Source organism: Amycolatopsis rifamycinica, assembly GCF_000695625.1.
GTDB classification, from domain to species: domain Bacteria; phylum Actinomycetota; class Actinomycetes; order Mycobacteriales; family Pseudonocardiaceae; genus Amycolatopsis; species Amycolatopsis rifamycinica.
Genome location: NZ_JMQI01000026.1, coordinates 1 through 57,671, shown reverse-complemented (window position 1 = coordinate 57,671; position 57,671 = coordinate 1). Strand labels below are relative to the sequence as shown.

43 protein-coding genes are annotated in these 57,671 nt (G+C 72.6%); 31 read left to right on the top strand and 12 right to left on the bottom strand.

The genetic code is table 11. The features are described 5' to 3' along the window. The first annotated feature begins 10 nt into the window (after positions 1-10). The gene (locus DV20_RS12325; protein WP_051735971.1) at positions 11-286 is read left to right on the top strand and encodes an Atu4866 domain-containing protein; all 276 of its coding nucleotides are present in this window, start codon (positions 11-13) and stop codon (positions 284-286) included. Between the two features lie 23 nt (positions 287-309). Further along, on the top strand, positions 310-546 hold the full coding sequence (locus DV20_RS44860; protein WP_152603687.1) for a hypothetical protein: 237 nt from the start codon (positions 310-312) through the stop codon (positions 544-546). A 227-nt stretch (positions 547-773) separates the two neighbouring features. Here the strand turns inward: DV20_RS44860 and DV20_RS12320 are convergent, their stop codons facing one another. From DV20_RS12320 to DV20_RS12310, 4 genes are all read right to left on the bottom strand, one after another. After that, positions 774-1,082, bottom strand: a complete 309-nt coding sequence (locus DV20_RS12320) for a hypothetical protein (RefSeq protein ID WP_152603686.1) — start codon at positions 1,080-1,082, stop codon at positions 774-776. Between the two features lie 169 nt (positions 1,083-1,251). Continuing rightward, positions 1,252-1,989, bottom strand: a complete 738-nt coding sequence (locus tag DV20_RS12315) for an SDR family NAD(P)-dependent oxidoreductase (RefSeq protein WP_043779573.1) — start codon at positions 1,987-1,989, stop codon at positions 1,252-1,254. Positions 1,990-2,049: 60 nt separating this feature from the next. Next, positions 2,050-2,187, bottom strand: a complete 138-nt coding sequence (locus tag DV20_RS45485; RefSeq protein WP_160169716.1) for a hypothetical protein — start codon at positions 2,185-2,187, stop codon at positions 2,050-2,052. Beyond that, positions 2,169-3,458, bottom strand: a complete 1,290-nt coding sequence (locus tag DV20_RS12310; RefSeq protein ID WP_084093443.1) for an MFS transporter — start codon at positions 3,456-3,458, stop codon at positions 2,169-2,171. Before DV20_RS12310 ends, DV20_RS45485 begins: the two co-directional genes overlap by 19 nt. 105 nt (positions 3,459-3,563) lie before the next feature. Between DV20_RS12310 and DV20_RS12305 the strand changes: the two genes are divergently transcribed. Together DV20_RS12305 and DV20_RS12300 are read left to right on the top strand one after the other, a co-directional pair. Then, complete coding sequence (locus DV20_RS12305) at positions 3,564-4,172, top strand: helix-turn-helix domain-containing protein (protein WP_043779571.1); 609 nt, start codon at positions 3,564-3,566, stop codon at positions 4,170-4,172. 395 nt (positions 4,173-4,567) lie between these two features. Continuing rightward, positions 4,568-5,302, top strand: a complete 735-nt coding sequence (locus tag DV20_RS12300) for an SDR family oxidoreductase (RefSeq protein WP_043779569.1) — start codon at positions 4,568-4,570, stop codon at positions 5,300-5,302. 57 nt (positions 5,303-5,359) lie between these two features. Here DV20_RS12300 and DV20_RS12295 read toward each other — a convergent pair whose 3' ends face one another. Then, the gene (locus DV20_RS12295) at positions 5,360-6,769 is read right to left on the bottom strand and encodes a BNR repeat-containing protein (protein ID WP_043779567.1); all 1,410 of its coding nucleotides are present in this window, start codon (positions 6,767-6,769) and stop codon (positions 5,360-5,362) included. Positions 6,770-7,510: 741 nt separating this feature from the next. Here DV20_RS12295 and DV20_RS12290 point away from each other — a divergent pair. Together DV20_RS12290 and DV20_RS12285 are read left to right on the top strand one after the other, a co-directional pair. Then, on the top strand, positions 7,511-8,563 hold the full coding sequence (locus DV20_RS12290; RefSeq protein ID WP_084093442.1) for a rhamnogalacturonan acetylesterase: 1,053 nt from the start codon (positions 7,511-7,513) through the stop codon (positions 8,561-8,563). A 128-nt stretch (positions 8,564-8,691) separates the two neighbouring features. Continuing rightward, positions 8,692-10,209: a family 43 glycosylhydrolase gene (locus DV20_RS12285; RefSeq protein WP_235190801.1), complete on the top strand. Its 1,518-nt coding sequence runs from the start codon at positions 8,692-8,694 to the stop codon at positions 10,207-10,209. Positions 10,210-10,294: 85 nt separating this feature from the next. Here DV20_RS12285 and DV20_RS12280 read toward each other — a convergent pair whose 3' ends face one another. Continuing rightward, positions 10,295-11,359: an acyl-CoA dehydrogenase family protein gene (locus tag DV20_RS12280; RefSeq protein ID WP_043779563.1), complete on the bottom strand. Its 1,065-nt coding sequence runs from the start codon at positions 11,357-11,359 to the stop codon at positions 10,295-10,297. 89 nt (positions 11,360-11,448) lie between these two features. Between DV20_RS12280 and DV20_RS12275 the strand changes: the two genes are divergently transcribed. Then, positions 11,449-12,357 carry an AraC family transcriptional regulator gene (locus DV20_RS12275; protein ID WP_043779560.1) on the top strand — a complete coding sequence of 303 codons (909 nt, stop codon included), beginning with the start codon at positions 11,449-11,451 and terminating at the stop codon, positions 12,355-12,357. Positions 12,358-12,639: 282 nt separating this feature from the next. On the opposite strand, the gene DV20_RS12270 is transcribed toward DV20_RS12275, so the two are convergent. Both DV20_RS12270 and DV20_RS12265 read right to left on the bottom strand, forming a co-directional pair. After that, complete coding sequence (locus tag DV20_RS12270; protein WP_326938479.1) at positions 12,640-12,810, bottom strand: hypothetical protein; 171 nt, start codon at positions 12,808-12,810, stop codon at positions 12,640-12,642. A 115-nt stretch (positions 12,811-12,925) separates the two neighbouring features. Next, positions 12,926-13,975: a LacI family DNA-binding transcriptional regulator gene (locus DV20_RS12265; protein WP_043779557.1), complete on the bottom strand. Its 1,050-nt coding sequence runs from the start codon at positions 13,973-13,975 to the stop codon at positions 12,926-12,928. A 315-nt stretch (positions 13,976-14,290) separates the two neighbouring features. On the opposite strand from DV20_RS12265, the gene DV20_RS12260 reads away from it, so the two are divergent. The 7 genes from DV20_RS12260 (at position 14,291) to DV20_RS12230 (ending at position 22,591) form a co-directional block, all read left to right on the top strand. Beyond that, positions 14,291-15,619, top strand: coding sequence for an ABC transporter substrate-binding protein (locus tag DV20_RS12260; protein ID WP_051735935.1), 1,329 nt, complete (start codon positions 14,291-14,293; stop codon positions 15,617-15,619). Between the two features lie 13 nt (positions 15,620-15,632). Then, complete coding sequence (locus DV20_RS12255) at positions 15,633-16,514, top strand: carbohydrate ABC transporter permease (RefSeq protein ID WP_043779555.1); 882 nt, start codon at positions 15,633-15,635, stop codon at positions 16,512-16,514. After that, the gene (locus DV20_RS12250) at positions 16,511-17,362 is read left to right on the top strand and encodes a carbohydrate ABC transporter permease (RefSeq protein WP_043779554.1); all 852 of its coding nucleotides are present in this window, start codon (positions 16,511-16,513) and stop codon (positions 17,360-17,362) included. The genes DV20_RS12255 and DV20_RS12250 overlap by 4 nt, the downstream gene beginning before the upstream one ends. A gap of 8 nt (positions 17,363-17,370) precedes the next feature. Next, positions 17,371-18,855, top strand: coding sequence for an arabinosylfuranosidase ArfA (gene arfA / locus DV20_RS12245; RefSeq protein ID WP_043779553.1), 1,485 nt, complete (start codon positions 17,371-17,373; stop codon positions 18,853-18,855). Between the two features lie 262 nt (positions 18,856-19,117). Then, positions 19,118-20,065 carry an arabinan endo-1,5-alpha-L-arabinosidase gene (locus DV20_RS12240; RefSeq protein WP_043779918.1) on the top strand — a complete coding sequence of 316 codons (948 nt, stop codon included), beginning with the start codon at positions 19,118-19,120 and terminating at the stop codon, positions 20,063-20,065. A gap of 39 nt (positions 20,066-20,104) precedes the next feature. Beyond that, positions 20,105-21,601 (top strand): arabinofuranosidase catalytic domain-containing protein, encoded by a 1,497-nt coding sequence (locus DV20_RS12235; protein WP_043779552.1) that lies wholly within the window; start codon positions 20,105-20,107, stop codon positions 21,599-21,601. A gap of 198 nt (positions 21,602-21,799) precedes the next feature. Continuing rightward, a complete protein-coding gene (locus tag DV20_RS12230) occupies positions 21,800-22,591 on the top strand; it encodes a hypothetical protein (RefSeq protein ID WP_043779550.1) in 792 nt (263 codons plus the stop codon). Positions 22,592-22,633: 42 nt separating this feature from the next. On the opposite strand, the gene DV20_RS12225 is transcribed toward DV20_RS12230, so the two are convergent. The 4 genes from DV20_RS12225 to DV20_RS12210 form a co-directional block, all read right to left on the bottom strand. Continuing rightward, entirely contained in the window at positions 22,634-23,110 is a 477-nt protein-coding gene (locus DV20_RS12225) for a MarR family winged helix-turn-helix transcriptional regulator (protein ID WP_043779548.1), read from the bottom strand. A gap of 96 nt (positions 23,111-23,206) precedes the next feature. Then, complete coding sequence (locus DV20_RS43060; protein WP_051735934.1) at positions 23,207-24,376, bottom strand: alpha/beta hydrolase; 1,170 nt, start codon at positions 24,374-24,376, stop codon at positions 23,207-23,209. 113 nt (positions 24,377-24,489) lie between these two features. Further along, the gene (locus tag DV20_RS12215) at positions 24,490-25,221 is read right to left on the bottom strand and encodes an SDR family NAD(P)-dependent oxidoreductase (RefSeq protein ID WP_043779546.1); all 732 of its coding nucleotides are present in this window, start codon (positions 25,219-25,221) and stop codon (positions 24,490-24,492) included. A gap of 71 nt (positions 25,222-25,292) precedes the next feature. Next, positions 25,293-26,207, bottom strand: coding sequence for a TIGR03619 family F420-dependent LLM class oxidoreductase (locus DV20_RS12210; protein ID WP_051735933.1), 915 nt, complete (start codon positions 26,205-26,207; stop codon positions 25,293-25,295). A 124-nt stretch (positions 26,208-26,331) separates the two neighbouring features. On the opposite strand from DV20_RS12210, the gene DV20_RS12205 reads away from it, so the two are divergent. The 17 genes from DV20_RS12205 to DV20_RS12130 form a co-directional block, all read left to right on the top strand. Next, complete coding sequence (locus DV20_RS12205) at positions 26,332-26,841, top strand: MarR family winged helix-turn-helix transcriptional regulator (protein WP_235190800.1); 510 nt, start codon at positions 26,332-26,334, stop codon at positions 26,839-26,841. A gap of 214 nt (positions 26,842-27,055) precedes the next feature. After that, a complete protein-coding gene (locus tag DV20_RS12200) occupies positions 27,056-27,385 on the top strand; it encodes a hypothetical protein (protein ID WP_043779544.1) in 330 nt (109 codons plus the stop codon). Positions 27,386-27,587: 202 nt separating this feature from the next. Continuing rightward, positions 27,588-27,821 carry a phosphopantetheine-binding protein gene (locus DV20_RS12195; RefSeq protein WP_235190799.1) on the top strand — a complete coding sequence of 78 codons (234 nt, stop codon included), beginning with the start codon at positions 27,588-27,590 and terminating at the stop codon, positions 27,819-27,821. Beyond that, positions 27,818-29,065 carry a beta-ketoacyl-[acyl-carrier-protein] synthase family protein gene (locus DV20_RS12190; protein WP_043779541.1) on the top strand — a complete coding sequence of 416 codons (1,248 nt, stop codon included), beginning with the start codon at positions 27,818-27,820 and terminating at the stop codon, positions 29,063-29,065. Before DV20_RS12195 ends, DV20_RS12190 begins: the two co-directional genes overlap by 4 nt. A gap of 34 nt (positions 29,066-29,099) precedes the next feature. After that, positions 29,100-30,014, top strand: a complete 915-nt coding sequence (locus tag DV20_RS12185; RefSeq protein ID WP_084093441.1) for an alpha/beta fold hydrolase — start codon at positions 29,100-29,102, stop codon at positions 30,012-30,014. Positions 30,015-30,540: 526 nt separating this feature from the next. Continuing rightward, positions 30,541-33,588 carry an AfsR/SARP family transcriptional regulator gene (locus tag DV20_RS12180; RefSeq protein WP_043779539.1) on the top strand — a complete coding sequence of 1,016 codons (3,048 nt, stop codon included), beginning with the start codon at positions 30,541-30,543 and terminating at the stop codon, positions 33,586-33,588. 354 nt (positions 33,589-33,942) lie between these two features. After that, positions 33,943-35,082 carry an ATP-grasp domain-containing protein gene (locus DV20_RS43055; protein ID WP_051735931.1) on the top strand — a complete coding sequence of 380 codons (1,140 nt, stop codon included), beginning with the start codon at positions 33,943-33,945 and terminating at the stop codon, positions 35,080-35,082. A 37-nt stretch (positions 35,083-35,119) separates the two neighbouring features. Continuing rightward, positions 35,120-35,317, top strand: coding sequence for a hypothetical protein (locus tag DV20_RS12170; protein WP_043779538.1), 198 nt, complete (start codon positions 35,120-35,122; stop codon positions 35,315-35,317). Positions 35,318-35,475: 158 nt separating this feature from the next. Continuing rightward, the gene (locus tag DV20_RS12165) at positions 35,476-37,020 is read left to right on the top strand and encodes an acyl-CoA carboxylase subunit beta (protein WP_084093460.1); all 1,545 of its coding nucleotides are present in this window, start codon (positions 35,476-35,478) and stop codon (positions 37,018-37,020) included. After that, entirely contained in the window at positions 37,017-37,202 is a 186-nt protein-coding gene (locus DV20_RS47315; protein WP_152603685.1) for an acyl-CoA carboxylase epsilon subunit, read from the top strand. The genes DV20_RS12165 and DV20_RS47315 overlap by 4 nt, the downstream gene beginning before the upstream one ends. A 78-nt stretch (positions 37,203-37,280) precedes the next feature. Continuing rightward, positions 37,281-38,081, top strand: coding sequence for an AfsR/SARP family transcriptional regulator (locus DV20_RS12160; RefSeq protein ID WP_051735929.1), 801 nt, complete (start codon positions 37,281-37,283; stop codon positions 38,079-38,081). Between the two features lie 20 nt (positions 38,082-38,101). After that, positions 38,102-38,752: a nitroreductase family protein gene (locus tag DV20_RS12155; RefSeq protein WP_043779536.1), complete on the top strand. Its 651-nt coding sequence runs from the start codon at positions 38,102-38,104 to the stop codon at positions 38,750-38,752. A gap of 29 nt (positions 38,753-38,781) precedes the next feature. Further along, positions 38,782-40,374: a thioesterase domain-containing protein gene (locus tag DV20_RS43430; protein ID WP_063607795.1), complete on the top strand. Its 1,593-nt coding sequence runs from the start codon at positions 38,782-38,784 to the stop codon at positions 40,372-40,374. A 32-nt stretch (positions 40,375-40,406) separates the two neighbouring features. Beyond that, positions 40,407-40,673 (top strand): acyl carrier protein, encoded by a 267-nt coding sequence (locus tag DV20_RS12145; protein WP_043779533.1) that lies wholly within the window; start codon positions 40,407-40,409, stop codon positions 40,671-40,673. Between the two features lie 7 nt (positions 40,674-40,680). Further along, a complete protein-coding gene (asnB, locus tag DV20_RS12140) occupies positions 40,681-42,651 on the top strand; it encodes an asparagine synthase (glutamine-hydrolyzing) (RefSeq protein ID WP_043779531.1) in 1,971 nt (656 codons plus the stop codon). A 26-nt stretch (positions 42,652-42,677) separates the two neighbouring features. Continuing rightward, positions 42,678-52,469, top strand: coding sequence for an SDR family NAD(P)-dependent oxidoreductase (locus tag DV20_RS43050; protein WP_051735928.1), 9,792 nt, complete (start codon positions 42,678-42,680; stop codon positions 52,467-52,469). 37 nt (positions 52,470-52,506) lie between these two features. Next, positions 52,507-57,671 (top strand): SDR family oxidoreductase (locus DV20_RS12130; protein WP_152603684.1); only part of this gene is annotated, 5,165 nt, incomplete at its 3' end.

Here is a 57,671-nt window from a genome sequence, read left to right as displayed (position 1 = left end):
CCTCCTGGCGATGACGGCCACCGTGCTCGCCAAAGCCACCCCCGGCACCGACCCGCACCCGTACGTCGGCATGTGGGTCACGGCCGACGGCCGCATCCGCCAGGAGCTGCTCCCCAACGGCCGCTACGAGGAGGAACGCGACGGCCGCAAGCGCGCCTACACCGGCCGCTACACCGTCACCGGAACCCACCTCGACTACGCCGACGACCTGGGCTTCACCGCCACCGGCGACGTCCGGGACGGCATCCTCTACCACGAGCACCTCGTCCTGCACCGCGAGCGATAGCCGCCCAGCACGGCGCTGCTGGCGTGGTTGTGGGAAACGACCACCGCCCCGGTGCCGCGCGCCCTCGGACACCGCCCGCCGCGGGCGCGGCGCTGCCCCGGCTGTGGTGGATCCCGACCGGGCTGCTCGGCATGCTGCCGCTGCACGCCGCCGGGCAGCCCGGTGGGCCGTCCGCGCTGCACCGGGTCACCCGCGAACCCCGCGACGAGTACCCCGACGCACCCCGGCTGTGGGCTCCTTTTGTCCACAGTGGACCATGACGGTGCCTGTGCGGTCTCCCGCACCGCGCCGCCGGGTCATCGCCACGCAAGCGGCGGTGGTGGCGGCTCCGGTCGACCCCGCCGATCGGGACGACCACCGGTGGCCGGCGTCGCCGGTCCTCGCAGGTTGGTCCACCACCGCGGCCGGGACATCGATTCGTGCGGCGGGGGTAGGAGAAGGCGCTGGTCGCCGGCGGCTTCGCGTACCCCAGGCCCCACGCGATGGATCAATCAGCGTCCAGGAGGGGCTCGCGGGCAGCCGGGGTGATCTGCTGCTTGATCGGCTGTACATCCGCGGCGTGGGAGAGGTCGGCGCGCGACGCGATCTGGCGATGGCTTCCCCCGAGTGCCTTGGCTTCCGCTACGAGGCGGTCTCGTTCGTTCAGCGATCCGGCGGCTTGCTCGGCAGCGTGCTCGATCTCCTGCAGCACCCGTGCCAGGTGCGCCGTGTTGTCTTCACTCGGATTCGACACCGGCCGATGGTAACCGGCCGGCCCCTCGTGGGCCCGGATCGGACCGGCGTCGGTGAAGCGCACGGGACCGCCGATGCACCGTACGCGGCAGGCTTGGTCTGCGGCTCCGTCGACGAGGCGTCCCTCGCCGGTCGTGGAGCACCGCGCTGCCCCGAGGTCGTTGCGGCATTCGGGGCAGCGCGGTGGCGCGGATGGCTGACTGTTCAGCGATGCGGTCGGGCACCGTGCGGCGCTATCCGAGGGCGGGCTGGCCGCCCATGGCGCTGAGGACGGCGCCGTTGACGTAGCCGGCGCCCGGCGATGCCATGAAGGCGACGGCTTCGGCGATCTCCTCGGGATGGGCGAGGCGTTTGAGGGCGACGGCCTGACCGGCGGATTCGAAGGCGTCGCCGTGGACGGCGGTGCCTTCGGTGCGGGTGGGACCCGCGGCGACGGCGTTGACCCGGACGCCGTCGGGGCCGTATTCGGCGGCCCAGACCCGGGTGAGGGATTCGAGGGCTGCTTTGGTGGCGCCGTAGATGCCGCTGCCGAGGCCGGGGGTGGTGGCGGCGCCGCTGCTGATGTTGACGATGGCGCCGTGGCCGCGTCCGGCCATGCCCGGGGCGAGGGCCTGGACGAGGAGGAAGGGGGCGCGCAGGTTGACGGCGATGTGGGCGTCGAAGGTGGCCGGGTCGGTGTCGCCGGTGCGGGCGAAGCGGAAGATGCCCGCGTTGTTGATCAGGATGTCGACGTCCCCGGCGCGTTCGGCGAGGGCGATCACCTCCGCGGGGTGCGACAGGTCCGCGGGTTCGAAGCGGGCAGTGGCGCCCAGGGCCTCGATCTGCCGGAGGGTGCCGGCGGCGCGTTCCCCGTCACGACCGTGGACGATGATGTCGGCGCCGCGTGCGGCCAGGGCCAGGGCGGTGGCGCGGCCGATGCCCGCGGTGGCGCCGGTGACCAGGGCGGTCTGCCGGGCGAGGTCGTTGCTCATGGATGTGCTTCTTTCTCTGTGGTGCGGTGCGGGTTGTCCAGCGGGGTCCGGACGCGCGGATCACGCGGTGCCGGGGATACGGCGGCCCCACACGCCGAAGAGGATCAGGCCGGCCAGCGGGAAGGCGGCGGTGGCCAGCAGGGTCGCGCCCAGGCCGTGGTCCAGGCCGCCGGTGGCGGTCAGGACGCTGGTGAGCACGGCCAGGCCCATTCCGCCGCCCAGCTGTTGCAGTCCCTGGTTGAGGCCGGCGGCAGCGCCGATGTGCTCGGCGGGCGCCTGGTGCATGATGACGGCGGTGACCGGTGCGAAGGTGGCGCCCGCGCCCGCGCCGAGCAGGACCGAGGGCAGCAGCACGGTGACGATCGAGGTGTCCTGGCCGGCGTCCGCGGCCACCAGGGCGATCCAGGCGATGCCAGCACCAGGCCGGAAAGGCCGGCGATGCCGATCACCCGTTCGCCCCGACGCGGCAGCAGCCGCGGAGTGAGCTGGTTGACGGCGATCAGCCCGAGCGTGAAGGGCACCAGCGCGAGGCCGGTCCGGACCGGGCTGAAGCCGAGGACGCGCTGGGTCAGCAGCGTGGTGAAGAACAGGAAGCCGACCTGGCCGGCCGGGATGACCAGCATGGACAACAGCGGGCCCGCGCTGCGCATGGAGGAGAAGAGCCCCAGCGGCAGCACCGGGTGCGGATGCCTGCGCTCACACACCACCAGCACCACCACCGACAGCGCGGCGACGGCGAACGCGCCTGGCACCAGCGGGCTGGTCCAGCCCCGGTCGGCGGCGGAGGTGAAAGCGAAGACCGAAGCCACCATCGCCAGGATCGAGGCAGCGGCTCCGCCGACGTCCGGGGCGGTGCGCCTGCGTTCCATCTCGGGCAGCGTGCGCATGGCGCCGAACAGGACCAGGACACCGATCGGGGCGTTGACGAACATCACCCATTCCCACCCCAGTGTCTGCGTGAGCACCCCGCCCGCGAGCAGACCCACCGCGGCGCCGGCGCCGACGGCGAGGACGAACATCGCCATCGCGCGTGAGCGCTGCGGGCCGGGAGCGGTGATGCCCATGAGCAGCACCATCACGCTGGGCGCGGCCACCGCGGCCCCGACACCCTGAAAGGTGCGGGCGGCCACCAGGAACCACGCCGAGGTGGCCAGACCTCCGGCAACCGAGGCGATCACGAAGACCGTCACACCGAGGACGAGGGCGCGACGGGGTCCGATCATGGAACCGACCCGGCCGCTCAGCAGAACCAGCCCGCCGAAGCTCGCCGCGTAGGCCGTGACGACCCAGGACAGGCCGGCACTGGAGAAGCCCAGGTCGCGGCCGATGTCGGGCAGGGCCACTTGCACGATGGAGGTGTCCACGACGAACATCAGCTGCGTCAGCACCAGGATCACCACGGCCGACGCCGCCGAACCGCGTCGGACGCGCACCGGCGGCGGCGCGGTGGGCGAGCTACCCCTGGTCATCGCTCATCTCCTGTCTGCGTCATCCTTCGATCGGGTACCTGATGACACAGTGGGCCCACCCCGGCCGGCAGGCAAAGATCCTTGCCGCGGTGGCAAGGTTGGGGGATGGATCACGAGACCGAGTCGACGATGGCTGCCGTCGGCCCCCGCCTGAAGGGGCTGCGTTCGCAGCGCAACCTGTCGCTCACCTCCCTGGCGCAGGCCACCGGGATCTCCCTCAGTACGCTCTCCCGCCTGGAAACAGGTCAGCGCCGCCCGACCCTGGAACTCCTGCTTCCCCTGGCGCGCGAGCTGCGCGTGGACATCGGCGAGCTCATCGGGGCGCCGCAGACCGGCGACCCCCGCCTGCACCTCGAACCGGTCACCCGCCACGGCATGACCATGCTGCCGCTGACCCGGCGGGCCGGAAGCCTGCAGGCCTACAAGTTGATCATCTCGCCCAGGATGCGCTCACCCGAGCCCGAGCAGGCCAGCCACGAGGGTTACGAGTGGCTCTACGTCCTCGACGGGCGCCTGCGCCTGATCCTGGGCGACAACGACCTGATCATGGGCCCCGGCGAAGCCGCCGAATTCGACACCCGCACCCCCCACTGGTTCGGCAACGCCGACGAGCACCCCGTCGAAATCCTCAGCCTCCTGGGACGCCAGGGCGAGCGCGCGCACCTCCGGGCGCGGACAGTACCGCCCAAGCGCACCACCACGGGTACCGAGTGAAACGGCGAGCCCGGCACGTCCGCACCCGGTGGGACGGCGATGAACGCGTCGGGCCGGCGGTGCCGCCACGCTTCCCGGTGCGTCGGTGCGGGGCGGCGTACCAGTAGTCGGTCCCGAGAAGCGAGTGACCGGCTCCGGGATGACGACGGCGCAGCTCGGCCACGACCGGGGTGACGACCAGGTTCATGGTGTAGCCGACGCGACCGCGACACCGCGCGGGCGCGCGCCACGGCGTGTCCGGCGGAGCGCAGGACCTGGCCCCGGCAGGCGGGCCGGCCTGCGGTGATGCGCCCGCGGCATCGGTGGATGTGCACCTTTCATTGGCGCCGGAGCGGGAGCGGCACCCATAGTGGGCGTCACAGCCGTCCCCCATTCCCGTTGACTGGAGTACACCCATGCCTGCACCTGCCGCGCTGATCACCGGTGGAACCAGCGGAATCGGGAAAGCCACGGCCGAGCTGCTGCACCGGCGGGGCCACCGGGTGATGGTGACCGGCCGCAACCCCGAAACCTTGGCGTCGGCGAGGAGGACGCTGCCCGCGGACGTCGTCGTCCTGCAGGCGGACGCGCGGTCGGTGTCCGACGCGGACCGGGTCGCGCAGGAGGTCCGAACGCGCTTCGGCTCGCTCGGCACGCTTTTCCTGAACGCCGGGATCAGCCGCCCGGCCCCGGTCGACGCGGTCGACGAGGCCACCTTCGACGACCTGATGGACACCAACGCCAAGGGGCAGTTCTTCACCCTGCAGCGAACTCTCCCGTTGCTCACCGAAGGGGCTTCGGTGATCTTCACCGTGGGCATCGGCGTGACCCGCGGGCTGGCCGGCGGCAGCGTCACCGCCGCCAGCCGGGGCGCCCTGCTGGCGATGGTTCCCTCGCTGGCCGTCGAACTGGCTCCGCGGCGGATCCGCGTCAACGCGGTCAGTCCCGGAGCCATCGAGACCCCGATCTGGACGAAGGCCGGGATGCCGCCCGAGGAGGTCGCCGAGCGCATCGCCCCCCGGATTCCCTTCGGGAGACTCGGGACCGCTCAGGAAGTCGCCGAGGTCGTCGCGTTCTTGGCGTCCGGCGCCGCGAGCTACGTCACCGGCGAGAACATCGTCGTCGGCGGGGGAAGCGGGCTCGGGACATGACGGGGGTCCGGACCTGCCGACGTCCTGGATACGACCGTGATCACGGTCGATCGGGTCTCAGCCCAGGCGGAAGTCGGCCACCCGGATCGGCGAGGGCGTCGTCCCGCTCGACACCTGCTGGTACATCACGGAGAGCACGCCGTCGGTGGCCAGGCGCGAGTCGTCGACGTCGACCTCGCCGAAGGCGTTCAGGTCCGGGCGGTAGACGGTCTTCCAGTCGGTCCAGCCGCTCGCCTTGGTCGCCGCGACGATCCGCCCGTACGGCATCACGAGGTAGGCGTTGTCGTCGCGGTCGAACACCAGCTTCGTCCGCTGGGTGGACTCCGGGGCGACCGGCACCTCGCGCTTGGTCCAGCTGCCGTCGGCCGCCCGGCTGAGGAAGAAGGTCCGGCCGTACTGCTTGCGCTGCGCGGCGTAGTTGGTGACGCACTGGGTGAACCGGCCGGGCACGTAGCTGATCACCGCGTGCGGCTGTCCCGCGGAGTCGACGGCCTGGCTCTCCTGGTTCATCAGCGCGTGGTCGACGCCGAGCGGGTCGACGACCGTGCCCGGCGAGGACACCGACACCGGCGTGCCGCCCGTCGTCGCGACGACCGCGCCGGAGTTGTTCCGCCAGGTCCGGCCGCGGTCGTCGCTGTAGACGTAGCCGGTGTCGTGGTTGGCCAGCCCGCCGGCGTTGCACAGCACCCCGGAATCGCCTTCGCGCCAGGTGAAGGTGGCGTGCAGCCGCCCTCCCGGGCCGTAGGTGATGCCGTGCAGGTACATGTTGCGCGTCGTGCTGGTCACGCCGTTGCCGGACTTCCACGAGCCGGTCGCCGACGACCACTTCCCGAGCTTGCGCCAGCTGCCCGCGCTGTACTCCGCGAGTTCGTTGACGCCGTTGCCGGAGACGCCGGTGCGGTAGCTGAGCTGCAGCCGGCGCTCCGGCGTGACCACGAACTGCGGATAGGTGATGGCGCCGAGGTCGACGCCGTCGAGCGTGCGCTGCACCGGCCCGAAGGCCGACGACGTCCAAGCGTGCGAGGCGGGCGCGGACACCAGGCCCGCGACCGATTCGGCGTAGTAGACCTGGTTGCCGTGGGTGTCCATGGCCACGTGCAGCCGGCCGTCCTCCGGCGAGACACCCATCGAAATGACGTTGTGCGAGTCGTTCACGGTCAGCTTGTGCGGCAGCACGACGGTCTGCCACGCCTCGGCGCCGGCGCGCCGCGCGAGCACCGCGCTGCGGTCCGCGGTGTACCACGCCGCGTACTGGTAGCCCGCGTAGCTGAAGATGCCGCTCTGCTGGAACGAGTCGTTGTTCACCAGCCCGTCGTAGGAGACGAAGTACAGCGCCTTCGCGTCGAGCTGGGTGTCGGCGATCTTGACCACGGACACGGCCGCTTCCGCGGGCGTGGCGGGCACCAGGGGCAGCACAGCGGCCGCCAGCACACCGAGAACGCGGGAAGGCGCTTTCTTCGTTGCCATGAAGACCCTTTCGTGGTGTTAACGCAAACAGTGTGACCCCGGGCCTGACCGCCGTCAACCGCTCCGGCGCCGCGGCGGGGTCAGCTCGGCAAGGTGAGGAACGCCTTGGACCACTTGATTTCGTTGTAGACCTGCCGGGCCGAGGAGTAGGCGCAGGTGGTGCCAGGCGCGCGACATCGCGCTCCTAGGAAAGCGCTTTCAAGCGCCGAGCACAAGAGGCCGGTGCACCGATGTTCCGATTTGCCAGCGCCATGGTCGAACATTCGGTCAACCGGCCCAGTGCCGGTGGTGCTACCCCTGTCGGCCACCGGTTCGAAGGATTCGACCGCCGGTCGCCGGCGCGGCCGCGTGCCGCCGAAGGTGGGCGGCAGCCTTCGTTTGTGACCGTTTTTGATCGATTCGGACGTAAGTGGTTGACGCTCGCTGCGGCCCGGACCGAAGGTGACAGGCATCACTGCGACGGAGGAAGCGATGAAGCTTCGGGGATCGCCGGCCCGGCCCCGCCCGGACGTTCGCGCCCGCCGCTGCCCGAAATCATCTCCTCCTCCGGCGGGCACGATCCAATCGCCGACAGTCGCACGGTCTGCTCGCATCACCGGGTTTTTCAAGCCTGTCAAACGTGGTCATCCGTGAACGTGCACAGGCGGCGACGACATTCGTTCGATGAATCTCGTAGCTGGTTGTGAACGTTCGTCAAGCGGGCCCCGCTATCAGTACACGGCAAATCCGACAGGAGAATCCATGTCCCTCAAACGCCACGCCGTCGTTCTGGCCGGGATGGCGGTCGTCGCCCTGGCGCCCGTTCCGTCGGCGGGGGCAGCGCCGTCGGCGTTGCCCCCGCAGTGTTCGGGGACGGCGCCGATCAAGTGCCACTTCGACGTCTCGCCGGGCAACTACGACGTCGCCGTCGGGCTCGGCAGCTCCTCGAAGGCGGCGAACACGTCGATGTCGGTGGAGGCACGCCGGCAGATTCTGAACGCCGTCCCGACGAGCGCGGGCCAGGTCGTCCCCACGACCGTCACGGTCAACGTACGCGATCCGGAGGGACAGCCCACCGGCCAGGGCGGCACCGGCACGCCGGGGCTGGACATCACGTTCGGGGGCAGCGCACCGGCGATCACCTCGTTGACGGTGACCGCGGCCGCGGCACCGCTGGTGGCGTACTTGGCCGGGGACTCGACGGTGTGTGACCAGATGCTCGCGCCGTGGACGGGGTGGGGCCAGGAGTTGCCGGCGAGTGTCCGCAACGGTGCCGTGGTCGCGAACTACTCGGACTCCGGGGAGAGCTCGGGGAGCTTCTTGTCCAACAGTGCGTTGTTCCCGCGGATGAAGCCGTTGGTCAAGAGCGGGGATCCGGTGTTCATCCAGTTCGGGCACAACGACAAGCAGACGACGGCGACGGCGTTCCGGGACAACCTGGCCAAGCTGGTCGACGGGGTGCGGGAGCGTGGTGGGGTGCCGGTGCTGGTGACGCCACCGGTGCGACGGCAGTTCAGCGGGAACAAGCTGACGTCGACCGCGTTGCACGTCAACGGCCAGGGTGTGGACCTGCCCGCGGTGACCCGGGCGCTGGGCGGCAGCGCGAACGTGCCGGTGATCGACCTGACGGCCAAGAGCAAGGCCCTGGTGGAGTCCCTCGGCCCGTCCGCCTCGCAGAAGCTCTACCTCACCGAGGCCACCGACGGCGTCAAGGACAACACGCACTTCTCGGTGTACGGCGCGACGCAGATGGCGAACCTCGTCGTGCAGGGCATCCGCGAAAAGAACCTCTCCCTCGCCGGCTACCTCCGCTGAACCGAACACTGGAGTGAACGAATGAGCCGTGCCGGCCAGACGCACCTCAACGGCCTGGAAGTCAAGGGAGTGCCCCGGAACAACAACCGCAACCACGTCGGATCGCCGTGCAACGGGAAGGATGCGAAATGGTGATACAGGTTTCCAAGCGAATGATCGTCTCGGCCCTGGTTCCGCTGGTGCTGGCGCTGACGCCGGTCGGCGGCTCGGCCAGTGCCACCGCGGCGACTCCGGCGCCGCGGGTGGCCGCGGCGGCCACGATACAGAACGACGTGTTCTGGAAGGACACCGCCGGGAACCCGATCTATTCCCAGGGCGGAGGTGTGCTGAAGGTCGGCAACACGTACTACTGGTACGGGGCGAAGTACAACGGCGCGGTCACGTACTACAACAACCCCTCCGCCGGGAAGAACAGCAACACTTCCCTGAGCGCGATCACGATCTATTCGTCCACCGATCTGGCCAACTGGAAGTTCGAAGGCAACGCGATGACCGCCTCGGACCTCGGGGGAGCGGGCTGGGTCGGCCGGATCGGGGTGGCGCGCAACCCCAACACGGGCAAGTACGTGCTGATCTCCCAGCTCAACAGCGAGCTGGTGTTCGGGACGAGCAGCACGCCGAACGGCCACTTCACCCGGGCGGCCACCCAGTCGAACATCGCCAACGTCACCACCGGGATGTCCGGTGACCAGTCGGTCTTCGTCGACGACGACGGCAAGGCGTACCTGGCCTTCAGCAACAAGAGCGGCCGGTCGCACCTGTACGTGGCGGCGCTGCGGCCGTCGGACTACCTGCAGGTCGAACCCGCCGTGAACATCTACAACAGCTCCGCGGGCGGGCGTGAAGGCAACGTCATGTTCAAGTACGACGGGACGTACTACTTCTGTTCCTCGGACCTGCACGGCTGGAACGCGTCCCACACGTACTGCAACACGTCGAAGAAGGTCTCGAGCGGGTACTCCCCGGAGTTCGTGATGCAGGGCACGGACGCCGACTTCTCGCACGTGACGCAGACCGGCCTGGCCTTCACGGTGACCGGATCGCAGGGGTCGTTCGTGATGTTCGGCGGCGACCGCTGGAGCGACTTCGCGGGCAACGGCATCGGCTACAACCAGTGGCTGCCGGTGACGTTCACCGGCACGACGCCGGTGTTCCACTCGCTGAGCCAGTGGAACGTCGACGCGGCCGCGGGCACGTGGTCGGTCGGCAGCGGCAACAACCACGTGCTGAACCCGAGTGCGGAGGCCGACCGGGTGGCGCAGAACGACCTCGCCGGCTGGACCGTCTCCGGCGGCAACGTGAACAGCAACAAGCAGGGTGGGTACACCGGGCGCTGGGCGTTCGCGCAGAGTTCGTCGTCGGCGTACAACGCCTCGCGGTACCAGAACATTTCGCTGCCGAACGGGACGTACACGCTGTCGGCGTGGGTCAAGAGCAGCGGCGGCCAGAAGAAAGCGACCATCTTCGCGAAGAACTTCGGAGGGAGCGAGCTGAGCTCGTCGATCAACCGGTCGATCGGCAGCTGGACGAAGGTGACGATCTCCGGCATCACGGTGACCAACGGGTCGATCCAGGTGGGCGTGTTTTCCGACGCGAACGCGGGCAACTGGGTGAACGTCGACGACTTCAGCTTGGTGCAGGGCTAGCCGGGTGTGCGGCACGGTGCCGCCGCCGGGCGGTGAACGCACCCGGCGGCGGCACCGGATCCTCGCCTCGCGCCGGGGGATCTGGTCAGTGATCCGCCGGAACGAGCGCCGCGCCGAGGTTCTCCACCGCGAGGTACGGGTTGAGGTGCGGGTGCCTGCTGCCGACGGCGACGTCCCGCCAGAAGCGCTGAAGGACGTTCGACGTGGCGAACCCGCTCGCGCCGTGCAGGTCGAGCATCCGCTCGACGGCGGACCGGCAGTCCCGGCCGGCGTCCGCGAGAGACATGCGCAGCCGCGGACCGTCCGCAGGGGACAACTCGGCCGAGCCCGCCTCGCGGGCGACCTCGAGCATCGTCTTCTCGGCGCGGTCCACGAGGTAGCCGGCCTCTGCCAGCCAATGGCGGGCCCCCGGAGACTCGCCCATGCGCGAGTACGCGGTCGTGAACGGTTTGCGGTCCGAGGCGAACATCGCCTTGACGGCGTCCAGTGCCCCTTGGGCGGCCCCCACCACCGGGCCGAGCACCGTGATGGCGTACAGCATCGCGTCCCCGAGGGGAAAGGGCGCCGCCGCCGCGATGCGCCCGGCCGGCACCAGGACACCCTCGGCGACCAAGGTGTGGCTGCCGGTGCCGCGCATGCCCGCCATGGCCCAGGTCCGCTCGACGACGAGTTCGGCCGTCGGCACCAGCGCGAAGGAGAACTCGCCGTCAACCAGCACCGCCAGCGTGGCCCAAGCCGCGTCCTCACCGCCCGAGACGTTCGGCCAGCGCCCGGTGACGCGCACCCCTTCCGGCACCTGTGCACCCCGCGCGCCGGGAACCCCCGAACCGCAGAACAGCGCGTCCGGATCGGCGAAGAAGCCCGGCGTCGCGGAACCGGCGAAGGTGCGGGCGGCGAGGTTCTTCGAGGTGACGCACGTCCCGGCCACCCACGCGGTGGACGGGCAGGCCCGGCCGAGACCGGTGAGCCGTCGCGCGACGGTCTCGGCGTCCGCCCATTCCCCGCCGTACTCCTGCGGAGTCCGCCAGGCGAAGACGCCGTCCTCGCGCAGGGCGGCCAAGCCTTCGCCGGCCGGCCGCTCGTTCTCTTCCACTTTCCCGGCTTGGGCGCGCAGGACGTCAATGGTTCCGGCGTTCGGGTATTCGATCACTCCGTCGACTCAATCACCGGTCGTGCGCGTCGTGCCATGCGCGTCCGGCACCGGTTCATACGCGGTTGTGCGTCGTTAAGATCGCGGGTATGGACCTGATCAGCGAGGTGATCCGCAGCGTGCGGGTCGGGAGCGCCGGCGCACGCCTGATCAGGCAGCCGCCGTCGGCGGGCCTGCGCTTCGCCGCGTTCGACGGCAGCGGGTTCCACATCATCACGCGCGGCACCTGCTGGCTGATCGGCCACGGCGAGCCCGTGCCCCTGCGGCCGGGCGACATCGTGCTCACCTCGTCCGGCGCCGAGCACGGGCTCAGCCAGACCCCCCGCGCGCTGCGGGACCTCCCGCTCGTCGAGCCGGGCGCGCACCCGCCGGTGCCGGAACCCGCGGCCTTCGAATTCCTGTGCGGGGCCTACCGGCTCGACCACGGCCACGCCCCCCAGTACCTGCGCACGCTGCCCGACCTCATCGCCCTGTCGCCGGACTACGACCACCACCCGCAGCTGCGATCCCTGATCGACCTCCTCTCCGCCGCCGTCTCCGCGGCCGAGCCGGGCTCCGGCGCGACGCGGCGGGCGCTGCTGGACCTGATCCTCGTCCAGGTGCTGCGGCAGTGGCACGACCAGGACACCACCGCGGCCGGGTGGCCGGAACCCGCCCACCCGGGGATCGCGGCCGCACTGCGCGAGATCCACCAGAACCCGCACCGGCCGTGGACGGTGGGTCGGCTGAGCGAGGTCGCGGGGATGCCCCGCACCGCCTTTTCGAGGTCGTTCACCACCGCGGTGGGCCGGCCGCCGATGAGCTACCTGACCGGCTGGCGGCTCGGCCGCGCCGCCCGGCTGCTCCGGGAAACCGACGCCTCGCTGGCCAGCATCGCCCCGCAGGTCGGGTACTCGACCGAGTTCGCCTTCTCGGCGGCCTTCCGCCGCGAGTACGGCGTGTCACCGGGACGGTTCCGCAGTGCCGCGTCCACCCCGGCCGCCGCCGACGTCCGCTGACCGGCCTGCGGCTTCGACCTCGAACCCGCCGGGCGGCCCGGACACGTCCGCCTCGTTCTCCCGGGTTCCGCGGCCGCTGGGGCGCCCTCGACGTCCGTCGGCACGGAAGGGGCGTGAAACGCTTTTCTCACCCGGCGTGGGGGAGGCCACCTCCTCGTAGGAGGCGATGGCGATGGCGGCCGAACCGGGGCTCACCCTCGTGGTCTATACCGCCGAGCCCGGTTCGCACGTACTCGGGCACCGGGTCGACGCGCTCCGGCACTCCGGCGTCGACGAGGGTCTTCAGCCGCGCGGACAGCGTCGGGCGCGGGATGGACAGGTTGCGCGCGAACTCGCGTAGCGGCGCAGGCCGAAGAACGTCTCACGCAGGATGAGCAGGCTCCACCGCTCGCCGACCAGGTCGAGCGCGCGGCCGACCGAGTCGGCCGTGAACCGGTGTCCGAGGCCGGTCACAGCTGGTTCGTCCGGGCCGGGACGCCGAGCTCTTGGCGTCCTGGACCGCCACGGCAGGCCGGGGGGGTGAGTTCGGCCCGGCGGCGCGCGCGGCGACGTCGTCGACGGCCCGCCCTCACGTGCCGCCGAGGTGCGGGCGGGCCGCGAAGGGCTTCCCGACCGTGCTTTCCCTGGGGATGAGCCGGTGTTCGGCGCGCACCTCGATGCCGGGCATCGGCTCGTCGTCGCCGATGCGCCTCAGCAGGCGCTCGACCGCCGTTGCCGCGATGGCGACCTTGTCCGGGGAGATCGTGCTGATCGTGGGGTTCGAGTAGCGGCCCTCTTCGATGTCGTCGTAGCCGATCAGGGCGACGTCCTCCGGCACCCGGCGGCCGAGCTCCAAAGCGGTGTGGAGCGCCCCCAAGGCGACGAGATCGCTGTAGCAGAAGACGGCGTCCGGCGGGTCCTCGCGGCCGAGGAGGGCGCGCATGGCGCCCGAGCCGTCGGCGCGGTTGAACCGGGGGGTCGGGATGATCAGCGACTCGTCGACGGGCAGGCCGGCGTCCGCGTGCGCCTGGCGGTAGCCGCGGGTGCGCAGCTGCGCGGCCTCGCCCGTGGGGTAGGGCTGGTCGCCGATCGCCGCGATGCGCCGGCGGCCGAGGCCGATCAGGTGCGCGGTGGCGGCCCGCGACGCCTCCACGTCGTCGATACCGACGTGGTCGAACACGCCGTTGGACACCCGTTCCCCGAGGACCACCAGCGGCAGGTCCGGGTCGATCTCGACGAGGTCCTCCTGCGCCAGCCCCAGTGGCGAGAAGATCATCCCGTCGAACAGGAACGCGCGGGCGCCGCGGCTGATCAGCTCGCGTTCGTGCGCCGCGTCGCCGTCGGTCTGGTCGATGAGGACGTTGTACCCGTGCTCGCGCGCCCTCGGGATGATCGCCTGGAGCAGCTCGGCGAAGTACGGCGTGTCGAGGTAGGGCACGACGACCGCGATCTGCCCGGACCGGCCGCGGGCGAGGTTGCGGGCCAGCACGTTCGGCCGGTAGTTCAGCTCGAGCAGCGCCCGCTCGACCTTCTCCCGGGTGCGCTCCGACACGCGGGCGTAGCCGTTCACGACGTTGGAGACCGTCCGGGCGGACACCCCCGCCAGCAGGGCGACGTCACGCAGAGTGGCATCGCGCATGACGTGCTCCTTCGCTGGACGAATCCGCTCCCGGAGAAGTGTGCACGGCCGTCTGTGCCAGCGACAACCCGGACCGCCCGCACGGGTCGGGGAAACAGGGGCTTGCAGCGCGGCAAAACGGCGTTCATACTCTTTGCAGCGCAGCAAAATCCCGGTGCCACGGCGGCAGCCACGGTCGGTTCCCTGCAGACCGCCGGCCGTGGCGCGCGACACCGTTCGGTCCCTGCCCTTCGCTCCCGGCTCGGCGCGCCATCGGAAGTTCGCGTTCCGTGACAGTCCTCAGCCCGCCGTGAGCTCGCGGAAAGGCGCGGTCACATGCTCGGCTTCAACGCGTTGCGCAAGGTCGTCTCCGTGCTCGCCGTCGGCGGCCTGCTGGCGGTCGCGGCGTGCAGCGGCGGTTCCGACAGCGGCACCGGCGGCGGCACCGGCGGCCCCGTGCGCGTGTCGGTGTGGGCGTGGTACCCCGAGTTCAAGGGCGTGGTCGACGCGTTCAACGCCGCCCACCCCGACATCCAGGTCGACTGGACGAACGTCGGCACCGGCCCCGACCAGTACGCCAAGCTGAAGACCGCCTTCACGGCGGGCACCGGAGCTCCGGACGTCGCGATGGTGGAGTTCCAGCAGATCCCCACGTTCCTCATCCTCGACGCGCTCGTCGACATGGCGCAGTACGGCGCCGGCGAGGACAAGGGCCGGTACGTGGACTGGGCCTGGCAGCAGTCGACCGACGGCGACAAGGTCTACGCCATCCCCGTCGACGGCGGGCCGATGGCGCTGATGTACCGCAAGGACCTCTTCGACAAGTACGCGATCCCGGTGCCGGCCACCTGGGCCGAGTACGCGGCCGCCGCGGAGAAGATGAAGGCGGCCGACCCCACCGCGTTCATCGCGAGTTTCGGCAGCGACGGCGGCTGGCTCAACGGCCTGATGTGGCAGGCGGGTTGCCGTCCCTACGGCTACTCGCCGGCCAAGGCACGCGACCAGGTGAAGATCGACCTGACCAACCCGGCGTGCGAGAAGGTCATCGAGTTCTACGGCGACCTCGTCGACCGCCGGCTCATGGCGGCTGATCCGTTCTTCACCGCCGACGCGGCCGCGGCCCTCGACTCCGGCAAGTACTGGACGTGGGCGGCCGCGGGATGGACCCCCGGCTACGTCGCGGGCTCGCTGAAGAGCACGGCGGGCAAGTGGGCGGTCGCGCCGATGCCGCAGTGGACCAAGGGCGAGGACGCCCAAGGAGACTGGGGCGGATCGACGTTCACGGTCACCAAACAGGCGAAGAACCCCAAGGCCGCCACCGTGGTGGCGCGGGAGCTGTTCGGCAAGTCGAAGCAGGCCTGGGACATCGGCCTCACCAAGGCGTTCCTCTACCCGCTGGCCAAGGACGTGGCGGCCGACCCGGCGTTCACCGGCAAGGCGTACGACTTCTTCGCCGGCCAGAAGGTCAACGAGATCTTCGTGCCGGTGTCGGAGAAACTGGGCGACTTCGAGTACACCCCGTTCCAGGACTTCGTGTTCGGCGACCTGCTCGACCGGTGCGCGGAAGCCGTCTCGGGGAAGCGGAAGTGGAACACGGTGCTCGCCACGACGCAAGCCAACGTCGTGGACTACGCCGAGAAACAGGGCTTCACGGTCAGCCGGTAGCCGAGGAGACCCCGTGCGACGCAAGCACACGACCGGCCACCCGTTCGCCGGAGCGTTGTTCGTCCTCCCGTTCTTCCTCGTGGTGGTGGCGTTCCTCGTCGTACCGCTCGGGTACGCGTTCTGGCTCAGCCTGTCCAGCAAGAGCCTCGCGCTCGGCGAACGCTTCACCGGGTTCGCCAACTACACCCGGGCCTTCACCGATCCGGTGCTGCTGGACGGCGTCGGTCGCGTGGTCGTGTTCGGCGCGGTGCAGATTCCGGTCATGCTCGGGATCGCGCTCGCCGGGGCGCTCACGCTCGACGCGGTCACCACGAGGTTCGCGATCGCCTTCCGGCTCATCGCGTTCATGCCCTACGCGGTGCCCGCCGTCCTCGGCGCGCTCATGTGGGGCTTCCTCTACAGCCGGACGTTCGGCCCGTTCGCCGGCCTGCCGGCGGTGGTGGGCGGCGAACCGGTCGACTTCTTCTCGACGGACCTGCTGCTCCTGTCGCTCGGCAACATCGTGACGTGGGCGTGGACCGGCTACAACATGATCGTCCTCTACTCGGCGTTGCAGGGTGTGCCGCGGGAGACGTACGAGGCGGCGCTGATCGACGGCGCGTCCCAGGTGCAGATCGCGGTGCGGATCAAGGTGCCCGCGATCCGGCAGGCGATCGGGCTCGCCGCGATCTTCACGGTGATCGGCACCATGCAGTTCTTCGTCGAGCCCTACGTGATGTCCCGGTTCGCGCCGCAGATCTCCGCCGGGTACACCCCGAACCTCTACGCCTACAACCAGGCTTTCGCCTACTCCGACTTCCACTACTCGGCCGCGATCTCCTTCGCACTCGGCTTCGTGGTGTTCGTCGCCGCGTACGCGTTCGTGCTGCTGACGAGGAAGCGGAGGCTGTCATGAGGCCGCTGGTGGCGCCGAAGACGCGGGTACCGCACGTGCTCATGGCGGCGGGCATGCTGTACTTCCTCGTTCCGCTGCTGTGGATCGTGATCGCCGCGACCAAGAGCCAGTCCGCCCTGCTCTCCAGCCCGGCACTGTGGTTCGACGGCTTCAGCCTGTTCGACAACCTCACGCAGTTGTTCCGCGAGGACGGCGGGGTCTACGGCCACTGGCTCGCCAACACCGCGGTGTACTCGGGTGCGAGCGCGGCGGGTGCGACCGTGCTCGCCGCGCTCGCGGGCTACGGCCTCTCCCGGTTTTCCTTCTGGGGGAAGCGGTTCTTCGAAACCGCGCTGCTCGGCATGATCATGGTGCCCGCGACGGCGCTGGTACTGCCGACCTACCTGATCCTCTCCCACGCCGGCGTGGTCAACACGATGTGGGCGGTGATCCTGCCGTCGCTGCTCAGCCCGTTCGGCACCTACCTGGTCCGGGTGTACGTGGCCGAAAGCGTGCCGGCCGAGCTGCTCGACGCGGCCCGCCTCGACCGGGCGGGCGAGTGGCGGATCTTCTGGCGGGTGGTGGTGCCGATGATCCGGCCGGTCCTGGTCACGGTGTTCCTGTTCACGCTCGTGTCCACCTGGAACAACTACTTCCTGCCGCTGGTGATGCTGAGCGACGCCGAGCTCTTCCCGCTGACCGTCGGGCTGACCACGTGGTTCAACACCGCCCAGCAGGAGGCCGGCACGCGCGTGCTGTTCAACCTCGTGGTCACCGGCTCGCTGCTGGCGATCGTGCCGCTCGTCATCGCTTTCGTCCTCCTGCAACGGTTCTGGCGCAGCGGCGCCGCGGCCGGCGCACTGCGATAGGGAGACCCGTGCTCAGTGCCGCCATCGTCCTCAGCCCCGACTTCGTCATCGCGCCGGTCCGGCGCCGCACGTTCGGCTCGTTCGTCGAGCACCTGGGGCGCTGCGTGTACACCGGGATCCACGAGCCGGGGCACCCGACCGCCGACGAGGACGGCTTCCGCGGCGACGTGCTCGCCCTGACACGGGAGCTGGGGGTCACGCTCGTCCGGTACCCGGGCGGCAACTTCGTGTCCGGTTACCGGTGGGAGGACGGCGTCGGCCCCGACCGCCCGGTGCGCCGCGACCTCGCGTGGCGTGCCATCGAGACCAACGAGGTCGGCATCGACGAGTTCGCCCGGTGGGCGGCCAAGGCCGGCGCGGAGATCATGTACGCGGTCAACCTCGGCACCCGCGGGGTCGCGGAAGCCCTCGACGTACACGAGTACCTGAACCACCCGGGCGGCACGCACCTGTCCGACCGGCGGCGCGCGAACGGCACTCCGGAACCGCACGGGGTGCGGCTGTGGTGCCTCGGCAACGAGCTGGACGGCCCGTGGCAGACGGGCCACAAGACCGCGCACGAGTACGGCAGGCTGGCGGCGGAGACGGCCCGGGCGCTGCGGCAGGCCGAGCCGGGGCTCGAACTGGTCGCGTGCGGCAGCTCGAACTCGGGCATGCCGACGTTCGGCGCGTGGGAGTCGACGGTGCTCGAGCTGACCTACGACCAGATCGACCACATCTCGTGCCACGCCTACTACGAGGTGCTGGACGGGGACGTCGGCAGTTTCCTCGCCTCGGCCGTGGACATGGACCACTTCATCGACAGCGTCGTCGCGACGGCCGACGCCGTGGGTGCCCGGCTCAAGAGCGGCAAGCGCATCGGGTTGTCCTTCGACGAGTGGAACGTCTGGTACCAGAAGCGGTTCCACGCCGATCCGCCGACGGCGTGGCGTGCCGCGGCCCCTCTGCTCGAGGACACCTACGACGTCGCCGACGCCGTCGTCGTCGGGAACCTCCTGATTTCGCTGCTGCGGCACAGCGACCGCGTGGCGGTCGCCTGCCAGGCGCAGCTGGTCAACGTCATCGCCCCCATCCGCACGGAACCCGGCGGCCCGGCGTGGCGGCAGACCACGTTCCACCCGTTCGCGTTGACCGCCCGGCTCGCGCGGGGACAGGTGCTGCGCACGGAGGTCGCGTCCCCGGTGTACGGAACGGCCCGCTACGGCGAAGTGCCGGTGATCGACGCGGTCGCCACCCACGACCCGGCGACGGGGGAGACGGTGGTGTTCGCGGTGAACCGGCACCGCACCGAGCCGGTGGACCTGACCGTCGCCGTGCCCGGTGCGGTGTCGGTGGCCGAGTCCTGGACCCTGCACGACGCGGACACTTCGGCGGCCAACACCGCGGCGCACCCGGACCGGGTCGTGCCCCGGCACCACCCCGCCGAACTGGCGGACGGCACCTTGCACACCGTCCTGGCGCCGGTGTCGTGGACCGCGGTGCGGCTCGCTTGACCCGCGTGACGGGCGCGGCAGAGACTGTTAGCGTTAACAGTTTCGGTAACTTTCTTCTCGCTGTGGCGATGGTCCGTTTGGAGTTTTCCCAGTGTGCGCCTGTGTTCAGCCAGGATCGCGGGAATCATGCCCTGAACATTTCGTGTTAGCGATAACAATTACTTCTTGTCGGCACTGTCCGCCGCCGTTATCGTGATGTGTGCTTCCGGTGGCATTGACCGCCGCCGGCATTCTGCGAATCGAGGACATCGTGGTCCCATCGATGAAACGGTTTTCGGTACTCCTGATCGCACTGGCCCTCGCGGTGGTGATGGCGCCGGAGGCGGCTGCTTATCCGCTGCCGGGGCAGGTGACCGGTGACGTCGGCGTGCACGACCCGAGCATGGTCAAGCGACCTGACGGCAGCTACCTGGTGGCGCACACCGGGAACGACATCGCGTTGAAGACGTCGACGGACCGGACCGCCTTCCGCAACGCGGGTTCGGTCTTCCCGGGCGGTGCTTCGTGGACGAGCACGTACACGGGTGGCAGCCGGAACCTGTGGGCGCCGGACATCTCCTACCGCAACGGCCAGTACTGGCTGTACTACGCGGCTTCGACGTTCGGGTCGAACCGGTCGGCGATCTTCCTGGCCACCAGCACGAGCGGCAACTCCGGGACGTGGACGAACCGCGGTCTGGTGGTCGAGTCGCGCACCTCGGACAACTTCAACGCCATCGACCCCGATCTGGTGGTGGACGACCAGGGCCGCTGGTGGCTTTCGTTCGGTTCGTTCTGGTCGGGCATCAAGCTGATCGCGCTCAACCCGTCGACCGGTCTGCGCTCGGACACCACGATGCGGTCGATCGCCGGGCGCGGCGGCGGCGCGATCGAGGCGCCGAACATCGTCAAGCGCGGGAGCTACTACTACCTGTTCGTCTCGTTCGACCTGTGCTGCCGGGGCGCGTCGAGCACCTACCGGGTGATGGTGGGCCGGTCCAGCAGCGTCACCGGCCCGTACGCCGACCGCAACGGTGTCGCGATGACCTCCGGCGGCGGCACCGAAATCCTCGCCGGCCAGGGCAGCGTCCACGGCCCGGGGCACCAGGACGTCCTGGCGGACAACGACGGCGACGTCCTGACCTACCACTACTACGCGAACAACGGCGCGTCGCTGCTGGGCATCAACCTGCTGGCCTTCGACTCGGCCGGCTGGCCCTACCTGCACTGACCGCCTCCGGGCCCGGCCGGCCCGCGAAAGGAGACAGCAATGAGGTTCCAGGTTCTCCGTCACCACTGGCGGAAGGTGCTCGCGGCCGGCGCCGCCGCGTTGCTCACCGGCGCGGCGCTGGCCGGTACCGGGGGCACCGCCGCGGCCGCCGGCACCGGGCCGTGCGACATCTACGCCTCCGGCGGCACCCCCTGCGTCGCCGCGCACAGCACCACCCGCGCGCTGTTCGGCTCCTACGGCGGTTCGCTCTACCAGGTACGCCGCTGGTCCGACGGCGCCACCGCCAACATCGGCGTGCTCACCGCCGGCGGGTACGCGAACGCCGCGACGCAGGACTCGTTCTGCGCGGGCACGTACTGCACGATCGTGCGGATCTACGACCAGACCTCGCGTCACAACGATCTGACCATAGCCCCGGGCGGCGGCGCCAACCCGACCGCGGACCAGGGTGCGAACGCCGCGGCCCTGCCGGTGACAGCGGGCGGCCACAAGGTCTACGGGGTCTACATCTCGGCCGGCAACGGCTACCGCAACAACAACACCAACGGCGTCGCCACCGGCAGCGCACCCGAGGGCATGTACATGGTGACCGAGGGCACGCACTTCAACGACCGCTGCTGCTTCGACTACGGCAACGCCGAGACCAGCAACAACGACACCGGCAACGGTGACATGGACGCCATCTACTTCGGCACGCTGTGCTGGTTCTCACCGTGCAGCGGTTCCGCGCCGAAGGTGATGGCCGACCTGGAGAACGGCCTGTTCGCCGGGGGGAACGGCTCGAACACGGCGAACACCGGCCGCAGCAGCGCGTTCGTCACGGCGGTGACCAAGAACAACGGCACCTCGACGTACGCGATCAAGGACGGCAACGCCCAGTCCGGCGGTCTGGCGACCCGCTGGAACGGCTCCCTGCCGACGCAGGGCGGCTACCGGCCGATGACCAAGCAGGGCGCCATCATCCTTGGCATCGGCGGCGACAACAGCAACGGTTCGGTCGGCTCGTTCTTCGAGGGCGTGATGACGTCGGGCTACCCCTCCGACGCCACGGAGAACTCGGTGCAGGCGAACATCGTCTCGGTGGGCTACGCCAAGAGCGTCACGTTCCCGGTCAACGGCGCGAGCTACCGCTTGACGAACCTGGCGGCGGGCAAGGTGCTCGACGCGGCGAACTGCGGCACCGCCGACGGCACCGCGGTCCAGCTGTGGGAGAACCTGAACAACGCCTGCCAGCAGTGGCGCTTCACCAGTGTCGGCGCCAACAAGTGGACCATCACCAACGTCAATTCGGGCAAGGTGCTCGACGCGGTCAACTGCGGCTTGGCGCTCGGCACGGCCACGAACCTGTGGCAGTCGCTGGGCAACACGTGCCAGCAGTGGGCGGTGATCCCGGCGGGCAACGGCCGCTACGAACTGGTGGTGGAGAACAGCGGCATGGTCCTCGACGACCAGAACTGCGGCACGGCCAACGGCACGAAGACGCAGATGTGGATGTGGCTCAACAACACCTGCCAGCTCTGGTCGTTCTCGTCGTAGCCCGCTGCTGCGGCGCGGTGACGTACCGCGCCGCAGCTGTGGCGGTCAAGGCGCGTACGTTCTCCGTCGCTGTCACCGCCGCCCTGCGGACCCGCGCGTGCTCGCGGGCGCCGTTGCTCGGGAGCGGGCAGGATGTGGTGTGGGAGTCGTGCATGTCGGCCGCGCGCTCCCTTTCCCGGCCCGAGGATTGGACGCGCAATGGGACGCTCGTCGGTGTTCACCTTCCAGTACATCGCCATCGACACGGAGGCTGGTGTCACGCCGGAGGAGTTCGAGACTTTCGTGCGTGCTGAAGGCGTTCACCTGCCCCTGTACCCGGGGTGGCGGTGGACACTGCTGCGCGGGTTGCGCGGCGAGCGGACCGGGCAGTACCTGATGTTGTACGAGATCGACAGCGCCGAGCAGCGCGACCGCTACGTCACGGCCCGGGGTGAGCAGACCGAGCCGGCCCGGCGGTTCTGGGCACGGCACCCGGAGGCGGAGGCGGTGCTGGCGCGGTGGCGGCGGCTGGGCACGTTCGCCGAGCTGCCGACGTTGTTCACCGACTACCGGCTGCTGGCCGACAATCCGCGGAGCACGGTCACGCCCGGCCCCCGCTACCGCGACCGCCCGGGGGAGGAGCCCGTCGCCCGGGTCATCGGGATCCACAACCTGGCGTTGCGCGCCGGGGTGACCGAGGAGGTGTTCGACCGCTTCATCGCCGAGAACCACCACCGCATCGACGACTACCCGGACTGGCGGTTCCACGTGCTCAAGGGCGAGCGGGGCAACCGCCTCGACCAGTACGTGATGATGATGGAGATCGCGAGCCTGGACGCGCTGGACGTCTTCTACCCCGAGCCCGACATCGCCACCGGCGAGGCCGCCGAGTTCGCGGCCGCCCACCGCGACACCAAGCAGATGTACGAGGAGTGGAAGCAGCTGGCCTCGTTCTCCGGCTCACCGCAGATCTACACGGACTACCTCGCCGTCGCGGAGAACCCGGCGTAGTCCGCACGACCGGGACGGGCCGGTCACGGAATGGACGACCGGTCAGTACGTGTCGCCGCGGGAGCTGTTGCGGGCGCGCTGGTACTCGGTGATTTCGATGAGCCGGCGCTTGAACTGCTCGTAGTCGTCGGTGCCGAGGCGTTCGGCGTGCCGGTGCTGGATGGCCGCCATGATCGCGTCCGCCGTTCGCATCTGGGCCAGCCCGCGCTCGGTGGGGCAGACGAGCTTCGCCCGGCGGTCGCGCGGATCGGGGCGCCGCTCGACGTAGCCGAGTGACTCCAGTTCGTCGACGAGGATGCCGATGTTCTGCTTGTGCTGGCCGGAAAGCCTGGACAGGTCGGTCGCTCGCACCCCGTCCGGGTCGAGGTAGGCCAGCACCGCGCCGTGGCGGGGCTTCAGGTCGTCGAAGCCCCGCTCGGCCAGGGTCGAGAACAGCTCGCGCTGCACGGCGAACAGCAGGCGGCCGGCGAGGACGCCCAGGTCGGGGTTCGTCGCGTTGCGTTCCGCCCGGGTGACCATCGCCGCTCCTCGTCGCTGCTTGCCGCCGACAGCTTAACGATCAGCTTCGCCGTTCGAGTGCACGTCCCAGGTCGTCGCGCAGGATCTCTTGGTGGTTCACGCGTGTCCGGTGACGGTTTCGTGGATCCAGCCGGTGACTTCCCGCCAGACCGGGTGGCCGGGCTGGACGACGTCGAAGTGGGTACCGCCCTCGACCTCGACGTACCGCGCGGTGCCGCCCTCGGCGACGACCTTCTCGACGTAGCGGCGGCTCCACTCGGCGGGCACGGCTTCGTCGGCGGTGCCGTGCACGGCGAGGACCGGGACGCCGGCGCCGGCCAGCGCCAAGGGAGAGGTCCAGGCGTAGTGCTCGGGCACGTCGGCCAGGTGGCCGCCGACGAGCAGCGGCACGATCCCTTCGCCGACCGCCTCCGCGACTCCCGCCCACGCTTCGGGCCGGGCCGGCTGGGGCGCGTCCTTCGGCGGTTCCGCGTCCGGGTCGGCGAGCACCTTGCCGAAGCCCGCCGCGTCGGCCGCCCGCAGGTCGAGCGCGCCGGCCAGTTCGACCACGCCGATCGGCGTGACCTTCGGGTGGGCGCCGGGCGCCTCGGGCGAGAGCGCGCCGCGGTGGGCGGCCCACGTTGCCAGGTGTCCGCCCGCGGAGTGGCCGAGCAGCACGACGCGGCCGGTGTCGAGCGCCGGGTCCATGCCGTCGAGGGCGTCGATCGCCGCGGCGACGTCGAGGAAGGTGCCCGGCCAACCACCGCCCGGCTCGCCGATCCGGCGGTACTCGACGTTCCACACCGCATAGCCCCGGGCGACGAGGTCGTCGGCGACGTCGGTGATCTGGCGGCGGTCCCACATGGCCGTCCAGTAGCCGCCGTGCAGGACGGTCACGACGGGGAACGGGCCGTCGCCGCCGGGGAGGTACAGCTCGCCGACCTGCGACGGCCCGGGCCCGTAGGCGACGGTGCGGACCCGCCGGGCGCCGTCTTCGGCGTCGTCGTAGCGCACGCCGCGCTCCGCGCCGATCAGTGAACCGATCGTCGCGAAGAAGGCCGCGATCGCGGGCAGGTTGCCGCCCTTGGCCTTCGACTCGTCCCACGCGGCGTCGTCGGTCCACTCGACGAAATCCAGCCAGGTCCGCTCGTCGAGGCGGACCAGGCGGGCGGCGAGGAAGCCGCGCCGGTCCTCTCGGAACGCCGCCACCATTCCCGGCCGCGCGGCCAGCATCGCCTCCGTGTGCTCCGGTTCCACGGTGAAGGTGGTCAGCTCGATGACCGACATCGTCCGCTCCTCAGTCCACGATCCACGGTTAGTCACAATCCATGATAGTCATGGATTGTGACTAATTCCAGCCGGGGTGCCGGTGGGCGAGACGGGCCCGTGTGGACGGTGGGTCAGACCTGAGTGCGGCCGCCGTCGACGAACAGTTCGGTGCCGGTGATGTAGCTGCTGTCGCCGGAGGCGAGGAACAGGGTGGCCGCGGCGACCTCCTCGGGTTGTCCGACGCGGCGCAGCGGGGTAGCGGCCGCGCCGGCGGCTTGGAAGTCTTCGGCGTCGGCTTGCCCGGGTCTGGTGCGGATGTAGCCGGGGCTGATGGCGTTCACGCGGATCCCGCGGTCTCCCAGTTCGGCGGCCAGCCCGCGGGCGAAGGACCGGATCGCCGCCTTGGCCGCCGAGTACAGGCTCAGGCCGGGCACGGCCAGGGTGCCGGCGACGGAGGACATCAGGATGACGGAGGCGTGCGGGTTCAGCAGCGGCAGGAGCCGTTGCACGGTGAAGTAGACCCCACGCGCGCTGCCCGCCATGACCTCGTCGAAGGTCTCCGGCGTGACGTCGCCGAACGGGGTGAAATCGCCGCCGCCCGCGTTGGCGAAGAGCACGTCCAGGCCTTGGCCGTGCTCCGCGACCGCGGTGTGCAGGCGGTCGAGGTGTTCGGCGCTGGTGACGTCGCCGGGCACGGCGGTGGCGGCGGGACCGAGGTCGTCGACCGCGGCGGCGAGCGGCTCGGGGCGCCGGCCGGTGAGGAACACCCGCGCGCCCTCGGCGACGAACCGGTGTGCGGTGGCCAGGCCGATCCCGGCCGATCCGCCGGTGATGACGGCTACCTTGCCTGCCAGCTGTGCCATGGTTTCGTGCCTCCGGCTCTGCGTGGTTGAGAGGTGGGTGTTGGTCGTCGCCGGCCCGCCGTCCGCTCGGCTCATTCGGCGGGCACCAGGGAGCGGAGTTCGTCGAGCATTTCGATCTGCACGGGAATCTCCTCGGTCGGCGGCATGGCGAACAGCACGCCGTCGAATCCGCGGTCCCGCACCCGCTCGATGTCGTCGGCGAGCTGGCGGGGGGAGCCGGCGAGGAACGGACGGTCGTCGCCGATCGGCTTGGGCTGCATGGCGTGGTTGGTCTGTGCCGTCACGGTGAGGGTGGCCGGGTTCCGGCCGAGGCGTTCGGCGGTGGCCCGGAAGCGTTCGGCCTGCGCGGTCACCGTGTCCAGGTCCCAGGCCAGCGGCGTGATGCCGTCGGCGATGGCGGCGGCCCGGTCGATGCCGCCGTCGGTGTTCGCGCCGATGACGACCGGGATACCCCCGCGCACGGGCTTCGGATTGATCTCGGAGGCCTCGATCGAGTAGAAGCGGCCCGCGTACTCCACCGGGTCCGGTCCCCAGCACGCGCGGATCGCCGCGATGACGTCGTCGAACCCCGCGCCGCGCCGCTTCATGGGCACGCCGGCGGTCGCGAACTCCTGGGGCATCCAGCCTTGCCCGAACCCGGCGATGGCGCGGCCGCCGCTGAGCTGGTCGAGGGTGGCGTACCTGCGGGCCAGCACCACCGGCGCGTGGAACAGCGGGTTGACGATGTTGGTGCCGAGCGCGATGCGGTCGGTGAACGCGGCGATGTAGGTCAACGTTTCCAGTGGCTCGAAAACGGTGTGGTAGATCTCGGGGATGCGGTCCAGGTCGCCGTCCGGGCCGGGCAGCAGCGGCGCCATCGGGCGCAACAGCCGTTCGTAGGTCCACAACGAGTCGTAGCCGAGCCGCTCGGCGGCTTGGGCGACGGTCTTGATGGTCGACGGCGACGCGTGGACGCCGGACACGGGCACCATGATGCCGAGCTTCACGGACGTTCCTCCTGGGGTGGGGTGAGTGCTTGCGCGGTCGACCCTAGCCTCATTTCAAGTGTGAAATCAAGCTTGAAATGTCAGTCGGATGGACGCGGCTCGGCCGATGGGTAGGATCGCCGGCGTGAAGGGCCAGGACGAACCCGAGTGGCTGTCGCCGGACGAGCGCGACGCCTGGATCGCCCTGTCCTGGCTGATGATCAGGCTGCCGGGCGCGATCGACGCCCAGCTGCAGCGTGACAGCGGCCTTTCCTTCTTCGAGTACCTCGTGCTCGCCGCCCTGTCGGAGTCTCCCGGCCGGCGCCTGCGGATGAGTGAACTGGCCCAGCACGTGAACAGTTCGGTGTCCCGGCTGTCCAATGTGGCCAAACGCCTGGAGCAGCGCGGCTGGATGGGACGAGCGCCCAGCGAGGAGAACGGCCGCTACATCGAGGCGACCCTCACCGATGAGGGCATGGCGGTGGTCGAGAAGGCCGCCCCCGGCCACGTGGCGGCGGTCCGGCGGTACGTGTTCGACGCGCTCCGGCCCGGCCAGGTGACCGAGTTGTCCGATATCGGCCGCCAGATCGCGAACCAGGTCGAAGGCGACGACCTCGGGGCGCCGTTCACCGGACGGACCCTGCGGCGGCTCTGATCCGGCGCACCACCGCGGGAGCGGCACCGCGCGGTGGCCGCCGGGGGTGTGCCACGACCGGGTGAACAACACCGCGCTCGGCGGCCCGCGAGCGTCACCCGATGGGTTCTGAAGTGGTGCGCCGGACCACTACGCCAGTATTTTCTGCTCGCGCGCGACGGAACACCGTCGCGGTCGCCCCGGTCAAGCTTTCCGAATTCAAGGAGTCTCCCGCATGCTGAAGAAGCTTTTCGTCGTGACCAGTGCGCTCGGTGCCGGTGCGTTCCTGGCCGGTGGCGTCGCCACCGCCGACACCTGGAACGGTTACGGCTACGAAGGCGGCTCCGATTCCACCAGCCAGTTCAGCCTGGTCAACCTCGAAAACACCGACGCGCTGCACAACGTCAGCGGCACGGTCGGGTTCTGCGACAACGACTTCAACATCCTGCTCGTTCAGGTGCCGCTCCACGACGTCGCCAACGGCGTCGGCGTGGGCGACGGCGAGTCGCCGGACAACTGCGCGGGCACCGGCGTGTCCGACGGCGGCACCGGCGCCGGCCACTGAGCGACGCGCTTCGAACCCACCCGGCGGAGCGGGCTTCGGGCGGCGGTTTTCGGCTCGCCAGAAATTCACTCCATCGAGCTAAGTGGCTCCCATTTGCCGCGGGGGCGGATATAACTGTCGGTCGCGGGGGTATCTGCCGATGTGCCGTGTCGCGACCGCAGCAAGGTGGTTCGCGCGAATGTGAATGGGAGTCCAGAGCAGCGTGACCGCTGAACAAGAAATCGCCACTCTCCTGACCCGAACCTTCGGCGTGGAACCGGTCGACGTCCGGCCCGAGGCCTCGCTGCGCGAGCTCGGCATGGATTCTCTCGCCCTGGAAGAATTGCGCGTGCTGCTCGAAGAACGCCTGCGCATCGACCTCGAAGACATCCAGCTGACCACCCGCGAAACCGTGGGGCAGCTGACCACGGTGGTCGACGAGAAGACCGCGGCGTGACGGCGCGCTCCCGCAGCGGGCCCACCGCGGCGGTGACCGGCCTGGGGCTGGTCACCGCCGCGGGCATCGGAGCCGACGCCGCGTGGCACGGGGTGACCCGGTCCGGTGCCGCGCGGGGCGTCCGGCACCGCGACGAACTGCACGGGCTGTCGTGCGACTTCATGTACACCATCGACGACCTCGACGCGGAAAATCGGCTGGGCGTGCCGGCCATGCGGATGATGGACCGGTTTTCCCAGCTCGCGGTGATCGCGGCCCGGGAGGCGGTGGCGGACGCGGGGCTCGACACCGCCGGGTGGGACACCGACCGGGTCGCGGTGGTCATCGGCTCGGCCCACGGCGGGCTTCCGTTCTACGACGAGCAAAGCACCGTCCTCGCGGAAAAGGGGGCGCGCCGGGTGTCGCCGAAGCTGGCGCCGATGACCACGGTGAACAGCGCCGCCAGCAGCGTCTGCATGGACCTCGGCGCCCGGGGGCCGAGCCTGAGCGTCTCCACGGCCTGTTCCTCGGGCACGGTCGCGATCGGTACCGCTCTGCAGCTGTTGCGCGCCGGGGCGTGCGACATCGCCATCGCCGGCGGCGCCGAATCGGTGTGTTCCCGGCTGCTGATCTCCAGTGCCTGCCAGATGCGGGCGGTGTCCACGCGCCGCGACGATCCGTCGACGGCGTGCCGCCCGTTCGACGCCGACCGCGACGGCTTCGTCGTCGGCGAGGGCGCCGGCCTCGTCGTCCTGGAGCGAGCCGAGCACGCGGCGGCGCGGGGCGCGCGGGTCCGGGCCGGCATCGCGGGCTACGGCGCCTCCAGCGACGCCTACGCGGCGGTGGCGCCGGATCCCGAAGGCGCCGGGATCGAGCGGGCACTGCGGACGGCACTGGCGGACGCGGACGTGGCGCCGTCCGACGTCGGCCACGTCAACGCCCACGGAACCTCCACCGTGATGAACGACCTCATCGAAGCCAGGATGCTGCACCGGGTGCTCGGCGAAGTCCCCCTGGTCACCTCCACCAAGGCCATGACCGGGCACGCGCTCGGCGCGGCCGGCGGGATCGAGGCCGCGTTGACCGTCCTGGCGCTGGAGAAGCAGCTGGTGCCGCCGACCGGCAACCTCCGCACCCGCGACATCCGGATCCCGATCGACGTCGTCGCCAAGGAAGCGCGGCCCGCGGCGTTCGAGTGCGCCGTGAAGACGTCGATGGGCTTCGGTGGCCACAACGCCGCGCTCGTCCTCACGAAGAGCAGCTGAGCCCTCGGCGGTTCCAGGAAGCAGAAAGCGGAGCATGTACGAGGAAGTTGTCCGTGCGCTGGCGATCGACGGGACGCGGTTCAGCTACCGGCGGCTGCGGCAGCCCGCTCCGCGGACCGAGCCGGTGGTCGTGCTCGGCGGCGGGTTCCAGGGCAGTCACGGCTGGCCCCACATGGAGGACCGGATCACGCCGCTGACGGACCTGGTGACCGCGGACCTGCCCGGGATGGGGACTTCGGACCCGCTGCCGTCGGGGTCGGACACCACGTTCATGGGCCGGGCGATCGACCGGATCATCGACGACCTCGGCGTACCGCGGATCAACCTGTTCGGCTATTCCTACGGCGCCGAACTCGCTTTCGGGTGCGCCCAGCGCAACCCGGACCGGATCGCGCGGCTGGTCCTCGGCGGCGTGGTCTCGCACACCAGTCCCGCGCAGCAGGCGTCGTTGCGCGAAGCGGCCGACCACCTCGCCGTCGGCGACGCCGAAGGGTTCGCCACGGTGGCCGCGCGGATGCAGCTGTGCCTCGACCCCGGCCGCCACATCCCCCGGCGGTCCCTGGTGTACCGGTACGTCAAGCGGTCGATGCTGCACGTCGCCGTGCACGTGCCCAACGTGATGGAGTACCTGCGCCGGTCCCTGATCAGCGGCCCGGCCTTCGACGGCGGCTTGTCCGGGGTACCGGCGCTGGTGTTCACCGGGGAGCACGACTCGATCACCTCCCCGGACCGGCAGCGGGAGTTCGCGGCCACGATCGCGGGCAGCCGGTTCGTCAGCATCAGGGACGCGGACCATTGGGTGGTCCTGGAGCGCGCGGCCGACGTCGCGGACCTGGCCGTCCGCTTCTTCACCGACCAGCCGGTGGAGCCGGCGTCCTATGTGGCCGACCACGGGACGGGCAGTGAACGTGACGTCGGCCCGGGCCGCCGCGTCGGCCCGGGAAACTAGGGGCGGCTTCCGGGCTGGTGCGCTGGTGGAAGACGCATGCCTGAAACGCCGAGCCGGCTCCGGCTCGGTTACCACGGCCCGGCCGACGTGCCGCGGTGCCGGTCCAGAAGCTGGCGGTACCCGGTGCGCACCACGGGCAAATGCCGCCGCTGCCGGTTCCTTCACCAGGCTGCGGAAACCCGGTGCGCCGCCGAGAGTTGTTGAGTAGCAGGCGAAATCGGGCCCCCGCTACGGCCGAACGGGGGAAAGCCGTGCGCTGGACGGAGGTTTACCGATGCTCTCCCGTTCCGTCAATGATTTTCTCCGTACCGCCCCGGGATGTTGCCCGTTCAGCTCGCCGCGGCTGCCTGCTTGCACCCGTCCTGCGGGTTGCCTCCGGCCGGTGGGCGAAAATCCGCTCGTTTTCTGCCTAACATGAGTGGGGCTGGGCAGCGGTACGGGCCGGCGGGACCGGGTTTTCCTCCACGGAAGGGCGGACTTTGCACTGGGCGGGGGCAGCCGGCGTGCCGAAGGGGGGCGAGGTCCGATGAACGGTTCACCGCCGGACGCGGACCTCCGCATCAACGTCCTGGGGGCGCTGGAGTGCTGGTCCGGCAGCCGCCGGATCCACCTCGGCGGTGCCGTCCAGGAACGGGTCATGGTGGCCCTGCTGCTGGAATCCGGCCAGGTGCTGAGCGTCTCGCAGCTGGTCGACTCGGTCTGGGACGAGGAGCCCCCCGCCACGGCGACGCACCAGGTGCGCAAGGCGGTGGCCCGGCTGCGCCGGCTGATCCCCGCCGGCGACGAGATCATCCTGACCGAGGGCCCCGGCTACCGCGCCGTCCTGCCCGCCGAGCAGGTGGACGTCAACGTCTTCCTGAGCCTGCTCGAGAAGGCCAGGAAGGCGTCATCGGACCGGCGCTGGGACGAGGCGGCGACGCACCTGCAGGGCGCGCTGGAGCTGCGGCGCGGTTCGGTCCTCGCCGGCGGTGGCGGCCCGGCGATCCGGGCGGCGGACGCCGCCTTGCAGGAGCGCTACCTCGACGCCGTCGAGCAGCTGATCGACATGCGCCTCTCGCGCGGCGAGGCCCGGGAGCTGGTCGGCGAGCTGCGCGAGCACATCGCCGCCCACCCGCTGCGGGAAAAGCTGCGCGGGCAGCTCATGGTCGCCCTGTTCCGGTCCGGCAGGCAGGCGGACGCGCTGGTGGAGTACCGGAAGGTCAGCGCACTGCTGTCCGACGAGCTGGGGATCGACCCGGGGACGGCGCTCGCGCAGCTGTACGAGCGCGTCCTGCGCAACGATCCCGGGCTCGGGACCCCGGAGCCGCCGGCCCCGCTCACGCCGGACCCGCCGCCCCCGCCGGAGCCGCCGGCCGCCCGGCCCGCCCGCACCCTGCCGTACGACCTCGCGGACTTCACCGGCCGCAAGGCCGAGCTGGAGGACCTGCTGAGCCGCATCGAGGCGCCGGCCGGTGCCGGCCCGAAGATCGTGACGATCGACGGGATGGGCGGCGTGGGGAAGACGTCGCTGGCCGTGCGCGCGGCGCACCTGGTCGCCGACCGGTACCCGGACGGCCAGCTCTACGTCAACCTCCGCGGCTACACCTCCGGCGGGCAGCCGCTGTCGCCCGAGCGGGCCATCGAGGTCCTGCTCGGCATGCTCGGCGTGCCCGCCGACGAGCTGCCGGACGACCCCGACGCGCGCGGCATGCTGTGGCGGACCACGACGGCGTCCAGCCGGCTGCTCCTGCTGCTGGACAACGCCTACGACGTCGACCAGGTGTGGCCGCTGCTGCCGCTGAGCCCCGGGTCGCTGGTCCTGATCACCAGCCGGACCCGGCTGATCGACCTCGACGGTGCCGACTGGATGTCGCTCGGGACGATGAGCACCGAAGACGGGGTCGCGATGGCCGCCCGGTTGCTCGGCAGCCGCCGCGCCGAGGCGGAGCCGCAGGCGGTGACCGAGCTGGTCGAGCTGTGCGGCCACCTCCCGCTGGCGATGCGCATCGCCATGAGCAGGCTCGCCAACCGCCCGCGGTGGCCGATCGGCTACCTCGCCGACCGGATGAGCGACGAGTCCCGCCGCCTGGACGAGCTCAAGGCCGGCGGCCGCGGGGTCGACCTCACCCTGCGGATCTCCTACGAGGGGCTGGCTCCGCGCCACCGGGCCGCGTTCCGCGTCCTGGGCCTGCACCCCGGACGTGACATCGATGTCCACTCCGCCGCCGCCCTGCTCGGCCTGCCCCCGGACATCGCCGAGACGGTGCTGGAGGTCCTGCTCGACGCGCACATGGTGCAGCAGCACGAAATCGGCTACTACACCTTCCACGACCTGGTGCGCAGCTTCGTCGCCCACGTCAACGCCGGAGAGGAGGCGGGGGACGACGCCGAGGGCACCCGTGGTGCGTTCGAGCGGTTGCTCGACTACTTCGTGCACGTCACCGACCGCGTCTGCGACCTGCTGTTCCCCGGCCGGGCGGAACTGCCGCCGGTGAACGCGGAACCCGCGCCCGCGCTCCCGCACCTGCCGACCCGGGAGACCGCCCGTGCCTGGCTCGAACGCGAGCAGGCCACCTTGCGGGAAGCGGTGGCGCTCGCGCACGCCCAGGGGTTCGACCGCCACGTGGTCCGGCTGGCCCGCAACCTGGTCTTCCACCTCGACGCGGCCGGGTTGTACGCCGAGTTCGTCAAGGTGGCGCAGCTGGCCGTGGTGTCGGCGCGCCGGCTCGGTGACGCCCCGCTGCTGCGCCTGAGCCTGTCGAACTCGGCGGTCGCGCACTGGAAGCACGGCCAGTTCGGCGAGGCGATCGAGGCGGCGGACGAGGGGCTCAGGCTGGCCACCGAGGTGGGCGACCGGCGGGGGATGGCGAAGGACACCGGCATGCTCGGCCTGCTGATGTCCACCACCGGCCGCCTCACCGAGGCGCTGCCGCTGCTGGAGGAGTCCATCCGCATCAAGCGCGAGCTCGGCGCCCGGCGGGCCGAGGCGGAGTCCCTGGTCAACCTCAGCTCGCTCCACGAGCAGCAGGGCAGCTACACCGAAGCGGTGGACACGGCGAGACGGGCCTTGGAGCTGAACCGGGAGGTCGGGGCCCGGGAGAACGAAGTCGTGGCGCTCGTCGACCTGTCCCTCGCCCTCTTCGGACTGGGCGCGCTCGAGGAGGCCGACGCCCAGCTGGCCCTGGCCCGGGAACTGGGCGAGAACTTCGGTGCTCCCGGCGACGTCGCACTGGCCTACGCCGTGTCGGCGCTGGTGGGGCACCGGCTCGGGCGGGCCGAGCAGGCCCGGCAGTTCGTCACGCTGGGGCTGGAGCACCACCGCGCCCACTGGACACCGATCCGGCGGGTGGTGATCACCAACCTCATCGGCCGCCTGCGCCGCGCCGAGGGCGCCCATCCCGAGGCCCTCGTGCTGCACGAGCAGGCCCACGCCCTCGCCACGGAGATCGGTTACCGGATCGAAGAAGCGCGGGCGCTGACCGGGATGGCGGAGGCCCGGACCGCGCTCGGCTCCCCCGAGGAGGGCCGGGAGTGCCGCCGCCGGGCCGAGGAGATCTTCGGGATCGCGGGTGTGCCGCCGCAGGCCCGCTACTGAGCGGCGGCCATCCACTCGGGGCGCCGATCCCGGGCGCTGCCGGGGAGCCCGGACCTTCGGAGCGCCCGTGCCGGGGACGGGCCGGGTGGACTCCCCTGACACCGGTGTGCCGCCGCGAGCCCCGATCACCCGCCTGGCGCGGACCCGGTCCGGGCGGGCCGCGGGGCGCGGCCGTGGGAACGGATCGGGAACCGGGCCGGTGACAATACCGTCGACAACTGGCACCAGATCTTCGTGGCCGCGGTGCTCCTTCGGTGGATCGCGGTCCACCGCACTGTGGGGGGTCGAGATGACGCGGCGGGGTACGGGTGACGCGGCCGGGGCCCGGCACGGCGCCGCGGACGTGGTGGCCTGATGGCGCCGGACCGGCCCGGCCCGCCGGGCACGCGGCTGCTGCTGTGCTTTCCCGCGCTTTCGCTCGCGCGGAAAGCGGTGCGCAGCGGGCTCGATCCGTGGCTGCTCGCCGACCGGGCGCACCAGCGGGTGTTCACCCCGCTCGCCGGGGGCCGGCTGGTCCTGGTGGACCCCGGCGACGAGGCCGCCGTGGCGGCGGCGGTGGCCAGGGTGGTCCGGGAGCGGGCGATCACCCACGTGCTCGACGCCACGGGGTTTCCGGTCGCCGGGGTCCCCGGCCCCGAGTCCGCGCGGGCGCCGCACGTGCTGGCGGACATCGGCGAGCTGGGCCGGGTGCTCGCCCGCAGCCGCCACCCCATGGTGCGCACCCGGGTGGTGGCCGCCGCCGGGGACGTTCCCGCGGCGGCGGCGGAGATCGGCTGGCCGGTGGTGGTCCGCTCGGAGTGCGAGCAGACGGTGGTGTGGTCGGCACCGGCCCTGGAGCGGTGGCTGGCCGCGCCGGGCAGGCGTGCGCCCTTCGCGGTGGCGGAGTTCGTGGCCGGGCCCGAGGTGGTGACCACGACCCTGACCCACGACGGGATGCACCGGGTCGTGGGGCTCACCGCCCGGCGGCCGGGCGCGCACGGGGTCCGCTACCTGCACCCGGCGCCGCTGCCCGAGTCCGCCGCGATGGCCGTGCGGGCCGCCGTCACGGCGATGCTGGACCTGGTGGGCTACGAGTTCGGCCCCGCGGAGACCACCGTCGTGCTGGCCGACGACGGGCCGCGGATCGTCGGCTCGCGGCCGTGCTTCGGGACCCGCGGCATCCCGCGCCTGATCAAGACCGCCACCGGCTTCGACGTGCAGACCGAGCTGTTCCGCGCACTGGCGGGGGTCCCGGTGCATCCCCCGGTGCCCCGGTGGTTCGCCGCCGTCGAGTTCTTCCGGCCGTTCGCCGGGCGGCCCGGTGACGGCCTGCCGGGCTTGCGTGTGCTGGCCGAAGGCGCGACACCGGAGGCCGTCGAAGCGCGTCTCGACGCCGCGCGCGACAGCGTGCCGCCGACGCGGAACGATGACTGTTATGTCCGTTTTGCCGGAAATACCGTGCGGGTGGAAGTGAGCGGTATCGAGGACGGAATGGATTGGGAACAGCGCTTGTGACCATGGTCTCGTCGATGGCGAGAAAGGAAATGGTGACATGCGAAGCGGTTCGGCGATCAGCGGGAAGCGCGGTGCCGAGGTGGTGTGCACGGGTCTGCTCGTGCTCGCCGTCGCCGTGGGGGGTCTCGGCGTGACGGGGACGCGGTCCGCGGGGTCGTCGCTGACGCCCGGCGCGCGCGCCGCGCTCGCGGTCCCCTTCCCCGGCGGCCGGGACTCCGGCGAGGGGCCGAACTGAGCCTCGGCACCGGGGCACCGCGAGGAAATTCCATCCGCACGCCGTTTTTCGGGGAGAACGACAGTGAGCGACGAGCGAAGCGCGACGCCGGTCCGGCGGGAGGCCCGGCGGTGACGACGATCGAAGAACCCACGGTGCCGCCGCCGGTGCGGCCGGACATGCGCGCACTGGTCCGCGAGCTGGCGACGGCCCGGCGGCGCGCGGAGGACGGGCCCGGCCCGGACGCCACCCGCGCCCAGCGGGCCAAGGGCAAGCTGACCGTGCGCGACCGGCTCGACCTGCTGTTCGATCCCGGCTCCTTCCGCGAGATCGAGCGATTCCGCCGCCACCGTTCGTCCGGGTTCGGGTTGGAGCACCGGCGGCCCGCGACCGACGGGGTGGTCACCGGCTGGGGCACGGTGTCCGGCCGCACGGTGTTCGCCTACGCGCACGACTTCCGGATCTTCGGCGGCTCGCTGGGGGAGGCCCACGCGGAGAAGATCCAGAAGCTGATGGACATGGCCGCGGCGGCGGGCGCCCCGCTGGTCGCGCTGTCCGACGGCGCGGGCGCGCGCATCCAGGAAGGGGTGACCGCGCTCGCCGGGTACGGCGGCATCTTCGAGCGCAACGTCCGCTTCTCCGGGGTGATCCCGCAGATCAGCGTGATGCTCGGCCCGTGCGCCGGTGGCGCGACCTATTCGCCGGCGCTGACCGACTTCGTGTTCATGGTGCGCGGCGTGGCGCAGATGTACATCACCGGACCGGACGTCGTGCGCTCGGTCACCGGCGAGGACATCACCCACGAGCAGCTCGGCGGAGCCGAGGTGCACGCCACGGTGTCCGGCGCGAGCGGGTTCGTCTACGACACCGAGCAGGAGTGCCTCGAAGACGTCCGGTACCTGATCTCCCTGCTGCCGTCCAACAACCGCGAGCCGGCCCCGCCGGTGGTGCCGTCGGACCGTCCCGACCGCCGCTGCGAGCGGCTGGTGGACATCGTGCCCGCCGACGGGGCCCGCGCCTACGACATGCGCGCGGTCGTCGAGGAGATCGTCGACGACGGCGAGTTCTTCGAGGTGCACGCGTCCTGGGCGGAGAACGTGATCTGCGCGCTCGCCCGGCTGGACGGGCACGTGACCGGGATCGTCGCCAACCAGCCCGCGGTGCTGGCCGGCGTCCTCGACATCCACGCCGCCGAGAAGGCCGCGCGGTTCGTGCAGATGTGCGACGCCTTCAGCATTCCGCTGGTCACGCTCGTCGACGTGCCGGGTTTCCTGCCCGGCCGCGACCAGGAGCACGGCGGCATCATCCGCCACGGCGCGAAGCTGCTCTACGCCTACTGCAACGCCTCGGTGCCCCGCGTGCAGGTCGTCCTGCGCAAGGCCTACGGCGGCGCCTACATCGTCATGGACTCCCGGTCGATCGGGGCCGACCTGTCCTTCGCCTGGCCCACCAACGAAATCGCGGTGATGGGTGCCGAAGGCGCGGCGAACGTGGTGTTCCGCCGGGAGATCAGCACGGCGCTGGACCCCGAAGCCGTGCGCGCCAAGCTGATCGAGGAGTACCGGACGAGCCTGATGCACGGCTACCACGCCGCGGAACGAGGCCTCGTCGACGACGTGATCGACCCCGCCGACACGCGGCGGGTGCTGATCGACGCGCTGGGCACCCTGCGGGGCAAACACGCGCAGCTGCCCTTGCGCAAGCACGGGAACCCGCCGACATGAGGCCGGCCGTCGTGATCAGGCGGGGCACGCCGGACGACGCGGAACTGGCCGCTTTGCTCGCGGCGGTCGCCGTGCTGCGCCGCAAATCCGCACCGCCACCGGGATGCAATCGCCGGGCCGGGGCCTCGTGGACGCCCGCCGGCCGGGCCTACCGGCCGCCCGGCATGTGGACGTCGGGGTGAGATCCGTTCCCCGGCGGGAGTGTGCCCGCCGGACCGCCGCCGCGCCGGAAGCCCGGTGCACCGAACCGAGGAGAGCCCATGCTGGAAATCAGCCTGCTCGGACCCCTGCGGGTGGAAGGCCCCCACGGGGAGTTCGGGACGACCTCCACCAAGATCAGGCAGGTCCTCGCCCTGCTGGCGCTGGAGAGCCCCAGCGCCGTCGACGTCGACCGCATCACCGAGGAGCTGTGGCCGCAGCGGCCGCCGAAGTCGGCACTGGGCACCGTGCAGACCTACGTCTACCACGTGCGCAAGCACCTGACCGCGCACGTCGGCTCCGGGAGCAAGCTCCTCGCCACCGTGCGCCACGGCTACCTGCTCGACATCGACCCGGAGTGCCTCGACGTCCGCCGGTTCGAGCGGGCCGTGCGGGAGGGCCGGGCGGCGCTGGACGCCGGCCGGGCCGCCGACGCCTCCGCCCGGATGGACCGGGCACTGGCCATGTGGCGCGGGGCCGCGCTCGCCGACGTGCGGCAGGGACCGGCGCTGGACGCCGAAGCCGCGCGGCTGGAGGGCCTGCGCGAGGCCGCGCTCGAACTGCGGGTCCAGGCCGACCTCGAGCAGGAGCACCTGCCCGAGGTGATCCCGGAGCTGCAGGCGCTGATCCGCCGCTACCCGCTGCGCGAGCGCTTCCACCACCAGCTGGTCACCGCGCTCAACCGGGCGGGCCGGCGCGCCGACGCGCTCGTCGCCTACCAGCACACCTGCCGCGTGCTCAACGAGGAGCTCGGCCTCGACCCCTCCGACGAGCTGCGCCGGCTGCACCACCTCGTGCTGACCGGCGCGCCGTCCGGAGCGCCCCGCCGCACGTCCGCCCTCGAGCACCCGGTCCCGCTGTGACGGCGACGACGGGAGGAACCATGGACATCGACACCACCGGCGTCGACCACGTGCTGAGCACCACCCGCGCGGTCCGCCGCAAGCTCGACCTCGACCGCCCGGTGTCGCCGGAGGTCCTGGAGACCTGCCTGCGGTTGAGCACCTACGCGCCTTCGCCCGGCAACCAGCAGAGCTGGCGCTGGATCGTCGTGCGGGACCCGTGGTCGCGCAAGCAGCTCGGGGCGCTGTTCCGGGAGGTCGGACGCGCCTACCTGGCCGGCGTGCGCGCCGAGCTGGGCGCCGCGGTCGCGCACCCGCCGGTCCGCCGGATGGTCGGTTCCGTGCAGCACCTGATCGACGTCATCGACCGCGTCCCGGTGCTGGTCGTCCCGTGCGTCCAGGGCACCCCGCCGTCGGGCAACGCCGAAGCGGCTTCGTTCTACGGCGGGATCTACCCCGCCGTGTGGAGCTTCCAGCTCGCGCTGCGCTCCCGGGGCCTCGGCACCGTCCTGACGACGTTGCACCTGCAGCGGGAGCGGGAGGCGGCGGAGATCCTCGGCCTGCCCGCGGACGTGACGCAGGTCGGCCTGCTGCCGGTCGCCCACACGACCACCACGGACTTCCGCCCGCCGGCCCGCCGTCCCCTCGGCACCGTCGCCTTCCTCGACACGTGGGGCCGTCCCCTGACCTGACCAGCCAGTTCTCTGAGAGCGGAGCAGCCATGCCCGTCGCCAACGGCGGCAGCGTCGTGCTCTTCCCCGGCCAGGGCACCCAGGCCAAGGGAATGGGCGCGGACCTGTTCGAGCGGTTTCCCGACCACGTCGCCCTCGCCGGCGAGGTCCTCGGCTACGACATCGCCCGGCTGTGCCTGGAAGACCCGGACGGCCGTCTCGACGACACCCGCTACACCCAGCCCGCGCTCTACGTCGTCAACGCCCTGTCCTACCTGGACCGGCTCCGGCGCGGGGAGCCCGAAGCCGACGTGCTGCTCGGGCACAGCCTCGGCGAGTACAACGCGCTGCTGGCCGCGGGCGCCTTCGACTTCGAAACCGGGCTGAAGCTCGTCGCCCAGCGCGCGGTCCTCATGGCCGGGGAGAACGGCGGGGCGATGCTGGCCGTGCTGGGCGTCCCGGCCGACGAGCTGGCCGGGCTGCTCGCGGCCGACGGACTGACCACAGTGGACATCGCGAACCGGAACACGCCCACGCAGAACGTGGTGTCCGGCCCGGAGCCCGACATCGACCGCGCCAAGCAGGCGCTGACCGCCCGGGGCGTGCGGGTGGCCGCGCTGCGCGTGTCGGCCGCCTTCCACTCGCGGTACATGCGTGCGGCGGGCGAGGAGTTCGCGGCCTTCCTGCGCGGGTTCACCTTCGCCCCGCTGCGCCGGACCGTGATCGCCAACGTGACCGCGCGCCCGTACCGCGACGGCGAAGTGGCGCGGACGCTCGGCGACCAGATCGCGGGCACCGTGCGGTGGGCCGACAGCGTCCGCGCGGTGCTGCGCCGGCTGCCCGCCGCGGACTTCCGGGAAATCGGCGGGGAAGGAGTGCTGACGAGAATGGTGCGGCAGATCGACGCGACGCCGGTGTCCCCGGCCGTGGCCCCGCGCCGGGTGTTCACCGTGGCGTTCGCCGGCGGCGACGAAAACGCCTACCGGCCCCTCGCCGCGCACCTCGGCGGGCTGGACGTGGTGCCGCTCGAACGGCCGGGCCGCGGCCGCCGGGTGGCCGAGCCGCTGTCGGCGGACGTCGACGCGGTCGTGACCGACCTGCTGGACCAGCTGCGGGACCGGCTCGACGAGCCGTACGCGATCTACGGCCACAGCCTCGGCGCCCGCCTGGCGTTCCTGCTCTGCCGGCGCATCCGGGCCGAACACCTCCCGGGGCCGCAGCGGCTGGTCGTCTCCGGGGAGTGCGGCCCGTCGGTGCCCAGCCGGGAACGCGACACCTGGCGCCTGACCGGGGACGCGTTCTGGGCCCACCTCGACCGGCTCGGCGGGGTGCCCGCGCAGCTGCGGCAGTTCGAAGACCTGATGGCGCACTACGAACGCGTGCTGCGGGCCGACTTCACCGTGCTCGGCCGGTACGCCCACCGCGACGAACCGCCGCTGGACGTGCCGATCACCGTCGTCACCGGGGACCGCGAACCGTTCACCGACGCGGAGATCGCGGCCTGGCAGCGCGAAACCACCGAGCCGCTGCTGAGGCACCGGCTGCCCGGCGACCACTTCTTCATCCGCGAGCACTGGGCCGCCCTGGCGGACCTGATCGGCGGGACCGAGCCGCGGACCGCCGCGGCTGCGTCCCGCCCGTGAACCACACCCGCCCGACCGAGGGAGGAACTCCGATGCCCGACCCGACGTTGACCGCCGAGCTGAAGAGCTACCTGGAGAGCGAAGCGCTCTTCCGCTTCGGCGACGAGATCACCGAGGACACCGACCTGTTCAAGGCCGGGGTGCTCGACTCGTTCGGCTACCTGGCCCTGATGAACCACGTGCACGAGCGCTACGGCGTCGAGCTGGGGGAGAACCTGCTCGACAGCGTGCTGGTGTCGCTGCGCGGCATCGCCGAGTTCGTCGAGTCGGCCGCGGTCCCGAGCGCGGACGGCCGGTGACGCCGGGATGTGCGGAATCGCCGGTGTGTACGGCGGCGACCGGTCGCCGGAGGGCCACCGGGAGCTGATCGAAGGGATGCTCCGCCAGATCGAGCACCGCGGCCCGGACGAGGCGGGCTGCTACCTGGACGACCGGCTCGCCATGGGCACGGTCCGGCTGAGCGTCATCGACCTCGCGAGCGGGTCGCAGCCGGTCGGCAGCGCCGACGGGCGGTGGTGGCTGTGCTACAACGGCGAGCTCTACAACTACCGGGAGCTGCGCCGCGAACTGCGGGCGCGCGGGATCCGGTTCCGCACGGACTCCGACACCGAGGTCGTGCTGCAGGCGTGGCTGACCTGGGGCCGAGACTGCCTGTCCCGGTTCAATGGCGCCTTCGCCTTCGCGATCTACGACTCCGCGGCCGGTGAGCTCACCCTGGTGCGCGACCGGTTCGGCAAGCGCCCGCTGTTCGTGGCCCGGCACGGCGACGGCTGGCTGTTCGCCTCGGAGATGAAGGCCTTCCTCGCCTACCCGGGGTTCCGGTTCTCCTTCGACCCCGCCCAGCTGGCGTCAATCTTCGCCACTTGGACGCCGCTGCCCGACCACAGCGGTTACCGCGGTGTCGAGCAGGTGCCGATGGGCGAATACCTGTGCCTGCGCGGCGACCGCGTGGACCGCGGCCGCTGGGCCGAGCTCGACCTGACGCCCGGCCCGGCCCCGGAGTCCGAGGCGGCCGCGATCGAGCGGGTCCGTGCGGAACTGGCCGCGGCGGTGGACGTGCGGCTGCGCAGCGACGTCGAGGTCGGCGTCTACGCCTCCGGTGGCCTGGACTCCTCGATCATCGCCCACCTGGCCGCGCAGCGGCAGCCCGCCGGCCTGCGGACGTTCTCCGTGGAGTTCGAGGACGCCCGCTTCGACGAGTCGGCCGAGCAGGCGGCGCTCACCGAGCGGCTCGGGACCCGCCACCACGCCCTGCGGGTGCGTGACGAGGACATCGTGGGCGCGTTCCCGGCCGCGGTCCGGCACGCCGAGGTCCCCGCGTTCCGCACCGCGTTCGTCCCGATGTACCTGCTCGCCGAGCGGGTGCGCGAGGCCGGGATCAAGGTGGTGCTCAGCGGCGAGGGCGCGGACGAGGCCTTCCTCGGCTACGGCCTCTTCAAGGACGCGCTGCTGCTGGAAGCCTGGGACGAGCTCGACGAGCAGGCGCGGCTCGACCGGATCGCGCGCAGCCACCCGTACCTGCCGCACTTCAGCGACGAAGGCGCGGCGCGGCGGTTGCTGGGCCTGTACCGGCGGTTCACCGAAGAGCACCTGCCAGGGCTGTTCACCCACCAGATGCGGTTCCAGAACGGCCGGTTCGCGGTGCGGCTGCTGCGTGAGGCGGCCGACCCGTTCGGCCCCGCACAGCGGCTGGTGGCCGGGGAGCCGGGGTACGTCGGGCTCGGCACCGTGCAGCGGGCGCAGTGGCTGGAGTTCCGCACCCTGCTGGCCGGCTACCTGCTGTCCACCCAGGGCGACCGGATGGCGCTCGGGCACGGCGTCGAGAACCGCTGCCCGTTCCTCGATCCCGCCGTGGTGCGGCTGGCCGCTTCGGTCAACCACCGCTTCGGCGACCCGTTCGACGAGAAGTACCTGCTCAAGCGCGCCTACGCGGACGTGCTGCCGGAGCGGGTCCTCGCCAAGGGCAAGTTCCCCTACCGGGCCACCGACAGCGCCGCGTTCGTGCGCGCGTGCCCGGACTACCGCGACCTCCTGACCGACAGGTCCACTTTGGACGAGATTGGGGTGCTCGATCCCGAGTTCACCCGAGCGCTCGTGGACCGGGTCTTCGACGGCCCCGCCGAACGCGTCGGCACCAAGGAGAACCAGGCGTTCACCTTGCTGGCTTCGCTGTTCTGGCTGCACCACTGGTTCGTCCGCGGGCAGGCCCGCGACAGCGCGCCGCTGCGTTCCGGGCTGCGCGTCACCGACCGCCGTACCAGCATGCTGCCGGCCTAGCCGGGCACGGAAGACGAGGACTGCTCATGAGCCACCCCTCCGGTGACCCGGCCGGTTCCGACGTCGCCATCGTGGGCGCGGCGCTGCGGCTGCCGGGCGCCCGCACCATCGACGAGTTCTGGGCGAACCTGGCCGGCGGCCACTCGCTGATCCGCGAAGTCCCCGCGCGGCGCTGGCGCGCCGCCGACCACGCCGGCGACCCGCGCCGCGACGGCGACAAGACCAGCAGCGTCTGGGGCGGGTTCGTCGACGACGTGGAGTGCTTCGACGCGGACTTCTTCCACGTCTCCCCGCGCGAGGCGCGGCTGATGGACCCCCAGCAGCGCATGGCGCTGGAACTGAGCTGGCACGCCATCGAGGACGCCGGCTACCGCGGCGACCGGCTCGCCGGCTCGCGCACCGGCGTGTTCATGGGCGTGTGCCACTGGGACTACGCCGAGCTCGTCGAGCAGGAGCACGACCGGATCGACGCCTACTACCCGACCGGCTCGGCGTACGCGATCATCGCCAACCGCGTGTCGCACCACTTCGACTTCCGCGGGCCGAGCGTCGTCAACGACACCGCCTGCGCGAGCTCGCTGGTCGCGGTGCACCAGGCCGTCCAGGCCCTGCTGGCCGGCGACTGCGAGCTGGCACTGGCCGGCGGGGTGAACCTCGTCTGGTCACCGCGGCACTTCATCGCGTTCAGCAAGGCGGGGATGCTGTCCCCGACCGGGCGCGCCCGGGCGTTCGACGCGGGGGCCGACGGCTACGTGCGCGGCGAAGGCGGCGGTGTCCTGCTGCTCAAGCGCGCGGCGGACGCGCGGCGCGACGGCGACCCGGTGCACGCGATCGTCAAAGGCGTCGGGACCAACCACGGCGGCCGCACCAACTCGCTCACCGTGACCAACCCGGACGCCCAGGCGCAGCTGATCGTGGACACCTACCGGCGGGCCGGGATCGACCCCGCCTCGGTGAGCTACGTGGAGGCGCACGGCACCGGCACCCCCGTCGGCGACCCGATCGAGGTGCGCGGGCTGAAGAAGGCGTTCGCCGCGCTCGGCGACACCCGCACCGGCCAGGAGTGCGGGATCGGTTCGGTCAAGCCGAACATCGGGCACCTCGAAGGCGCCGCGGGGATCGCGGGCATCCTCAAGGTGATCGCGGCGATGCGGCACCGCAGGCTGCCGGCCACCGTCGGGTTCGAGCGGCTGAACCCCCTGATCAAGCTGACCGGCACACCGTTCCACGTCGTCGACCGGCCGGCGGGCTGGACACCCGACGGCGACCGCCCGCTGCGGGCCGCGGTCAGTTCGTTCGGGTTCGGCGGGACGAATGCGCACGCGGTCCTGGAGGCGCCGGGCGGGGTGCCCGCGGAGGTTGCTTCGGGTGGCGTGTCGGCGGGGACTGCCTCGGGCGGTGTGTCGGCGGAGGCTGCCTCAGGCGGCGTGTCCGCGGAGGCTGCCCCGGCCACCGAGGAATGGCTGCCGGTGTCCGCCATGGACGATGAGCGGCTGCGCGAAACCTGCGCCGGGCTGGCCGCGTGGGCTCGGGCGCGCCTGGCCGAGGGCGAGGCGCCCGCGCTCGCCGACGTCGCGCACACGCTGCGTCACGGCCGGGTCCCGATGCCGGCCCGGGTGGTGTTCCGCGCCGCGGACCTGGCCGGGTGGGCCGGGCAGCTCGAGTGCGTCGCCCGCGGCGAAGCCGAGCCGGAAGGATGCCTGCGCGGGCAGGCCGGCCCCGACGGCGCCCTCGCCGCCGGCCTGGAGGAAGCCGACGTGGCCGAACTGGCGGCGCGCTGGGCGGAGCAGGGCCGGGCCGGGAAGTTCGCCCGCGCCTGGGTGCACGGCCTGCCCGTGGACTGGTCGGCCTGGCCCGCCACCGGGCGGCGCGTGCACCTGCCCGGGTACGCCTTCGCCCGGACGCCGTTCTGGTTCCGGCCGCTCGATCCTGCGGCGCCCGGCCACCCGTCGCTCGGCGAAGGCCGCGAGTCCGGCGGCGGCTGGACGTTCCCGCTGGTCTTCACCGCCGGCCAGGACTTCGTGGGTGACCACGTCGTCAACGGGACTCCGGTCGTGCCGGGCGTCGCCGTCCTCGGGCTCGTCCTCGCCGCCGCGGCGCGCATCGGCGGGCCCGGTGTCCCGAGCGTGCGCCACTTCGGCTGGATCCGGCCGTTGGCCGTGCCCGGCGAACGGCTCGCTGTGCGACTGCGGCTGGTGCCCGCCGGTGACGGCTACGACGTCGCCGTCCTCGGCGAGTCCGGCGAGCGGTACGCGGCCGGGCGGCTCGTGGCCGGGTCGAGCTCCGGCGAGCAGGCGGACCCGGCCGGGCTGCGCGCGCGGTTCGCCGAGCCCTTCGACGTCGGCGACGGCTACGCGGCCCTGCGGGCCAGCGGGATCGAGCACGGGCCGGCGTTGCGCGGGCTCGAAGCGGTCTCCCGCGGCGCGGACGGGGTCCTCGCCCGCATCCGGGTGCCGGCACCCGGCGGATGGCTGCTGCCCCCGGCGGTGCTCGACAGCGCACTGCAGGCCGTCCTCGCCCTGGGCACGGACGGCCCCGGCGGCTGGCGCCGGCCCGCCGCGGCCTCGGTGCCGTTCGCATTGGACGAGCTGACCCTCTACGCCCCGGTCGGCACCACCGCATGGGCCGTGATCCGCCCCGCGAACAGCGACGGGTCCAAAGTGGACATCGACGTGCACGGCGACGACGGCGCACTCTGCGCCCGGCTGCGCGGTTACACCGCCCGCCCGCTCGCGCCGAAGCCGGCCGAGGGTGACTTGGAAGCGCGGCAGGGGCGGGGGTCCGCACCGGCGCTCGCGGCGGGGCCGGCCGACGGTGACTTGGTGGAAGCGCGGCAGGTGTGGGCGCCCGCGCTCGCGGCGAAGTCGGCCGAGGGCGACTCGGTGGAGGTGCGGCAGGGGTGGGGGCCCGCGTCGGCGGCCGGAGCCGTGGTCGCGCCCATGGCGAAGCCGCTCGAGGGTGATCTCCCGGAGGCGCGGCAGCCCGCACCCGCACCGGCGCTCGCGACGAGGCTGGCCGAGGGCGACTCGGTGGAGGCGCGGCAGGGGTGGGTGCCCGCGTCGGCGGCCGGAGCCGTTGCTGCGCCTATGGCGAAGCCGGCCGAGGGCGATCTCCTCGAAGTGCGCCAGGTGTGGCGGCCCGCGCCCCCGCCCGCGCCCGTGGGCAGCACCGCAGGCCCGCTGGTGGTGCTGAACGCCGTCCTGGCCGAGGCGCCCGCCGCGGCCGTTGCGGGCCGGCTGGATGCGGAGGTCCTGCCGCTGCCCGTCGTGTCTCCCGCCGCGCCCGCGGAGGCGGCGGCCGTGTTCGACGCCTGCTACCGGCACCTGCGCACCCTGCTCGGCCGGCCGGGGACGGCGGCCCGGACCGTGCTCGTCGTCGCCCCGGGCGCCCCGGACGACCCCGTGTACGCCCCGCTCGCCGCGGTGCTGAAGTCGCTGCGCAAGGAGAATCCGGCCGTCCGGGGCAAGCTCGTGCTCGTCGAGGGGTTGGGCGCGGACGACGCCGGCCGGTTCGAGGCGATCGTGCGTGCCGAGGCCGGCGCGGCCGAGGTGGAAGTCGCCTACGACCGGGACGGGCGGCGCCTGCGGCGGGAGAGCGTGGAACTGCCGGTGGCCGACGGCGGCGAGTCGCTGCTGCGCCCCGGCGGCGTCTACTGGATCACCGGCGGTGCGGGCGGCGTGGGCCGGCTGGTCGCCGCGCACCTGTGCGACCGCTACGGCGCCACCGTGGTGCTCGGCGGCCGCGGGGCTCCCGGCGCCGAGGTCGAGGCGCTGCGGGACCGCTACGGCGACCGGATCCACCACCAGCCGGTCGACGTGACCGACGCGGGCGGTGTGCGCGCCGCCGCCGCGGCGATCCGCGAGCGGTTCGGCCGCCTCGACGGGGTGTTCCACGCCGCCGGGGTGCTCGCCGACGGCCACCTCGTGGCCACGCCGCCGGAGGCGACCGCCGCGGTGCTCGCGCCCAAGCTGGCCGGCACCGCGCACCTCGACGCCGCCTGCCGGGAGCAGGCGGCGGGCTTCCTGCTGCTGTTCGGTTCGGTCGCGGGCGCGTTCGGCAGCGCGGCGCAAACGGCGTACGCGGCGGCGAACGCCTTCCTCGACGCCCACGCGGCGCGGGCGTCGGGCCTGACGGTCCGCGTCGTCGACTGGCCGCTGTGGGCCGAGGGCGGCATGCGGGTCGACGCGGCGACCGAGGCCTACCTGCGGAAGACGACGGGCACCGTGGCGCTGCCGACACCCGTGGCGCTCGCCGCGCTGGAGCGCGCGCTGCGCGTCGACGCGCCCGTCCAGCGGGCCGTTCTGTTCGGGGAGGCGGCGAAGCTGCGCCGGTACGCGGGCCTGGTCACCGGCGAACCCGCCGTCCGTCCGGCTCCGGCGGCGACGGGGGAGTCCACAGTGGATGACCGCACGCTCGCCGCGCGGGCCGAGGACCACCTGCGGCGGCTGTTCGCCGAGCTGACCGGGCAGGACCCGGAGCGCATCCGGCCCGACGAGAAGCTGGAGCGCTACGGCATCGACTCGCTCGTCGTCGTGGACCTGACGAGCCGGCTGGAGGACGACTTCGGCTCGCTGCCCAAGACGCTGTTCTTCGAGCACGTCGACCTGCGCGGCGTGGCGGGCTACCTGCTGGCCGAGCACCGCGACCGGCTGCGGCAGATGTTCGGCGCGGCACCCGAGCCGGAGCCCGAGCCGCAGACCCAGCCGGAATCCCAGCCGGAACCCCAGCCCGCACCCGCACCGGCGCCCGTCCCGGTCGCGAAGAGCGAGCCGCGGGCCGAACGGGACAGCCACGACATCGCGGTGATCGGCATGGCCGGGCGCTATCCGGGTGCCGACACGCTGGCGGAGTTCTGGGAGCTGCTCAGCGAAGGGCGGCACAGCTTCGAGCCGGTGCCGCGTGACCGGTGGCGTCACGAGGACCTCTACTTCGACGAGCGCGACGTGCCCGGCAAGACCGTCGTCAAGACCGGGACGTTCCTGCGCGACATCGACGCGTTCGACCCGCGCTACTTCGCGATTTCCCAGCGGCAGGCGGAACTGATGTCCCCTGAGGTCCGGCTGCTGCTGCAGGCCGGCGTGACGGCGCTGGAGGACGCGGGCTACTCCCGGGAGACGATCCAGCGCCGCTACGAGGGTGACGTCGCCGTGCTCGTCGGCTCGATGAACAACAGCTACTCCCTCTACGGGTTCCAGAACGCGCTGGTGCGCGGCACGGCCACCAGCGGCAGCGAGATCGGCGTGTTCGCCAACATGCTGTCCTACTTCTACGGCTTCACCGGGCCGTCGATGTTCCTGGACACGATGTGCGCCTCGTCCTCGACGTGCGTGCACCAGGCGGTGCGGATGCTCCGGGCCGGCGAGTGCCGGATGGCCGTCGTCGGCGGGATCAACCTCATGCTGCACCCCTACGACCTCATCGCGACGTCCCAGGCGCACTTCACCAGCAAGACCGCCGACGTGCTGCGCAGCTACGGGATCGGCACCGACGGCACCGTGCTCGGCGAGGGCGTGGGGATGGTGGTGCTCAAGCCCCTGTCCGAAGCGATCGCCGACGGCGATCACGTCCACGGCGTCATCCGCGGCACCGGCATGACCAACGCTGGCGTGCGCAACGGCTTCACCGTGCCGAGCCCCGCCCAGCAGGCCCGGGCCATCGAAAAGGCGCTCGACGACGCCGGCGTGGACGCGCGCACGATCAGCTACCTCGAAGGCCACGGCTCGGCGACGTCGCTGGGCGACCCGATCGAGATCAAGGGCGCGACGACGGCGTTCCGCCGCCACACCGCCGACCGCGGCTTCTGCGCGCTGGGCTCGGTCAAATCGAACGTGGCCCACCTGCTGTCCGGCTCGGGCATCGCCGGGCTGACGAAGGTACTGCTGCAGCTCAAGCACCGCACGCTCGCGGCGTCCCTGCACGCGGAACCGGCCAGCCCGGCGATCGACTTCGCCGACACGCCGTTCGTCGTGCAGCACGAGCGCGCCGAATGGCGCCGTCCGGTGATCGACGGGCGGCCGGTGCCCCGGCGGGCCGGCGTGACCTCGATCGGGGCCGGTGGCGCGAACGTGCATCTCGTCGTCGAGGAGCACGAGAACCCGGCGCCGCGGCCGGACGCGGGCGTGCCGCGGCTGCTGGTCTGCTCGGCGACGACGCCGCGGGCGCTCGGCCGGGTGCTGCGCGACCTGCACGCCTACGTGCGCACCGAACGGCCGGGCCTGGACGCGCTGGCCTACACCCTGCAGACCGGCAAGAACGAACTGCCGTGCCGGCTGGCGTTCACCGCCGAGGACCTCGCGGCCGCCGAAGCCCGGCTGGCCGAACTGTCCGAAGTGGATTGGGACGGCCCCGTGCGGATGCCCGGCGGCGTCCGGTTCACCTCCAGCACGATGAGCGTGTCCCGGCCCCCGGACGGGGAAGAGGTGACGCGGGCGCTCGCCGCGGCCGACCTCGCGGCCCTGGCCGGGTACTGGACCGCGGGCGCGGCCGTGGATTGGGACCTGCTCTGGCCGCCGGGCACCCGCCCGGCCAAGCTGTCGCTGCCCGCCTACCCGTTCGAGAAGGTCCGGTGCTGGTACCCCGGCTTCGACGACGCGCCGGACGTGCTGCGCCCGCTCGCCTTCACCCGGCGCGAGCACCCGTGGGTCGGCGTCAACCGGTCGGACCTGAGCGGGATCCGCTACCGGCTGCCGCTGCGCGGCGACGACCTGCTCGACTACGTCTACTCGGTCCGCCGCGAACGCCGGTACGCCACGGTCGCCTTGCTGGACGGCGTGCTCGCCTTCGCCGACGTCGCCGGTCTCGACGGGGACGGGTGGGCCGTCCGCGACGCCCGCTGGGGCGCCCTGCCCGCTCCCGCGGCGGAGGAGCGGCAGCTGGAGTGGCGGCTGGGCCGGCGGGACGGCGTCCACCAGGCCGAACTGCGTGCCGAGGACGGCACCCTCCTGTTCAGCGCGGACGTGGTGCCCGCCGAAGCGGCGGAAGGCGGGACCGAGCCGGCGGTGACCGCGCTGCTCTCGCTCGACCAGGACGCTTTCTACGCGAAGCTGGGCGAGCTCGGCGTGGATCCGCGGCCGTACGCCCGCGTCGTCGAAGGCGTCGCCGAACTCGGCGGCCGGCTCCTCGTGCGGGTCGCCGAGCCCGCGCGGCGCCAGGACCCGGCCCCGCGGCGCGTGCGCATCCCGGCCTGGGTGTGCGCCGGGCTCGTGCAGGGCGTGCAGTACCTGACCGGCGACGCCGACGCCGCGATCGGGCAGCTCGCCTCGGCGACCGGCGGAGACTTCGGCCGCACCCGTGCCCTGCTGGTCGAGGGCACCGGGGACGCCTGTTTCGACATCCGCCTGCTCGACGACACCGGCCGGGTGCTGGGCCGGTTCGCCGGAGCCCGGTTCGGCGCGGTTCCCCCGCCGGACGAGCCGGCCGGCACCCCGGACGACGACCTCCGCGCCCGGCTGACCGGCGTCGTCCGGGAGACGGTCGCCGAGCTGCTCAAGCTGGACCCGGCCGAGGTGGACGAGGACACCCACTTCCCCGCCTACGGTTTCGAGTCGATCACGCTCGCTTCGCTGGCCACCGAACTCGGCGCGCGGCTGGGGACCGACCTGCGCCCGTCGGTGTTCTTCGAGTTCCCCAACATCCGCGGCCTCGTCGGCAAGCTGGCCGGGGAGGTGCGGGAACGGGAACCGGCGGAACGGGCGGCCCTGTCCGCCGCCACGCCCGCCACGCCCGCCGCGTCTGCCACGGCTGCCACGGCTGCCGCGCTTGCCACGGCTGCCGCGCCTGCCGCGGCCACCACGGCCACCACGGCGGCCGCGCCCGCCACGCCTGCCGCGCCGGCCACCCCCGCCACGGCCACCACGGCCGCCGCGCCTGCCGCGTCTGCCGCGCCAGCCACTCCCGCCACAGCCACCGCGCCCGCCACGGCCACACTCGCGCCCGCCGAACCCGGCACCGGCGCGGTGGCGATCGTCGGCATCGCCGGGCGGTTCCCCGGCGCGGACGACCCGGACGCCTTCTGGGCCCGGCTGCGGGCGGGCGAGGACCTGGTGACGTCCTACCCGGGCGACCGGTTCGACGACCGTTACGCCGACGTCGTGGCGCGCGCGGACTTCCCGAAGTTCGCCGGGCTGCTGCGGGACGTCGACCGGTTCGACGCCGACTTCTTCGCCGTGTCGCGGCTGGAAGCCGAGCTGATGGACCCGCAGCACCGGCTGGCGCTGGAAACCGTGTGGACGGCGCTGGAGGACGGCGGGTACCCGCCGGTCCGGCTGCCCGCGGACACCGGCGTCTTCTTCGGCGTGTCCGGCACCGACTACCACCACCTGCTCAACGCCAGCGGGGTCGCGCCCGAGGCCTACACCGCGACCGGCAACTCGCACGCCGTGCTCGCCAACCGGCTTTCGTTCCTGCTCGACGTGCACGGGCCGAGCGAGCCGGTCGACACCGCGTGCTCCAGCTCGCTCGTCGCGCTCCACCGCGCGGTGGAGAGCATCCGGTCCGGGCGGTGCGGCATGGCGATCGCCGGCGGGGTGAACCTGCTGCTGAGCGTGGACACCTTCGCCGCGGCGGAACAGGCCGGGATGCTCAGCCCGGACGGGCGGTGCAAGACGTTCTCGGCGGCCGCCGACGGGTACGTCCGTGCCGAGGGCGCGGCGGCCGTGCTGCTCAAGCCGCTGGCGGCCGCGCTGCGCGACGGCGACGTCATCCGGGGCGTGATCCTGGGCAGCGCGGAGAACCACGGCGGCCGGGCCGCGTCGCTGACCGCGCCCAACGCGGCCGCGCAGGCCGAAGTCGTGCGGACGGCGATGGCCGGGATCGACCCGGACACCGTCGGCTACGTCGAAGCGCACGGCACCGGCACGGCGCTGGGCGATCCGGTGGAGGTCGACGCGCTCGCCACGGCCTACCGGGACCTCGGCGCCTCGGCGGGCCGCGTCCGGGCGCTGGGCTCGGTCAAAGCGAACATGGGCCACGCCGAAGCGGCGGCCGGCCTGGCGGGCCTGCTGAAGGTGCTGCAGCAGATGCGCCACCGCGAGCTGCTGCCGGTGCTGCACTGCGACCGGCTGAACCCGCACCTGCGGCTCGAGGGCAGCGGCTTCGAGGTGGTGCGCGAGCTGCGCCCCTGGGCACCGGTGACGGACGCGGCCGGGCGCGAACTGCCGCTGCGCGCCGGAATCAGCAGCTTCGGCTTCGGCGGCGTCAACGCCCACGTCGTCGTGGAAGCGCCGCCGGACCGGCCGGCACCGGCACCGGCCGCGGGTCCGCAGGCGATCGTGCTGTCCGCCCGCGACGCCGACCGGCTGCGCGCGCGGGCCGGGGACCTGCGTGACTTCCTCGTGCGCGCCCTGGCCGACGGCCACGCGCCCGCCCTCGCGGATCTGGCGTTCACGCTGCAGGTGGGCCGCGAGGAGATGGAGCACCGGCTCGGGTTCGCCGCCGGCAGCGTCGAAGACGTCGTCGCGGCGCTCGGCGCGTTCCTCGACGGCACCGCCCGCCCGGGGCTGCACACCGGCGTCCTGCGGCGCGCCCGCGGGGCCGCGGTGGCCCGGGACCGCACCCCGGACCCGGCCGCGACGGCCGCGGCGGGCACGGGCGACCTCGACCGCCTCGTCGCCCTGTGGTGCGAAGGCCGCGTCGTCGGCTGGGCGGACCTGCACCCCGCCGGGGCCCGCCGCACCGTGGCGCTGCCGTCGTACCCGTTCGCGCGCCGGCGCCACTGGGTGCCGGAACCCGAACCGCCGACGTTCGACGTGGCCGCGCGCGCGGCCCTGCTCGACGAAGTCCTGGCCGACCGGGTGAGCCCCGATGCCCTCGGCGTCTGAAGCCGGTCCCTCGTCCCGCTGGAAGGGAGTTCCCGCAGTGACCCGCAGCACCCTGCGCGTGCCCGCGTGGCGCGCCGAACCGGCAGGCCCGGCCGCTCCGCCGGCCGGCGCCCGCCGGCTGGTCCTGGTGTGCGACCTGCCCGGCGCCGCCGTCCGCGACCGGCTCCCCGGCGCCTCGCTCGCCGAGGTGCCCGGCGGCGGCGACGACCCGGCCACCGCCTACGAACGGGCCGCGATCCGGCTCTTCGGCGAACTCAAGCGGCTGCTCTCGGCGCCGGCGGGCCGTCCGTGCCTGGTGCAGGTCGCCTGCCGGGCGGGCACGGTGTTCCCCGGCCTGCTCGGCCTGCTGCGCACCGCCGCCCAGGAGGACCCGGCGCTGCACGGGCAGCTGGTCGAGTTCGCCCACGAGCCGTCGGGCGACGAGCTGGCCGAGGCACTGGCCGCCGAATCGGGTGCCGGACGCGATCACGTGCGCTACACCCCGGCGGGCCGGCAGGCCCCGCACTGGGCCCCGGCACCGGCCACCGCCGCCCCGGCGGCGTGGCGGCCCGGCGGCGTCTACCTGATCAGCGGGGGAGCGGGCGGGATCGGCCGCCTGCTCGCCGAAGACGTGACGCGCCGCGCCCCGGGCGCGGTCGTGGTCCGGTGCGGCCGGGCCCCCGAAACCGGCGCCCCCGGGGAGTACCACAGCGTCGACGTCACGGACGCGGCCGCGGTGCGCCGGCTGGTCGAGGACGTCGTCCGCGCCCACGGGCGGCTCGACGGCGTCGTGCACGCGGCGGGCGTGCTGCGGGACGGTTACCTGATCCACGCGTCCTATCAGGACTTCCGGCGCGTGCTCGCGCCGAAGGTGAGCGGCGTGGTCCACCTCGACGAGGCGACCCGCGACCTGCCGCTCGACTTCTTCGCCGCGTTCTCCGCCGCCGCCGGGGCGCTCGGCAACGCGGGCCAAGCCGGTTACGCCGCGGCCAACGGGTTCCTCGACGCCTACCTCGGCGTCCGGGCCGGGCTGGCCGCCCGGGGCGAACGGCACGGCGTCGGTGTTTCGCTGGGCTGGCCGCTGTGGCGCGACGGCGGCATGCACCCGCCCGAGGAGGAGCTGCCCGCGCTCGCCGAGCGGTTCGGCCCGCCGCTGGAGACCGCGGCCGCGCTGGAGGCCCTGCACGGAGCGATCGCGCTCGGTGCCGCCCACGTCGTGATTTCCGGGGAAGGGGACGAAATGCACGCGAAGCCGGCCGATCTGCCCGCCCGGGTGCTGGCCCGCTTGAAGGACCTGCTGGCCGAGACGATGCGGCTCGACCCCGCCCGGCTCGACGCGGCGGCGCCTCTGGACGGCTACGGGATCGACTCGCTCACCGTCACCCGGCTGAACCGGCGGTTCGCGCAGTGGTTCGGGGCGCTGCCCAAGACGCTGCTGTACCAGTACCCGACCCTCGGTGACCTGGCCGCCCACCTCGCCGAGCACTATCCCGACGGCTGCGCCCGCTGGCTCGCCGACGTGCCCACGGCCCCTGGGGCGGCTGCTTCCGCGACCGCTTCGGGCGCCACCTCCGAGCCACCGACTGCTTCCGGGGCGCCTTCGATCGCCGGGGCCGCGCCGGTGCCCGAAGCCGCGGTGTCTCCGGCCACCGCTTCCGTTCCGGCGCCCCGCCCGCGCACGCCCCGCCCGCGCACGCCACAGCCCGTCCCGGCCGGCGAGCCGATCGCCGTCATCGGCCTGAGTGGGCGGTACCCCGACGCCCCCACCCTGGACGAGTTCTGGGCGAACCTGCGGGCCGGCCGCGACAGCGTCCGGGAGGTCCCCGCCGCACGGTGGTCACTGGACGGCTTCTACGAGCCCGACAAGCAGCGTGCCGTCGAAGAGGGCGCCAGCTACAGCAAGTGGGGCGCGTTCCTCGACGGCTTCGCCCGGTTCGACGCCGCGTTCTTCGGGATTTCGCCGCGGGAGGCCGCCGACATCGACCCGCAGGAACGGCTGTTCCTGGAAACGGTGTGGTGCGCTCTCGAGGACGCCGGGTACACCCGTGCCCGGCTGGCCGAGCGGCACCAGGGCCGGGTCGGGGTCTTCGCCGGCGTGACCAAGACCGGCTTCGACCGCCACCGCCCGCCGGCCTCCGGGGGGCTCCGGCCCGCGCCGCGGACGTCCTTCGCGTCACTGGCCAACCGCGTGTCCTACCTGCTGGACCTGCGGGGACCGAGCCTGCCGGTGGACACGATGTGCTCGGCTTCGCTGACCGCGATCCACGAGGCGTGCGAGCACCTGCGCTCCGGCGCGTGCGAACTGGCCATCGCCGGCGGCGTGAACCTGTACCTGCACCCGTCGACCTACGTCGAGCTGTGCCGGGCCCGGATGCTCGCCGCCGACGGACGCTGCCGCAGCTTCGGCGCGGGCGGCGACGGGTTCGTCCCCGGCGAAGGCGTCGGCGCGGTGCTGCTCAAGCCCCTGGCCGCGGCCGAGGCCGACGGCGACCCCATCCACGCGGTCATCCTCGGGTCCGCGGTCAACCACGGCGGCCGCACCAACGGCTACACCGTGCCCAACCCGCGGGCCCAGGCCGCGGTGGTGCGCGAGGCCCTCGACCGGGCCGGGCTGAGCGCCGCCGACGTCGGCTACGTCGAGGCACACGGCACCGGCACCCGGCTCGGCGACCCGATCGAGATCGACGGCCTCACCCAGGCGTTCGCCCCGGACGGGCCCGCCGCGGGCTCCTGCGCGCTCGGCTCGGTCAAGACCAACATCGGCCACCTGGAGGCGGCGGCGGGCATCGCCGGGCTGACCAAGGTGGTGCTGCAGCTGCGCCACGGCGAGCTGGCGCCCAGCCTGCACGCCGGGGAACCCAACCCGGACATCGACTTCGCCGCGACGCCGTTCGTCCTCAGCCGCGGCGGCGGTGCGTGGCCGCGGCCGGAGGGCGGACGGCGGATCGCCGGGATCTCCTCCTTCGGCGCCGGGGGCGCGAACGCGCACGTGATCGTGGCCGAGCACCGGCCCGTCCCGGCGCCGGCCACCCCGCTGCGCCACCCCGTGCTGCTGCCGCTGTCCGCGCGGACCGAGCAGGACCTGCACGCCCGTGCCGCCGCGCTGGCGTCCTGGCTGGACCGCCAGGACGCCCCGGACCTCGCCGCCGTCGCGGCGACGCTGCAGACCGGCCGCGAGGCCATGACCGAACGGCTGTGCTTCGTCGCGCACGACGTGCGCGAGTGGCGTGAGCAGCTGCGGGCCTTCCTCGCCGACCCCGCCGCCGACGGCCCGTGGTGGCGCGGGCGCGTCCGGGCCAGCAAGGAAACCCTGGCCGCGCTGGCCGGCAAGGCCGAGCTGCGCGCGCTCGTCGAGCGGTGGGCCGCCGACGGCCGGTGGGATGAGGCGGCGGCCTTCTGGGCCAAGGGCGCGCCGCTCGACTGGTCCCAAGTGGACAGTGCGGTGCCGGCGGCGCGCCGGGTGCACCTGCCCGGGTACCCCTTCGCCGGGCCGGAGTTCTGGTTCGGGCCGTCGACGCACGAGACGTCCTCCGCACCGGCGCGGCCGGCGGCTCCTGCCGGGGAGGCGGACGCGGAACAGGTCCTGCTGGCCGAGCTGGCGGACATCCTCCAGCTGCCGCCCGGCGAGATCGAGCGGCACCGGCCGTTCGCCGACTACGGGCTCGACTCGATCCTCGGCGTGAGCCTGGTGCACCGGCTGAACGAGGCGCTGGGCACCGCGATCGACACCACCGACCTGTTCGACCACGGCACCCTCGCCCGCCTCGGCGCGTTCCTGACCGGGGTGCGGCCGGCGGCGGCCCCCGCCGGCCGCCGCACGCCGGACGACGACGCGATCGCGATCGTCGGGATGGCCGCCCGCTACGGCGACGCGGAGAACCCCGACGAGCTGTGGGACCACCTCGTGGCCGGCACCGACCTCGTCGAGCCGGTCACCCGCTGGCCGCTGGCCCCGGAGGTCGGCTGCCGCGCGGGCAGCTTCCTGCGCGGCATCGACCGGTTCGACCCCGCGTTCTTCGGCATCTCCGGCGTCGAGGCGACCGCGATGGACCCGCAGCAGCGGATCTTCCTCGAACAGTGCTGGAACGCGCTCGAGGACGCCGGCCGCACCGGGGAACGCCGCCCCGGCGACCGGACCGGCGTCTACGTCGGCTGCTACGCCGGCGACTACGCCGAGCACCTGGACGGCACGGCCCCCGCGCAGGCGCTGTGGGGCACCATGGGCTCGGTCGTCGCGTCCCGGATCGCCTACCTGCTCGACCTGACCGGCCCGGCGCTCACCGTGGACACCTCCTGCTCCAGCTCGCTCGTCGCGATCGACCTGGCCTGCCGCGACCTGCGGGCGGGCACCACCGACCTCGCCATCGCCGGTGGCGTGTTCGTGCAGACCACCCCGCGCCTCTACGCTTCCGCCGCCCGGGCCGGGATGCTCTCGCCCACGGGCCGGTGCCGCAGCTTCGACGCCGGCGCCGACGGGTTCGTGCCGGGCGAGGGCGCCGGCGCGCTCGTGCTCAAGCGGCTCGCCGACGCCGAGCGCGACGGCGACCACGTCCACGCCGTGCTGCGCGCCTCGGGCGTCAACCAGGACGGCACCACCAACGGGCTCACCGCGCCGAGCGCGGCGTCCCAGGAACGGCTGCTGCGCGAGGTGCACGCCGGGATCGAGCCCGGCGGCGTCCAGCTCGTGGAGGCCCACGGCACCGGCACCCCGCTGGGCGACCCGATCGAGTTCCGCGCCCTGTCGCGGGTGTTCGACGGCGCCCCGCCGGGCAGCGTCGCGCTCGGCTCGATCAAGACCAACGTCGGGCACACCCAGTTCGCCGCCGGGGTGGCGGGGGTGATCAAGGCGGTGCTCGCCCTGCGCCACCGCACGATCCCGGCGACGCTGCACTTCACGGCCGCGAACCCGCGGATCCCGCTGGACGGCAGCCCGTTCAGGGTGCCGTCGGAGACCACCGGCTGGGCCGAGCCCGCGCGGGGCCCGCGCCGCGCCGCGGTCAGCTCGTTCGGGGCCAGTGGCACCAACGCCCACGTGGTGCTGGAGGAGTACCAGCGCACCCCGGCCGCCGACGCGCCGGGGGAGCAGGCGTTCCTGCTGTCGGCCCGGAGCTCCGACGCCCTGCGGTCGGTGGCCGGGCGGCTCGCCGCGCACCTGGAACGGCAGCCGGAGCTGTCCGCCGCGGAAGTCGCCTACAGCCTCGCGGCCGGCCGCGCGCACCTGCC

Coding starts and splice junctions, on each gene's coding strand:
- DV20_RS12325 (WP_051735971.1), top strand. CDS start 11: ATGACGGCCACCGTGCTCGCCAAAGCCACCCCCGGCACCGACCCGCAC.
- DV20_RS12315 (WP_043779573.1), bottom strand. CDS start 1,989: ATGAGCAACGACCTCGCCCGGCAGACCGCCCTGGTCACCGGCGCCACC.
- DV20_RS12310 (WP_084093443.1), bottom strand. CDS start 3,458: ATGACCAGGGGTAGCTCGCCCACCGCGCCGCCGCCGGTGCGCGTCCGA.
- DV20_RS12305 (WP_043779571.1), top strand. CDS start 3,564: ATGGATCACGAGACCGAGTCGACGATGGCTGCCGTCGGCCCCCGCCTG.
- DV20_RS12300 (WP_043779569.1), top strand. CDS start 4,568: ATGCCTGCACCTGCCGCGCTGATCACCGGTGGAACCAGCGGAATCGGG.
- DV20_RS12295 (WP_043779567.1), bottom strand. CDS start 6,769: ATGGCAACGAAGAAAGCGCCTTCCCGCGTTCTCGGTGTGCTGGCGGCC.
- DV20_RS12290 (WP_084093442.1), top strand. CDS start 7,511: ATGTCCCTCAAACGCCACGCCGTCGTTCTGGCCGGGATGGCGGTCGTC.
- DV20_RS12285 (WP_235190801.1), top strand. CDS start 8,692: ATGGTGATACAGGTTTCCAAGCGAATGATCGTCTCGGCCCTGGTTCCG.
- DV20_RS12275 (WP_043779560.1), top strand. CDS start 11,449: ATGGACCTGATCAGCGAGGTGATCCGCAGCGTGCGGGTCGGGAGCGCC.
- DV20_RS12265 (WP_043779557.1), bottom strand. CDS start 13,975: ATGCGCGATGCCACTCTGCGTGACGTCGCCCTGCTGGCGGGGGTGTCC.
- DV20_RS12260 (WP_051735935.1), top strand. CDS start 14,291: ATGCTCGGCTTCAACGCGTTGCGCAAGGTCGTCTCCGTGCTCGCCGTC.
- DV20_RS12250 (WP_043779554.1), top strand. CDS start 16,511: ATGAGGCCGCTGGTGGCGCCGAAGACGCGGGTACCGCACGTGCTCATG.
- DV20_RS12240 (WP_043779918.1), top strand. CDS start 19,118: ATGAAACGGTTTTCGGTACTCCTGATCGCACTGGCCCTCGCGGTGGTG.
- DV20_RS12235 (WP_043779552.1), top strand. CDS start 20,105: ATGAGGTTCCAGGTTCTCCGTCACCACTGGCGGAAGGTGCTCGCGGCC.
- DV20_RS12230 (WP_043779550.1), top strand. CDS start 21,800: ATGGGACGCTCGTCGGTGTTCACCTTCCAGTACATCGCCATCGACACG.
- DV20_RS12225 (WP_043779548.1), bottom strand. CDS start 23,110: ATGGTCACCCGGGCGGAACGCAACGCGACGAACCCCGACCTGGGCGTC.
- DV20_RS43060 (WP_051735934.1), bottom strand. CDS start 24,376: ATGTCGGTCATCGAGCTGACCACCTTCACCGTGGAACCGGAGCACACG.
- DV20_RS12215 (WP_043779546.1), bottom strand. CDS start 25,221: ATGGCACAGCTGGCAGGCAAGGTAGCCGTCATCACCGGCGGATCGGCC.
- DV20_RS12200 (WP_043779544.1), top strand. CDS start 27,056: ATGCTGAAGAAGCTTTTCGTCGTGACCAGTGCGCTCGGTGCCGGTGCG.
- DV20_RS12185 (WP_084093441.1), top strand. CDS start 29,100: ATGTACGAGGAAGTTGTCCGTGCGCTGGCGATCGACGGGACGCGGTTC.
- DV20_RS12180 (WP_043779539.1), top strand. CDS start 30,541: ATGAACGGTTCACCGCCGGACGCGGACCTCCGCATCAACGTCCTGGGG.
- DV20_RS43055 (WP_051735931.1), top strand. CDS start 33,943: ATGGCGCCGGACCGGCCCGGCCCGCCGGGCACGCGGCTGCTGCTGTGC.
- DV20_RS12170 (WP_043779538.1), top strand. CDS start 35,120: ATGCGAAGCGGTTCGGCGATCAGCGGGAAGCGCGGTGCCGAGGTGGTG.
- DV20_RS12165 (WP_084093460.1), top strand. CDS start 35,476: ATGCGCGCACTGGTCCGCGAGCTGGCGACGGCCCGGCGGCGCGCGGAG.
- DV20_RS47315 (WP_152603685.1), top strand. CDS start 37,017: ATGAGGCCGGCCGTCGTGATCAGGCGGGGCACGCCGGACGACGCGGAA.
- DV20_RS12160 (WP_051735929.1), top strand. CDS start 37,281: ATGCTGGAAATCAGCCTGCTCGGACCCCTGCGGGTGGAAGGCCCCCAC.
- DV20_RS12155 (WP_043779536.1), top strand. CDS start 38,102: ATGGACATCGACACCACCGGCGTCGACCACGTGCTGAGCACCACCCGC.
- DV20_RS43430 (WP_063607795.1), top strand. CDS start 38,782: ATGCCCGTCGCCAACGGCGGCAGCGTCGTGCTCTTCCCCGGCCAGGGC.
- DV20_RS12145 (WP_043779533.1), top strand. CDS start 40,407: ATGCCCGACCCGACGTTGACCGCCGAGCTGAAGAGCTACCTGGAGAGC.
- asnB (WP_043779531.1), top strand. CDS start 40,681: ATGTGCGGAATCGCCGGTGTGTACGGCGGCGACCGGTCGCCGGAGGGC.
- DV20_RS43050 (WP_051735928.1), top strand. CDS start 42,678: ATGAGCCACCCCTCCGGTGACCCGGCCGGTTCCGACGTCGCCATCGTG.